Origin of the sequence: Streptomyces sp. NPDC024017, from assembly GCF_040638895.1 — a bacterium.
Lineage (GTDB): Bacteria > Actinomycetota > Actinomycetes > Streptomycetales > Streptomycetaceae > Streptomyces.
In genome coordinates, this window is record NZ_JBEZYZ010000004.1 from 573,152 (window position 1) to 630,822 (window position 57,671).

The 57,671-nt window shown below is 69.8% G+C and carries 51 protein-coding genes (2 of these 51 running past the window's edge); 38 read left to right on the forward strand and 13 right to left on the reverse strand.

The genetic code is table 11. From position 1 onward, the window contains the following. Positions 1 to 341 carry the 5' portion of an MFS transporter gene (locus tag AB0G20_RS13965; RefSeq protein ID WP_361300735.1) on the reverse strand. 895 nt of this gene lie to the left of the window's left edge, so the window shows 341 of its 1,236 coding nt (coding positions 1-341); its start codon is at positions 339 to 341; its stop codon lies beyond the left edge, outside the window. Positions 342 to 654: 313 nt separating this feature from the next. Further along, on the reverse strand, positions 655 to 3,201 hold the full coding sequence (gene pepN / locus AB0G20_RS13970) for an aminopeptidase N (protein WP_361300738.1): 2,547 nt from the start codon (positions 3,199 to 3,201) through the stop codon (positions 655 to 657). 668 nt (positions 3,202 to 3,869) lie between these two features. Between pepN and AB0G20_RS13975 the strand changes: the two genes are divergently transcribed. The 20 genes from AB0G20_RS13975 (at position 3,870) to AB0G20_RS14070 (ending at position 22,874) form a co-directional block, all read left to right on the forward strand. Continuing rightward, positions 3,870 to 5,063 carry an ATP-grasp domain-containing protein gene (locus AB0G20_RS13975; protein WP_361300741.1) on the forward strand — a complete coding sequence of 398 codons (1,194 nt, stop codon included), beginning with the start codon at positions 3,870 to 3,872 and terminating at the stop codon, positions 5,061 to 5,063. A 113-nt stretch (positions 5,064 to 5,176) separates the two neighbouring features. Beyond that, complete coding sequence (locus tag AB0G20_RS13980; protein ID WP_361300744.1) at positions 5,177 to 6,232, forward strand: winged helix-turn-helix transcriptional regulator; 1,056 nt, start codon at positions 5,177 to 5,179, stop codon at positions 6,230 to 6,232. 33 nt (positions 6,233 to 6,265) lie between these two features. After that, entirely contained in the window at positions 6,266 to 6,691 is a 426-nt protein-coding gene (locus tag AB0G20_RS13985) for a VOC family protein (RefSeq protein WP_361300747.1), read from the forward strand. Between the two features lie 2 nt (positions 6,692 to 6,693). Next, on the forward strand, positions 6,694 to 7,728 hold the full coding sequence (locus tag AB0G20_RS13990; protein ID WP_361300750.1) for an FAD-dependent oxidoreductase: 1,035 nt from the start codon (positions 6,694 to 6,696) through the stop codon (positions 7,726 to 7,728). Positions 7,729 to 7,876: 148 nt separating this feature from the next. Further along, complete coding sequence (locus tag AB0G20_RS13995; RefSeq protein ID WP_361300753.1) at positions 7,877 to 9,148, forward strand: SidA/IucD/PvdA family monooxygenase; 1,272 nt, start codon at positions 7,877 to 7,879, stop codon at positions 9,146 to 9,148. 52 nt (positions 9,149 to 9,200) lie between these two features. Further along, complete coding sequence (locus AB0G20_RS14000) at positions 9,201 to 9,596, forward strand: cupin domain-containing protein (protein WP_361300756.1); 396 nt, start codon at positions 9,201 to 9,203, stop codon at positions 9,594 to 9,596. Next, positions 9,593 to 11,164, forward strand: a complete 1,572-nt coding sequence (locus AB0G20_RS14005) for a class I tRNA ligase family protein (RefSeq protein WP_361300759.1) — start codon at positions 9,593 to 9,595, stop codon at positions 11,162 to 11,164. The genes AB0G20_RS14000 and AB0G20_RS14005 overlap by 4 nt, the downstream gene beginning before the upstream one ends. Positions 11,165 to 11,232: 68 nt before the next feature. Further along, on the forward strand, positions 11,233 to 12,480 hold the full coding sequence (locus AB0G20_RS14010) for an ATP-grasp domain-containing protein (RefSeq protein ID WP_361300762.1): 1,248 nt from the start codon (positions 11,233 to 11,235) through the stop codon (positions 12,478 to 12,480). Continuing rightward, positions 12,477 to 12,881: a hypothetical protein gene (locus tag AB0G20_RS14015; RefSeq protein WP_361300765.1), complete on the forward strand. Its 405-nt coding sequence runs from the start codon at positions 12,477 to 12,479 to the stop codon at positions 12,879 to 12,881. The genes AB0G20_RS14010 and AB0G20_RS14015 overlap by 4 nt, the downstream gene beginning before the upstream one ends. After that, positions 12,878 to 14,677 (forward strand): ABC transporter substrate-binding protein, encoded by a 1,800-nt coding sequence (locus AB0G20_RS14020; RefSeq protein ID WP_361300768.1) that lies wholly within the window; start codon positions 12,878 to 12,880, stop codon positions 14,675 to 14,677. The genes AB0G20_RS14015 and AB0G20_RS14020 overlap by 4 nt, the downstream gene beginning before the upstream one ends. Continuing rightward, positions 14,667 to 16,034, forward strand: coding sequence for a cation:proton antiporter (locus AB0G20_RS14025; RefSeq protein WP_361300771.1), 1,368 nt, complete (start codon positions 14,667 to 14,669; stop codon positions 16,032 to 16,034). Before AB0G20_RS14020 ends, AB0G20_RS14025 begins: the two co-directional genes overlap by 11 nt. Continuing rightward, positions 16,031 to 17,065 carry a 3-oxoacyl-[acyl-carrier-protein] synthase III C-terminal domain-containing protein gene (locus AB0G20_RS14030; protein WP_361300774.1) on the forward strand — a complete coding sequence of 345 codons (1,035 nt, stop codon included), beginning with the start codon at positions 16,031 to 16,033 and terminating at the stop codon, positions 17,063 to 17,065. The genes AB0G20_RS14025 and AB0G20_RS14030 overlap by 4 nt, the downstream gene beginning before the upstream one ends. Further along, positions 17,065 to 18,930 (forward strand): HAD-IIIC family phosphatase, encoded by a 1,866-nt coding sequence (locus AB0G20_RS14035; protein ID WP_361300777.1) that lies wholly within the window; start codon positions 17,065 to 17,067, stop codon positions 18,928 to 18,930. Before AB0G20_RS14030 ends, AB0G20_RS14035 begins: the two co-directional genes overlap by 1 nt. 1 nt (position 18,931) lies before the next feature. Next, the gene (locus AB0G20_RS14040; RefSeq protein WP_361300780.1) at positions 18,932 to 19,180 is read left to right on the forward strand and encodes an acyl carrier protein; all 249 of its coding nucleotides are present in this window, start codon (positions 18,932 to 18,934) and stop codon (positions 19,178 to 19,180) included. A gap of 48 nt (positions 19,181 to 19,228) precedes the next feature. After that, a complete protein-coding gene (locus tag AB0G20_RS14045; RefSeq protein WP_361300783.1) occupies positions 19,229 to 19,555 on the forward strand; it encodes an NIPSNAP family protein in 327 nt (108 codons plus the stop codon). A gap of 43 nt (positions 19,556 to 19,598) precedes the next feature. Next, a complete protein-coding gene (ddaH, locus tag AB0G20_RS14050) occupies positions 19,599 to 20,462 on the forward strand; it encodes a dimethylargininase (protein ID WP_361300786.1) in 864 nt (287 codons plus the stop codon). Between the two features lie 25 nt (positions 20,463 to 20,487). Next, positions 20,488 to 20,898: an MmcQ/YjbR family DNA-binding protein gene (locus AB0G20_RS14055; RefSeq protein WP_361300789.1), complete on the forward strand. Its 411-nt coding sequence runs from the start codon at positions 20,488 to 20,490 to the stop codon at positions 20,896 to 20,898. Beyond that, positions 20,891 to 21,235, forward strand: a complete 345-nt coding sequence (locus AB0G20_RS14060; RefSeq protein ID WP_361300792.1) for a cupin domain-containing protein — start codon at positions 20,891 to 20,893, stop codon at positions 21,233 to 21,235. The genes AB0G20_RS14055 and AB0G20_RS14060 overlap by 8 nt, the downstream gene beginning before the upstream one ends. Before the next feature lie 167 nt (positions 21,236 to 21,402). After that, complete coding sequence (locus AB0G20_RS14065) at positions 21,403 to 21,636, forward strand: ferredoxin (RefSeq protein WP_361300795.1); 234 nt, start codon at positions 21,403 to 21,405, stop codon at positions 21,634 to 21,636. An 11-nt stretch (positions 21,637 to 21,647) separates the two neighbouring features. Beyond that, positions 21,648 to 22,874, forward strand: a complete 1,227-nt coding sequence (locus AB0G20_RS14070) for a cytochrome P450 (protein ID WP_361300798.1) — start codon at positions 21,648 to 21,650, stop codon at positions 22,872 to 22,874. Positions 22,875 to 22,939: 65 nt separating this feature from the next. Here the strand turns inward: AB0G20_RS14070 and AB0G20_RS14075 are convergent, their stop codons facing one another. From AB0G20_RS14075 to AB0G20_RS14085, 3 genes are all read right to left on the reverse strand, one after another. Further along, positions 22,940 to 23,437 (reverse strand): hypothetical protein, encoded by a 498-nt coding sequence (locus AB0G20_RS14075; RefSeq protein WP_361300801.1) that lies wholly within the window; start codon positions 23,435 to 23,437, stop codon positions 22,940 to 22,942. After that, positions 23,434 to 24,057 (reverse strand): HD domain-containing protein, encoded by a 624-nt coding sequence (locus tag AB0G20_RS14080; RefSeq protein ID WP_361300804.1) that lies wholly within the window; start codon positions 24,055 to 24,057, stop codon positions 23,434 to 23,436. Before AB0G20_RS14080 ends, AB0G20_RS14075 begins: the two co-directional genes overlap by 4 nt. Positions 24,058 to 24,151: 94 nt before the next feature. Further along, on the reverse strand, positions 24,152 to 25,159 hold the full coding sequence (locus AB0G20_RS14085; protein ID WP_361300807.1) for a helix-turn-helix domain-containing protein: 1,008 nt from the start codon (positions 25,157 to 25,159) through the stop codon (positions 24,152 to 24,154). A gap of 70 nt (positions 25,160 to 25,229) precedes the next feature. Here AB0G20_RS14085 and AB0G20_RS14090 point away from each other — a divergent pair, with 70 nt between their 5' ends. The 10 genes from AB0G20_RS14090 to AB0G20_RS14135 all read left to right on the forward strand — a co-directional run bounded on the left by AB0G20_RS14090 (position 25,230) and on the right by AB0G20_RS14135 (position 36,318). Then, positions 25,230 to 26,606, forward strand: coding sequence for an APC family permease (locus AB0G20_RS14090; RefSeq protein ID WP_361300810.1), 1,377 nt, complete (start codon positions 25,230 to 25,232; stop codon positions 26,604 to 26,606). After that, positions 26,603 to 27,283, forward strand: coding sequence for a hypothetical protein (locus AB0G20_RS14095; protein ID WP_361300813.1), 681 nt, complete (start codon positions 26,603 to 26,605; stop codon positions 27,281 to 27,283). The genes AB0G20_RS14090 and AB0G20_RS14095 overlap by 4 nt, the downstream gene beginning before the upstream one ends. A gap of 107 nt (positions 27,284 to 27,390) precedes the next feature. Beyond that, positions 27,391 to 27,930, forward strand: a complete 540-nt coding sequence (locus AB0G20_RS14100) for a DinB family protein (protein WP_361300816.1) — start codon at positions 27,391 to 27,393, stop codon at positions 27,928 to 27,930. 208 nt (positions 27,931 to 28,138) lie between these two features. After that, complete coding sequence (locus tag AB0G20_RS14105) at positions 28,139 to 29,095, forward strand: alpha/beta fold hydrolase (protein WP_361300965.1); 957 nt, start codon at positions 28,139 to 28,141, stop codon at positions 29,093 to 29,095. A 189-nt stretch (positions 29,096 to 29,284) separates the two neighbouring features. Next, positions 29,285 to 30,526, forward strand: a complete 1,242-nt coding sequence (locus tag AB0G20_RS14110) for an MFS transporter (protein WP_361300819.1) — start codon at positions 29,285 to 29,287, stop codon at positions 30,524 to 30,526. 171 nt (positions 30,527 to 30,697) lie between these two features. Then, complete coding sequence (locus tag AB0G20_RS14115; protein ID WP_361300822.1) at positions 30,698 to 31,879, forward strand: aminotransferase class V-fold PLP-dependent enzyme; 1,182 nt, start codon at positions 30,698 to 30,700, stop codon at positions 31,877 to 31,879. A 242-nt stretch (positions 31,880 to 32,121) separates the two neighbouring features. Continuing rightward, positions 32,122 to 32,688: a hypothetical protein gene (locus tag AB0G20_RS14120; RefSeq protein WP_361300825.1), complete on the forward strand. Its 567-nt coding sequence runs from the start codon at positions 32,122 to 32,124 to the stop codon at positions 32,686 to 32,688. A 72-nt stretch (positions 32,689 to 32,760) separates the two neighbouring features. Beyond that, positions 32,761 to 33,837, forward strand: a complete 1,077-nt coding sequence (locus AB0G20_RS14125; RefSeq protein ID WP_361300828.1) for a polyprenyl synthetase family protein — start codon at positions 32,761 to 32,763, stop codon at positions 33,835 to 33,837. 29 nt (positions 33,838 to 33,866) lie between these two features. Then, positions 33,867 to 34,916 carry a terpene synthase family protein gene (locus tag AB0G20_RS14130; RefSeq protein ID WP_361300831.1) on the forward strand — a complete coding sequence of 350 codons (1,050 nt, stop codon included), beginning with the start codon at positions 33,867 to 33,869 and terminating at the stop codon, positions 34,914 to 34,916. After that, entirely contained in the window at positions 34,909 to 36,318 is a 1,410-nt protein-coding gene (locus AB0G20_RS14135; protein WP_361300834.1) for a cytochrome P450, read from the forward strand. The genes AB0G20_RS14130 and AB0G20_RS14135 overlap by 8 nt, the downstream gene beginning before the upstream one ends. Before the next feature lie 1,074 nt (positions 36,319 to 37,392). Here the strand turns inward: AB0G20_RS14135 and AB0G20_RS14140 are convergent. Beyond that, on the reverse strand, positions 37,393 to 37,617 hold the full coding sequence (locus AB0G20_RS14140) for a hypothetical protein (RefSeq protein WP_361300837.1): 225 nt from the start codon (positions 37,615 to 37,617) through the stop codon (positions 37,393 to 37,395). A gap of 302 nt (positions 37,618 to 37,919) precedes the next feature. Beyond that, a complete protein-coding gene (locus tag AB0G20_RS14145; protein ID WP_361300839.1) occupies positions 37,920 to 39,005 on the reverse strand; it encodes a M12 family metallopeptidase in 1,086 nt (361 codons plus the stop codon). Positions 39,006 to 39,104: 99 nt separating this feature from the next. Between AB0G20_RS14145 and AB0G20_RS14150 the strand changes: the two genes are divergently transcribed. Continuing rightward, positions 39,105 to 40,832, forward strand: a complete 1,728-nt coding sequence (locus AB0G20_RS14150; protein WP_361300842.1) for a LuxR C-terminal-related transcriptional regulator — start codon at positions 39,105 to 39,107, stop codon at positions 40,830 to 40,832. A gap of 42 nt (positions 40,833 to 40,874) precedes the next feature. Here the strand turns inward: AB0G20_RS14150 and AB0G20_RS14155 are convergent, their stop codons facing one another. Continuing rightward, entirely contained in the window at positions 40,875 to 43,442 is a 2,568-nt protein-coding gene (locus AB0G20_RS14155; RefSeq protein WP_361300968.1) for a CHAT domain-containing protein, read from the reverse strand. 169 nt (positions 43,443 to 43,611) lie between these two features. Between AB0G20_RS14155 and AB0G20_RS14160 the strand changes: the two genes are divergently transcribed. The 3 genes from AB0G20_RS14160 to AB0G20_RS14170 all read left to right on the forward strand — a co-directional run bounded on the left by AB0G20_RS14160 (position 43,612) and on the right by AB0G20_RS14170 (position 46,180). Beyond that, positions 43,612 to 45,045 carry a S8/S53 family peptidase gene (locus AB0G20_RS14160; protein WP_361300845.1) on the forward strand — a complete coding sequence of 478 codons (1,434 nt, stop codon included), beginning with the start codon at positions 43,612 to 43,614 and terminating at the stop codon, positions 45,043 to 45,045. Positions 45,046 to 45,107: 62 nt separating this feature from the next. Beyond that, positions 45,108 to 45,683, forward strand: coding sequence for a sigma-70 family RNA polymerase sigma factor (locus AB0G20_RS14165; RefSeq protein ID WP_248501920.1), 576 nt, complete (start codon positions 45,108 to 45,110; stop codon positions 45,681 to 45,683). A gap of 32 nt (positions 45,684 to 45,715) precedes the next feature. Further along, complete coding sequence (locus AB0G20_RS14170; RefSeq protein ID WP_361300971.1) at positions 45,716 to 46,180, forward strand: hypothetical protein; 465 nt, start codon at positions 45,716 to 45,718, stop codon at positions 46,178 to 46,180. A gap of 260 nt (positions 46,181 to 46,440) precedes the next feature. On the opposite strand, the gene AB0G20_RS14175 is transcribed toward AB0G20_RS14170, so the two are convergent. After that, entirely contained in the window at positions 46,441 to 47,229 is a 789-nt protein-coding gene (locus AB0G20_RS14175) for an N-formylglutamate amidohydrolase (RefSeq protein WP_361300848.1), read from the reverse strand. An 81-nt stretch (positions 47,230 to 47,310) separates the two neighbouring features. On the opposite strand from AB0G20_RS14175, the gene AB0G20_RS14180 reads away from it, so the two are divergent. Then, entirely contained in the window at positions 47,311 to 47,652 is a 342-nt protein-coding gene (locus tag AB0G20_RS14180) for a DUF5713 family protein (protein WP_361300974.1), read from the forward strand. A gap of 89 nt (positions 47,653 to 47,741) precedes the next feature. Here the strand turns inward: AB0G20_RS14180 and AB0G20_RS14185 are convergent, their stop codons facing one another. Next, positions 47,742 to 49,961 (reverse strand): NADP-dependent isocitrate dehydrogenase, encoded by a 2,220-nt coding sequence (locus AB0G20_RS14185; RefSeq protein WP_361300851.1) that lies wholly within the window; start codon positions 49,959 to 49,961, stop codon positions 47,742 to 47,744. Positions 49,962 to 50,148: 187 nt separating this feature from the next. Between AB0G20_RS14185 and AB0G20_RS14190 the strand changes: the two genes are divergently transcribed. Further along, a complete protein-coding gene (locus AB0G20_RS14190; RefSeq protein ID WP_361300854.1) occupies positions 50,149 to 51,693 on the forward strand; it encodes a M1 family metallopeptidase in 1,545 nt (514 codons plus the stop codon). Between the two features lie 12 nt (positions 51,694 to 51,705). Here AB0G20_RS14190 and AB0G20_RS14195 read toward each other — a convergent pair whose 3' ends face one another. From AB0G20_RS14195 to AB0G20_RS14205, 3 genes are all read right to left on the reverse strand, one after another. Then, positions 51,706 to 52,803 carry a mechanosensitive ion channel family protein gene (locus tag AB0G20_RS14195; RefSeq protein WP_361300857.1) on the reverse strand — a complete coding sequence of 366 codons (1,098 nt, stop codon included), beginning with the start codon at positions 52,801 to 52,803 and terminating at the stop codon, positions 51,706 to 51,708. 234 nt (positions 52,804 to 53,037) lie between these two features. Further along, the gene (locus tag AB0G20_RS14200) at positions 53,038 to 53,802 is read right to left on the reverse strand and encodes a crotonase/enoyl-CoA hydratase family protein (RefSeq protein ID WP_361300860.1); all 765 of its coding nucleotides are present in this window, start codon (positions 53,800 to 53,802) and stop codon (positions 53,038 to 53,040) included. A gap of 43 nt (positions 53,803 to 53,845) precedes the next feature. Further along, positions 53,846 to 54,745: a lysylphosphatidylglycerol synthase domain-containing protein gene (locus AB0G20_RS14205; RefSeq protein WP_361300977.1), complete on the reverse strand. Its 900-nt coding sequence runs from the start codon at positions 54,743 to 54,745 to the stop codon at positions 53,846 to 53,848. 299 nt (positions 54,746 to 55,044) lie between these two features. Here AB0G20_RS14205 and AB0G20_RS14210 point away from each other — a divergent pair, with 299 nt between their 5' ends. Continuing rightward, positions 55,045 to 56,940: an ABC transporter ATP-binding protein gene (locus tag AB0G20_RS14210; RefSeq protein WP_361300980.1), complete on the forward strand. Its 1,896-nt coding sequence runs from the start codon at positions 55,045 to 55,047 to the stop codon at positions 56,938 to 56,940. Between the two features lie 308 nt (positions 56,941 to 57,248). Next, positions 57,249 to 57,671, forward strand: the 5' portion of a protein-coding gene (locus AB0G20_RS14215) for a hypothetical protein (RefSeq protein WP_361300863.1). Its footprint extends 81 nt past the window's final position; only the first 423 of its 504 coding nucleotides appear in the window; its start codon is at positions 57,249 to 57,251; its stop codon lies beyond the right edge, outside the window.

Sequence of the window (57,671 nt, forward strand, 5' to 3'; positions counted from 1 at the left end):
GCTCCGGGACTGAACACCGCCGCGGCCAGGCCCGACAGCACCCGGATGACGATCATGGTCTCGTAGGAGTCGACCAGTGCGGCGGCCACATTGGCGGCGGCGAACACCGTCAGACTGGAAATGAGCACAGGGCGCCGGGGGAGGTTGCCCAGAGCCACCGCGAGCAGCGGCGCGCCGAGGGCGTAGGCCAGCGCGAACGCGCTCACGAGGTGGCCCGTGTCGCTGTCCGACACGCCGAGGTCGCGGCCCATCTCGGGCAGGAGCCCGGCGATGACGTAACCGTCGGTGCCTATGGCGAACAATCCGACCGCGAGAAGGATGAGCCAGGCGCGGGTGGACATGGGTGAGGGCCTCCAGGTGGGCTTCGAGATAAGTAAGGGAGGGGAGCAAGGCTTTCGCGCCGCCGCTGGACGGGCTCCGGGGACATTCCGCCCGGTTCCCGCCAGACGACTTCTCAGGGGCTCACGTGCAGCCGTCCGAGGGGCGTGGCGTCAGCGCTTCCCTCGACATCACTGTGTGCGGTCCTCGTTCGCTCGGTCCTTGTTCGCCTGAGCGCAGGCGACCCGCCCCGGTTGCCATGACCTGCGCAGATGCGTGCTTGGCTCAGGCAATACCTTTCCGGGGCGGAAGAGCCTTCGGCAAGGAGCAGAACCGTCAGGCCCCGCCCAGTTCCTGCCGGTTGGCGCCAGCGGCACGGCCGTTGCGTACCCTCGTCGCCCGCGCCAAGTCGTCGGTCAGGTCGGCCACGGGGCGGCGCAGCGCGCTCGGCAGGTCCTGTCGCGCCAGCAGCTCACGGGCGGCCGCGACTGTCTCAGGAGTGGCGCTGTGCCGCGGATAGAGAGCCTTGATCAGCAGGTCCAGTACAAGGTCCCCGTGATGGGCCAGGCGCGGGGCTTCGGCGAAGAACCTGTCCACGTAGACGGCGGTCAGTTCGGTCTGTTCGGGCTGCCAGAAGCCGGAGGCCAGGGCGAGCAGGTTGTAGTTCGACAGCCCGTCCGAGGAGAACACCGCCTTCCACGCGGCCTCCTTGGCGCCGGAGTCCGGCAGCGCGGAACGGCACTTCATCGCTGCGTCGTCCGCATCGGGCCCCGGATCCTCGGCATGCGCCCGTTCCACCTCCTCGGCGCTCAGGGCGCCCAACACGGTCAGCCGCAGCCGGATCCGCCAACGGAGGTCACTGTCGAGCGCCAGCCCGGCCGGCAGCGATGGCCCTCGGCCCTCTGCCTCGGAGCGAAGCCAGCCCGCGAGTTCGTCCGCATCGTGCGAGAAGTCGATGAGGGCGCGCAGCAGAGCCAGCGCGGTCTGGTCGCCCGGCTGCGTTCGGGCCAGCCGCTCACGCAGGGCGGCGGCCACCCTGCTCATGGAGGTCGGCCGGTCGGCGGGCGACAGGAACCGGTCGGCCACCTCGAACCGGGCCTGCTCGAGCACCTCGGTCAGGATGGACAGCTCCGGCTCGTCCGCCAGCATGTCGGCGACCAGAGCCAGATGGGTGGCCGCGGGGTAGCTGCCGTCCTGAACGGACAGCAGCAGCTGGCACCACACCATCGCCCGGTTGATCGGGGTCAGTCCGGGCAGTTGCCAGGGCAGCGCGGCGAGGGACCTGCCGTCGAACCGGATCTTCGCATAGGTCAGGTCACCGTCGTTGAGCAGTACCAAGGCAGGTTCGGGCAGGCCGACGAGCTCCGGCAGCTCGGTGCGCGGGCCGCTGAGGTGCGCGCGCTTCAGCGTCCGCGCGCCATCCTCGTCGTAGAGGCCGATGTCCAGGGTGTGCGGGCGCAGGACCGGGTGGCTGTCGGGAGCGGACTGCTCCACGGACGCGGAGACGATGCGGCCGTCGCGTGAGACGAAATCCGCCCGGAGGGTGTTCAGGTTCGCTGACCTCAGCCATGCGTCCGCCCAGGTGCCGATGTCCGGGCCGGCGGATGCGTCGACGACGGAGTCCAGCGCGGCGAGGAAGTCGGCGTAGGAGGCGGTGGAGTGAGCATGCCGCTCCATGAAGGTTCGCAGACCCTTGCGGAGTGCGTCATCGCCGATCGCGGTGGCGAGTTGTCGCAGCGCCGAGTGCCCTTTGAAGTAGGAGATCCGGTCGAGGTCCAGCAGCGCGGACGCCATGTCCCCGGCCTCCAGGTTGACCGGGTGGGTGGAGGAGCGCTGATCGGCGAGATAAGCCTGGCCCTTTCGGCGCGCGGCGAACGTGGTGGGTGGCCCGGTGAAGCGGGTGACATCGCTGGTGATGCGATGGGCCAGGTAGTCGGCGAACGCCTGGCCCAGCCACAGGTCGTCCCACCACGCGCTGGTCACCAGGCCCGCCATCCACATGAGGGAGATGCCGTGCGCGAGCACGACGGCGCGCGTCTCGCGCTCGCTGTCGGTGGCCGCCGAGCTGAACACGTACTGCTCACGCAGCAGAACCAGCCCCGGATGGTCCAGGGACAGGACGCTGAACTCGGGGACGAACATCTGGTCGAACTTGTGCGAGGGGTAGGGCACGCCGAAGAGCCGGGCGCACTCGTCGAGGCACTGGCGCGTGACCTCGAACAGCTCCTCGACGTCGCTCTTGAGCGCGTCGGCGAGGGAGGCCCGGCAGTGCAGACCCAGCCGGATCGCTCCGTGCCGGGAGTGGAACGACTCGTACGGGCCGGCCGCCAGCGTCGTCAGGTAGGTGGCCTGCGGTTCGGTCGGGCCGATGCGCCAGTGACCGGCGCCCGTCGTGACCGCCTCGCCGGTCGCGAGCACCTGCCAGTCGGCCGGCACGGTGACGTCGAAGGTGAAGGGCGCCTTCAGGTCTGGCTGGTCGAAGCAGGCGAAGATCCGCGGGGCCTGGTCCACGTAGGGAAAGCCGTACACGTAGACGTTGTCGTCGGCCGGGTCGACGTAACGGTGCAGGCCCTCGTTGTTCTTCGAGTAGTGCATGTCCGCCACGACGGTCAGCTCGTTGTCGGCGCCGAGGTCGGTCAGGGGCAGCCGCCCGTCGGCGAGCGAAGTCGTGTCCACCACACGGCCGTTGAGCTCCGCAGACAGCAGAGTCGCCGGCTGGACGTCGAGGAAGGTGCTCTCGCCGGGGCGATCCGACCGGAAGCGGATGGTGGCGACGGAGCGGAAGACATCGTCTCCGCCAGTGAGATCGAGGGCCACCTGGTACGCGTCCACGGTGACCTTCGAGGCACGGTCGACCGCCTCGACCTTGGTGAGGCTGGGCATGATGACCTCTTTCGCGGCGTCGGTGATGGGTCGGGCTGACAAACATTGCATGAAGCAGAGCTGTGAAATGCGTGAGTGGGCGGCTCGTGGGAGGGCGACGTTTCGGCCCCAATGGGCACCGCAGGCCATGTCCTGGGGGGCGCGGAATCTCGCCGCATGAAGTGACCCGAGGATATCGCCCGACCGCCGACGACGCTGCAGGCATGGGACGGAAAGTTTGTGGGGTGCGAAATCCTTAAGCGATTTGATGGAGGGCTGTCAACAGGGCAAATCGGGTCCAACTTCGCTCCTCCTGATGCTTTCCCTGTCCTTTGTTCAAGTGAGTACGGGTTGCAGCTGAACACGCTGCGCCCACCCGCTGGTTGGCGAGTGATCAAGGTAGTGACCAGGTGCTATCTGGAGTGTGGCGGCAGCGGGGGAGTGCGGCCGGCGCTCGTGGCGCAATCGTTTCGGTGCTGTCGTTCCCTCGGTTCCAGAGACGGAAGTTGCACTGTTTAACTACCTGGACGGAGCGGGAGACTGGTGGGTATGCTCGCTTGATGTAACCGCTTTCTGTGAGTCATCAATTCAATCCGGCGATTAATTGGGGGCGGCGAGGTGCTGAGGCAGTGAACGAAGGGCAAAGTGGGTCCGGTGTAAGGCCGTTAGTTATTCTGGTTGCATCCGGAATGCAGTCATATCGCGAGTATCTTCTCCGCTCCATCGGGCAGAGGTTCCGGGTACATCTGCTGCACACCGAGGAGCCGGCATGGGAGAAGCCCTGGCTGGACGGGTGGACGGTCGTTCCTGACACCTGTGACGGCCCTGCGATGGCCAAGGTCGCCGAGGAGCTGAATGCCCGCACGCGGATCAGTGGTGTGCTCTGCTGGGACGAGGTGCGCATCCACGCGACGGCTTACGTCGCTGAGGCGCTGGGACTGCCCGGCGGCGACCCCTCGGTCCTGTGGCGCCTGCGTGACAAGGGTCAATGCCGGGTGGCGCTCGCGGCAGCGGGCGTGCCGCAGCCGGCCTCCGTACCCGTATCCGATCTCACGGGAGCGCTCACGGCCGCCGAGCGGATCGGCTACCCGGTGATCCTCAAGCCGCGGGGAATGGGCGCCAGCCTGGGGGTGATCAAGGCGGACGACCCGGACGCGCTGAGGGACGGCTTCTCCTTCACCAGTTCCATCGCGGTACCGCCGTCCGTGGTCTACAACTCCCCTGAGCCGTACCTTGTCGAGGAGTGCGTCACCGGCGAGGAGATCAGCGTCGACGCGGTAGTGCGCGACGGCGTGGTCAGCCCGGTGTTCGTGGCGCGCAAGGTGGTCGGCTATCCGCCGTACGCCGAGGAAGTCGGCCACTTCGTCGACGGGGCCGACCCCCTCCTGGCGGACCCCGAGCTCCGCCGGGTGCTGTCCGACACCCATGCCGCGCTCGGCGTTCGGGACGGGTGGACGCACAGCGAGTTCATGCTCACCGACACCGGGCCGCAGCTGATCGAGGTCAACGGCAGGCTGGGCGGGGACCTGATTCCCCGCCTCGGGCAGCTGGCCACCGGCATCGACCCGGGCCTGGCCGCCGCCTCGGTCGCCTGTGGACGAGAGCCGGATCTGCGGACGACCCGCGGTCAGGTGGCGGGAGTCCGCTTCCTGTATGTGGACGAGGACGACACCGAGATCGCGTCCGCCGGCTTCCCGAACCGGCTTCCTGACGCGGTCGACGAGGCCGTGACCCTGGCGGCGCCGGGAGCCATCTTCTCCCCACCGCCGAAAGGCACAGTCTGGGGCCGGATCGCCTATGTCGTCGCGACCGGCACCTCCAGGGAGAGTTGCCTGGCGGCGCTGGACGCCGCAGAGACCGCTTTCGCCTACAGCGCACGCTGAGGGCCCGCCGGGGAAGTGCGCGCACCCGGTCACCGGACTTCGTGGTCCGGCCGGAACACCACGCGCGTAGAAGACGAGTGAGGAAGAAACTCGCCAGAAGCGGGGAGAACTTGATGGAATCGCCAGCCAGGGTTTCACTGGCCGACTTATCGACCGGCACTTCGGTGCGGTTCAACGCCGAGGACGAAGCCCACGTCAGACGGCTCGCGGAAATGGACGACGAACTTCCGCCGATCATCGTGCACCGACAGACCATGCGGATCATCGACGGACTGCACCGCTACCGCGCGGCGATCATCAGAAAGCATCAGTCGATTCGTGTCGAGTTCTTCGACGGTTCGGAGGAGGACGCCTACATCCATGGCGTGCAGGTCAATGTCAGACACGGCCTGCCTCTCACCCTCGCGGAGCGGAAGGCGGCGGCCGAACGTGTCATCAGCATGCGGCCCGAGCTGTCCGATCGCGCACTTGCGGGGATCACCGGGCTCTCCGCCAAGACGGTGGGTTCCATTCGACGGAGTTCAACCGGGGAAGAAGCGCAGTTGAACGCCCGCGTCGGGCTGGACGGCCGGGTACGGCCGGTGAATGTCGAAGAGGGGCGCCGCCGTGCCCTGGAGATCATCCGTCAGGACCCCACCGCCTCGGTGAGGGAGATCGCCCGAGCCGCCGGCGTCTCGGTGGGCACGGCCCACAACATCCGCACACAGCTGAACTGTGCCCAGACGGCGGGGGCCCACCCAGACGGCGACTCGGCGCCGCACTCCGTCACCGTGAGCGCGGGGAAGGTCAGCACCGAGGAGTCCATGGGCCACGACGAGACTTCGCCGGTGACTGCCACCGTCACCCCTGTCCTGGCCCACCGGCCCCCCCGGAGTACGCCGCGGCGGGAGTCGTCACCGGATGTGTCCCCCCGGCTCTTTGCCCGCCTGGAGGGCCTCAGGCGCGACCCGTCGCTGCGCTTGACGGAGCGAGGGCGGGCCTTACTGGTGTGGTTGGGCCGTCGGCTGACGACATATGGCGAGGGGGCTCGAGAGCTCGACAACATCCCACCCCACCTGGTGCCGGTCATAGCCGACCTGGCGCTGGAGTGTGCAGACGAGTGGCGGCGGCTGGCGGCCGAGTTGCAGAGCCGGAACCGGCAGACGCCCCGTGAGGGATCGAGCGCCTGATGGATCAAACCCTGAGAGATCGAGGGAGACGCCGTGATCATCGGTCTTGACCACGTCGGTGTGGCGACCGCGGATCCGGCGGGAGCCGGATCGCTGCTCGCTCTGCTGGGCCTGGCCATGGAGGACCGGGGCGAGGCCGCGGACTACGGCGTGGACTGCGAGTTCTGGACGCCCACGAAGGGCGGCCCCTCCGTCGAACTGGTCTCCCCCCGGGACGAACAGGCAGCCGTCAGCGGGCGGCTCGCACGGAAGGAACAGGGCCTGTACCACGTGGCCTTCGAGGTGGATCACCTCGAAGGCGAACTCGACCGGCTGCGGCGCGAAGGGTTCGTGCTGGTGGACCAGGAGCCCCGGGCCGGGGCCCGGGACGGCATGCGCGTGGCCTTCGTGTACGCGCGGCGGCCCGCCGCGCTCCTGATCGAGCTCGTCGAGTACCGGCGGCCGGACGTGCCCTCGTGAACGTGGCTGTCGTCGGTGGTGGCCTGGCCGGCGCCGCCCTCGCATGGCGGCTGTCCCGACGTGGTGTGGGGGTCACGCTGTTCACCGGCGGTCCCGGCCGCCGGTGGACGGACGCCACGGGCGCGTCCGGTGGACTGGTCCGTGGGTTCGAGCCGGATCCGGCGGCCGCCGCCGTCGCCGCGGAGAGCCTGGCCGAGTTCCGGCGCGATGCGGTACTGCGTTCCTGGGCCGGATACCAGGAGTTGACCTCCACCTATGTCCTGGCCGCGGACAGCGCCCCGGACCGGGCCGAGGCGGCGGTGTCCGTGGTGGACGGCATCCTGCCGGGATCGGCCACTATCCGTCCGGCAGCCGGCCTCGCGCCCTTCCGGGGGCTGCCCGACGGCGCGCTGGCGGTCGTGGAACTGCACGCGGGTTACATCTCGCCCGCCCGGCTGCGCAACTCCCTGACCGCCGACGCGGTCGCGGCCGGAGCCGAGTTGTGTCACGTGCCGGTGGCCGGGGCGCGTCCCGAACCGGCTGTCGTGCTCGCGGACGGTACGGTGCGCCGCTGCGACAGCCTGGTGCTGGCCGCGGGTGCGTGGACGCCTCGACTGCTGGACGAGTGGGGGCTGCCCGGGCAGCGGCTGCGCACCAAACAGATCCAGTACACGCTCGGACGTGCCTCGCCGCCCGGCCTCGGCGCGTTCGTCGACGACACCTCGGGGCTGTACGGGCGCCCGGTGTCCACCGGACTCTTCCTGCTCGGGCTTCCGTCCGACCGCTGGCAGATCGAGCCGGCCGACGTGGCCGCCGATCCGGCGCTGGCGCGCCGGGTGACCATCCGGGCCGCGGAGCGGCTGGGCCTCGGCGCCTGGCCCGGCGCGGCGGCCCGGACGGTGGCGGCCCTGGACTGCTACCCCGCCGGCCGCGGCGGTCTCCGGCTGCGCGAAGCCATGCCCGCATCCCCCGTCTTCACCTTCACCGGAGGAAGCGGCGGCGCGGCGAAGACCGCGCTCCTCGCGGCCCGTGGGGCCGCCGCCGAACTCGTCGGCTAAAGGAAGATCCCGTTCACGGAAATAAAGAAAATGGCGTACGGAATCTTCTGTTGCCGAAATTGCGCGCCGGGTAGCGTGAATTCCCGAACCCCGCCACCGATTCACAGCGATGTCACCGAGATTGGGGATTGCGTTGGTACGCAACGAAGTGGAAGTGCTCGCCCTGGGGGCAGGTCCGGCCAATCTGGCCCTCGCCGTGGCCATGGAGGAGCTGGCCGCCGAAGAACTCGCCGCCGGTACCTACATCGCCGAGGCACACGACAGCGTCGTATGGCAGCGCGGGATGCTGCTGCCGTGGACGCAGAGTCAGGTTTCCTTTGTCAAGGACCTGGTGACGCTACGGAACCCGCGCAGTAAGTTCTCGTTCATCAATTTCCTGCATTCGGTGGGACGGCTGGACGAGTTTGTCAATCTCGGCACCTTCACTCCGTACCGCCAGGAGATATCCAATTATCTCCAGTGGGTTGCGGACTCGATGAGCCGGGTGCGCATCGGCTATGGCAAGCGTGCGCTCTCCGTCGCCCCCACGTGGAACGCGGATGGGCGGGTCGACGGATGGCTGACCCGGTTCGCCGACGACACCGAGACACTCTCCCGGCACCTCGTCATCGGCACGGGCCGCGATCCGCTCGTCCCAGAGGAGTTCGCCGGTCTGCCGGCCGACCGGCTCATCCACAGCAGCACGTACGCCGAGCGCATCGCCGATGTGGACGCCTCGACCACCCGCCGCATCGTGGTGATCGGTGGCGCGCAGAGCGCAGCGGAACTGCTGTGGGCCGCCCATCAGGAGTTCCCGTCCGCCGAGACGACGATGGTGATGCGCTCGATCGGCTTGAGGAACTACGAGTCGAGCAAGTTCACCAACGAGATCTTCTACCCCTCGTTCATCGACGAGTTCCACGCGGCGGCCCCGGAGGCGCGCAGTCAGCTGCTGCGGGAGATGCACCTGAGCAACTACGGCGGGCTGGCGCCGGCGATGCTCGAGACGCTGTACCGCCAGCGCTACCTCGAGCGGCTGAGTGGCGAGGAACGGCTCCGGATGATCACCATGACCGATGTCGTCGCCACCCGCGTCGAGGACAACGAGGTCGTGCTGTCGCTGGTCGACCGCCGCACTGGCCGGTCCGACGAACTGCGCTGCGACCTGGTGCTGCTCGGCACGGGCTTCCGAGGCGCGATGCCCGCGCTGGTGCAGGGGCTCGCGGCTGAACTGGGCGTCGACGAGGTCACCGTGGACCGCGGCTACCGCCTTCAACTGCCCGCCACCGACGGCGCCTCCTGCTACCTCCAGGGCGTCAATGAGGCCACGCACGGAATCGCGGACTCGCTGCTCAGCGTGCTGGCCAGCCGGTCCGGGGACATCGTCAAGGGCCTGCTGGCCGGACGCCGCGCGGTTCCCGCATTCGCCGAGATCGGCTGACAGCCGGTCATCATCACGGCTCTGGAATTTCGAACGGAGGACCATCGTGCCCATGGAGATCCGTCCGCTGCGGCGGCAAGAGCTCCAGCTCGACAACCAACTGCGCGCCCAGCGTCTGATGCCGTGGCCCTTACTGAACGCCCCCTTCGAGGGGTCGTGGTGCGTCGCGCCGCCCGGGGTGTCCTCGGGGGCCCACGGGCACCACGAGTACGAGATCTGGATCGCGTTGCGGGGAACCGCGGAGATCCTCACGGAGGGGAGCCGCGTGCCGTTCTCGGCCGGCGACGTCATCCACTTCACCCCCGAGACGGTCCATCAGTTGGTGAACACCTCGGACGAGGACTTCGAGATGTACGCCATCTGGTGGGACGCCGACCTCGTGGCGGGCTTCGCCGACCGGCACACCGCCGCTCACTCGGCCGTCGAGGCGGGGAGCGAACGGACATGACCGCACGCCCGCGCATCATCATCCCGGCCACGCCGACCCCCAACGGGGACCTGCACGTCGGCCACATCGCGGGGCCTTACCTCGCCGCCGACATCTACGCACGGTGGCTGCGCGCGCAGGGCGAGCGGGTGACCCTCACCACCGTGACGGACGACAGCCAAAGCTACGTCGTCACCACTGCGGCCCGGCGGGACGTCACCCCCGAGCGGCTGTGCGCGGAGTCGACCGCCGCGATCGAGCGGTCTTTCGCCGCACTGGGCATCGAGCTGACCTCGCCCGGTGATCGGGCTCTGCCGCCGGTCGACGACCGCTACCGGGCCGCGGTCACCGACTTCGTCGCGGCGCTGCGCGCATCGGGCCGACTGCGCCTGCGCACACTGCGGCTGCCCTACGCCGAGGAGAGCGGCCTGTATCTCTACGACGGCCTCCTCAGCGGCCGTTGTCCCAGCTGCGAGGCGGCCAGCGCGGGAGGGGTGTGCGAGGACTGCGGCCATCCGAACAACTTCGACCAACTCCTCGAACCGCGCTACTCGCTGCGGCCGCAGGAGCCGGTCTCCTTCCGCGAACAGAGCATTCTCGTGCTGCCCATGGAGGAGTACCGCGCCGAGCTGGAGGAGCGGTTCGCGGCCACCGCCGAACGCTGGCGTCCGCACCCGCTGCAGGTCGTGCGCGAGTTGCTGGCCCGTCCGCTGCCGGAGATCCCGGTGACCTTTCCCGGTAGCTGGGGGGTGCCGGCGCCGTTCGAGGATCTCGCCGGGCAGATCGTGTATCCGTGGGTCGAGGCCATGCCGGCCTCGATGTACGCGACCTGGTGGGCCAACGGCGCTCCGGCGGACGAGCCGTACGACGCGTTCTGGCGGTCCGGGCGCGGCGCGGAGCTCGTGTTCTTCCACGGTTTCGACAACGTGTATCACTGGGCTGTCATGGACCTGGCATTGCTGCTGGCGCACGGAGATCGCTATGTGCGCCCGAGCGCGAGCGTCTGCAACGAGTTCTACGAGCTGGAGCACGCCAAGTTCTCCACCAGCCGCAACCATCTGATCAACGCGGGCGACCTGGTGGCCGACTGCCCCCGGGACGTCGCCCGATTCCATCTGGCACTGACCTGCCCGGAGCGGGAGCGGACCAACTTCGACCCGGCCGAACTGGCGGCGGGCCGGCTCACCGGGCCCTGGAACGCACTGGCTGGCCTCCTCGACACCGTTCTGGCCGGACGAGACCCGCAGGAGCCGGTGCCGGTCACGGACGCGGGCCGCCGCGACAGCGAGGCGTTCGCGGACGTCATGCGCGAATGCTTCGAGCTGGAGACCTTCAGCCTGGCCCGCGCCGCCGCTCTCCTCCTGGCCCGCACCGAGGAACTGCGGGACGACACCACGGCCGTGGCCCGGCCCGGCGACTTCATGCTCGGGGTGCGCACCCTGCTGGCCTGGGCCGCGCCGATCATGGTGGACACCGCCGCCCTGGCCGCCGCGGACGGTGTCGACCTCAGCCTGTCGGCCGCGCGGTTCGAGAAGGTCACCCCCTTCCGCCTGCCCCGGCTCACCGAGGCGGTCCAGGCCGCCGCCTGACGTCCCGGCGCGGCCGACACTGCGTCCGGCGACATCTGTGTGTTCGACCACGAGGCATGGAGAACGTCGTGAAGTTGCTGACCATTGAGACGGTCCAGTACCTCTCCTACTACATCTCGCGCTACCAGCAGGTCGAGTCCCACGGCTTCGACCTCTACGTCCTCAACGGCGAGGGCACCCCCGACTTCTGGCCCGAAGACCGTTACCGGCTGGCCGGGAGCCGCGACATCGGCCGGATCCTCGAAGTGGCCCGGGAATGGCACAAGACCGAGCAGTTCGACGGTGTCATCACCTTCTCGGAGTCCGCCGTCATCACCGCCGCGGCTGTAGCCGAGGAACTGGGGCTGCCCGGCATCGGGGTGGAGGCCGCCAAGGCGAGCCGGAACAAATACCTGATGCGGCTGGCCCACGAGCGCGCCGGGGCTCCGCACCCGCCCTTCCGCTACGTGGCGACGCTGGAGCAGGCGCAGGCGGCCGCACAGGAGTTCGGCTACCCCGTGATCCTCAAACCGACCATGGGCGCAGGCAGCCACTATGTGTTCCGGATCGACGGCCCGGAGGAGATGGCGGAGCGCTTCGCCCAGGCTTCCGAGGGCATCGGCTCCCTGTTCTGGGCCCACTCCGAGGTCACCGGCCTGGACCTGGGCCCGCAGGGGCTGCTCGTGGAGTCCTTCCTGGACGGCGCCGAATACCTCATGGAGGCCCTGGCCTGGGACGACGAGGTCTACCTCGGCTCGGTGGTGGACCGGATCACCGAGGAGGGCGCGACCTACGACGACGACATCCACCACGCTCCGACAGCGTTGAGCGAGGCCGACCTGAAAGCCGTGCACGACGTCGTGCGGGCGGGTATGCGGGCGCAGGGGCTGCGGCGCAGCGTCGCCCACGCCGAGGTCCGCTTCCACCAGGGCAAACCGTACGTGCTGGAGATCGCGGCCCGGGTCGGTGGCGGCGGACTCGACGAGATCGCCAGGCTGACCGCCGACTACGACCCGATCCGGGCGGTCGCGGACATCGGCCTCGGCGTCAAACCCGAGGTCCGGCACTACGACCCCACCGGCGTGCACATCACCTCGATGTGCCTGATCTGCGACGCCGGGGTGGTGCGCCGGATCGATGTGCCCAAGGACGTCAGTGCCTCGGAGCGGGCCTTCCTGCTGAAGATCACCGCCAGGCCGGGAGACCTGATCCGGCGCCCGCCCGACGGCAACACCATCTTCGGCTTCCTCGGCACCACCGGCGACTCGCTCGAGGACGCCCGCCGAACGATGCACGACTACGCCCGGCGCATCACCGTCGAACTGGAGCCGAAATGATCGACTACGACGGCAGGAGGTTCCGGCCGGTCGGCGCGGACGACGGGGAGAACGGCCGGATGGCCGTCTACCACCAGCACGGTGACCTTCTCTGGGGCGAGTTCTCGGGTGGGGATGCGCGACGGGGCACCCTGACCGGCGTCTGCGCCGAGAGCGGTGAGATCGAGTTCGCGTACTGCGTCGTCCTCGCCGACGGCTCTGTGGTTTCCGGTCACTGCCGCTCGGTCCCGGAAGTGCTCGACGACGGCCGGATCCGGCTCGCCGAGACCTGGGAGCGCTTCGGCCGGCACGCCGACCGGGGCACCGGCCGACTGGAGGAGATCCCCGCCGCGTCGCCGAACGACACCGCCACCGCACCGCACCACAACGCCGGACTGCCCGAAGAAGGACGTACACCATGACGGAGACGACCACCGGGTCCGCCCGGCAGGACGGCCGCAAGCCCAAGCGGGGCGGGACCGTGACCTGGGCGTGCGCGCCCGGGTTCCCGCCGGCCGTCATCTTCCCGTTCACCCCGGCCGAACGGATGGGCACGCGGAACGTCCTGGAGTTCCAGGCGCTGATGTACAGCACGCTGTACTACTTCGGCAGCAGCGGACAGCCCGAGGTCGACTACGCCCGCAGCATCGCCGAACCGGCGCAGTGGAGCGACGACGGCCTCACCGTCACCGTCCGCGTCAAGCCCTGGAAGTGGTCCAACGGCGAGACCCTGTGCGCGGACAACGTGCTGTTCTGGGTCAACCTGATGAAGGTCAAGGGGGACCGGTACGGCGAGTACGTCCCCGGCTACTTCCCCGACAACCTCACCGACTACGGCAAGCGGTCGGAGGACACGGTCTACTTCACCTTCGACAAGGCATACTCCCAGCGCTGGGTGCTGATGAACCAGCTCAGCACCATCACACCGCTTCCGAAGGCATGGGACCGCACCGCTGAGGGCCCGGCCAACGCGTCAGGCGACCCGGCCGACGTCGAGGCCGTCTACGCGTACCTGATGGCCGAGCAGGGCGACATCCTCGACGAGGGGAACGCGGCACGCACCCGCTGGCCCGACAGCCCGATCTGGTCGGTCGTCAGCGGACCGTGGCGGCTGAAGAGTTACACCCTCGAAGGGGTCGTCACCTTCGTCCCCAACGAGCACCATTCCGGGCCCAACAAGCCCTATCTCGACGAGTTCCGCCAGATCCCGACCTTCTCCGACGAAGAGCAGTACGAGATGCTCCAGAAGGGCCCGCGCGGTGAAGGCGCCATCCAGGTGGGGTACCTGCCGCTCAGCTTCGCCACGGAGCCGGCCGAGAGCCCGGACAAGGGCGGCCCCAACCCGCTGGACCACTACAGGCTCGTACCGCAGACCGCGTACTGCATCCGCTACATCTCGCTCAACTACAACAACCCCACGGTCCGGGGAAAGCTCTTCGCCCAGCCCTATCTCCGCCAGGCCGTCCAGCTGTGCCTGGACCAGGACTCGGCGGTACGCGACATCTACCAGGGCTACGCCTACCGGCAGAACGGGCCGGTCCCCATGTTCCCCAAGACCGACCTGGTCTCTCCCGGGCAGCGCGAGGGCGCCTGGCCACTGCCCTTCGATCCGGACCGGGCCCGGCAACTGCTGGAGGCCAACGGCTGGGACACCAGCGTCACTCCGGCCGTCTGCGTCCGCCCGGGCACCGGACCCGGTGAGGCGGGCGAGGGCATCCCCGCGGGTACGCCGCTCACCTTCCTGCTCCGCTATGTCGAGGGCCGGCCCGCGCTGACCCGGCTGATGCAGCAGCTGCGTGCGGACGCCGCCAAGGCCGGGATCGACGTCCGGCTGGAGGAGGTCTACGGATCGGTGCTGGTGGCCGAGGACGCGCCCTGCGAGGCCGGCCCCGACTGCCTGTGGGAGGCGTGCTGCTGGAACGGCGGCTGGGTCTTCCACCAGCCCACCGGCGAGATCCTGTTCAGCACCGGCGCCGGCGGCAACTTCGGCCACTGGTCGGACGCCCGCGCCGACGAACTCATCGCCAAGACGGTGACCACCGACGACATCCAGGCCCTCTACGAGTACCAGGACTACATCGCGGAGCAGGTCCCTGTGATCTTCACACCCAACTTTCCGATCCGGCTCTTCGAGGTCTCCGAGGACCTGTACGGCTTCGAGCCGATCAACCCCTTCGGCATGATCGCTCCCGAGAACTGGCACTACCTTGAGGACTGAGACGGCCGCGGCGGTCGCCCCCGTCGCACCCCTGGGTCACACAGCGCTGTTGGTGCTGCTCGTGCAACTCGCTGTGCTGCTGGCGCTGGCACTGCTACTCGGACGGCTGGCGACCCGCCTGGGCTGGCCCGCGGTGGTGGGAGAACTGTGCGCCGGGGTGCTCCTCGGCCCGTCCGTACTCGCGCCGCTCGCACCCTCATTGTCCGGCTGGCTCTTCCCGCAACAGGCCGAGCAGGTTCATCTGCTCGATGCGGTGGGGCAGTTCGGCGTGCTGCTGCTGGTCGGGATCAGCGGACTGCATCTCGACCTCGCCATGATCCGCAGACACGGTGCGACAGCCGCCCGGATCAGTCTTTTCGGTCTCGTCGTACCGTTGGGTCTCGGACTGGGCCTGGGCCTGGTGCTGCCCGGCTCTCTGCTGGCCGAGTCCGGTGACCGTACGGTCTTCGCGCTCTTCCTGGGCGTGGCGATGTGCGTCAGCGCCATCCCGGTGATCGCCAAGACGCTGATGGACATGCATCTGCTGCACCGGAACATCGGGCAGTTGACACTGGCGGCGGGCATGATCGACGACGCGGTGGGCTGGCTGCTGGTGTCCGTGGTGACGGCCATGGCCACCACCGGGGTGACGGCCGGGACGGTGTTGTCGTCGGTGGCCGCGCTCGTGGGGGTCGTGCTGCTGGCGGCGCTGTTCGCCCGCTGGCCCGTGCCCGCGCTCTACCGTCGTGCCGGGCGGGCGGACGGCGCGGGGGCGGCCATCACCCTCACGGTGGTGCTGGTGCTGCTGTCCGCCGCGGGCACCCATGCCCTGGGGCTGGAGCCGCTCTTCGGCGCGTTCCTGTGCGGCGTGGCCATATCGACGGCGGGCGGGGGCGGCGTGGTGCTGCTCGCGCCGCTTCGGGCGGTCGTCCTCGGAGTGCTCGCACCGATCTTCCTCGCGTCGGCGGGCCTGCGGATGGACCTGACCACCCTGGCCCGACCCGAGGTGGCGGCCCTCGGCGTCTCGGTCCTGGCCGTGGCCATCCTGGGCAAGTTCGCCGGGGCCTACCTCGGCGCCCGCACCAGCAGGCTCAGCGGCTGGGAGGCGCTCGCCCTGGGGGCCGGCATGAACGCCCGCGGAGTGGTCGAGGTGGTGCTCGCCATGGTCGGGCTTCGACTGGGCGTGCTCACCACCGCCACCTACACCGTCGTCGTCCTCGTCGCGGTGGTGACCTCGGTGATGGCCCCGCCCGTCATCAAGTTCGCGATGGCTCGTATCGAACCGACCCCTGAAGAAGAACGCAGACGGCGCTCGCACCTCGGCGACGGCCCGCGGCGAGACACAGCCGACCTGACAAGTGAAGGCAGGACTCAGTGAACAGCCAACCGATCGCCTTCGGCATCGTGTCCTACGGGTACGCCTTCGGGGACGACTGCGACGTCGTCGCCGAAGCCGTCGAGGAGTTCGTCGACGACCCGGAGCGGGTCTACCGCTGGGGCTACAAGCGCTTCCACCGCGCCCCGGAAGGCATGACGGGGACCCAACTCGCGGCACGGGCCGCCCGGATGGCCCTCGACCGGGCCGGTCTGGCCCCGGACGACGTCGACCAGTTGATCCTGGCGGTCTCCGATGTGCCCGACTACCTCAACTGGGACGCGAGCGCCGCGCTGGCGCGGGAGCTGAAGATCCATCTGAAGCCCACCCTGCTGCTCAGCGAGGGCTGCGTCAGCGGGGTGACCGGCTTCGCGAACGCGGCGGGTCTGTTCGCCATTCACCCGGAACTGACGAACGTCCTGTTCGTCGCGGTGAACCGGGTGAGCGAGTACCACCGCAACCGCATGAAGGTGAACAACTCCATCCACAGCGACGGTGCCTCCGCCGTCGTCCTGCGCCGTGGCCACGACGAGGGCCGGTGGCTCGCCACCGAACAGTTCACCGACCCGGAGGTGGCCGACTGGTTCCGCACCGACTACGGCGGCTCGGTGGCCCCTGTCGCGCCCGAGGGGTGGACGGTCCGCGACCACACCAACGGCCTGGAGCGCGTACAGGAACACTTCCGGGACAATCCGGCGGGGCTGCGCGACTTCGTGCAGGCCCTCAACCGCCGGCTCGTCGAGGTGGTGGACCGGGCGTGCGACCGGGCCGGGGTGAAGCGCGAGAACATCGCCAAGGTGGTCCATCTCAACGACAACCAGGGCTCGTTCGAGGAGATCGCCGAGGAGTTCGCCATCCCCGTGGACCGCACCAACGCGGCGATGGCCGCCCTGCACGGGCACATGGGCGCTGCCGACCACGTCGCCACGGTCGCGATGATGACCGAGACGGGCGAGCTCGTCCAGGGCGACGTGGTGGCCATGATCGGCATCTCGATCGGCATGCGCTGGTACTGCACCCTGGTGAGGATCTGATGGCCGAGCTGATCGACGCCCTGCGCAAAGCCGTCTCCGCCGGGCATGCGCCCCCGGCCGATGTACGTCTGGCGCTGGCCGGGACCGACGACCCCGCCCTGCTGCGCAAGGCCGGACGGACCCTGGCCGCTCTGGCCGACCCCGCGGGGGAGCTGCGGCCGGTGCGCCTGTCCGTGGTGGCCGACTGCACCGTCGGACCGTTCGAGGCGTTGCTCCGGTCCCGCCTGGTGGGAGCCGGAGCACTACCGGAGATCACGGCCGCCCCGTACGGGTCCTTCGAGATCACCCTGGCCACCGGTGGTTTCGACGCGGCGTCCGATCTGGTCGCCTGCGTACTGGACGAGTCCTGGTTCCTGCCGGCCGAACTGGACTTCGCCGAGCCGCAGTCGGCGGCCGGACATCTGGAGGACCGGCTGAGGCAGCTGCGGGAGCTGGTGACGGTGGCGCTGTCCACCACCAACGCCACGCTGGTGCTCCACACGGTGCCGTTGCCCGGGCACATCCGGGACACCATGGTCAGCCTCCGGGACCGCACCGCGCTGACGCGGCTGTGGTATCGGCTCAACACAGGCCTGCTGGAGCTGGCGGAGGAGTTCGGCCAGGTCCAGGTGATCGACCTGGTGGGCCTGTTGGGCGATGCCGGAGTGCGGGCCCGCGACGAGCGCCTGCATGCATACGCCGATCTGCCCTATACCGATGGAGCGCTGCTCCTTCTCGCCGACGGGGTCCGCCGGGTGGCGCAGGCACGGCTGGGGCTCTCCCGCAAGGTGCTCGCCATCGACCTGGACAACACCCTGTGGGGCGGAGTTCTGGGCGAGGTCGGTGCGGAGGGAGTAGCCCTCGGCGGTCTGTATCCCGGCAAGAGCTACCAACAGCTCCAGCGGACCGTCCGCGCCCTGCGGGACCAAGGCGTCATCCTTGTCCTCGCCAGCAAGAACGACCTCGAACCGGTGGAACGGGCGCTCTCCGACCACCCCGAAGCTCTGCTGCGGCCGGAGGCGTTCTCGGTCAGCATGGTCAACTGGGACTCCAAGGCGGGCAACCTGCGCCAGGCCGCCGACACACTGGGGCTGAGCACCCAGTCGATGGTCTTCATGGACGACTCGGCGTTCGAACGGGGCGAGGTCGCCGCGCGGTTGCCCGAAGTCGCACTGGTCGACGCGAGTGGGGAACCCGCGCAGCTGGTGACATCGCTCGTGCGGGGCGGCTGGTTCGACGTCCTGGAGCTGACGGGCACCGACCTCAAGCGCCCGGAGCTGTACCGGGCGCGAGGGCTGCGTAAAGACTTCTCGGGCGGGTTCGCCTCGCCCGAGGAATACCTGTCGGCACTCGACCTGAAGGTCGTGATCGAGCCCGTCACCCCGTTCGGCGTCGCTCGGGCGGCTCAACTCGCCGCCCGGACCAATCAGTTCAATCTGACCGGAGTCCGTTTCGACGAGGCGTCGACGCGAGCCATGCAGACCGACCCCACCCGCCTTGTCGCGGTTGTCTCGGTCTCCGACCGGTTCGGGGACGAGGGGATCGTCGGTGCGGTGTGGGTGGACCGGTCGACGGAGACGTGGCACGTGCTCAACCTGGTCCTCAGTTGCCGGGTCCTGGGCCGTGGTGTCGAGTTCGCTGTGGCCGGCTGGGTGGCCAGGCAGGCCGAGCAGGCCGGTGCCACCGGGCTCACCGGCGCGTTCGTGCCGTCGCCGAAGAACAGCGTGGCGGCGGGTTTCTGGGAGAAGGCCGGCTTCGAGGCCCGCGAGGACGGGCTGTTCGTATTCGCTCCTGGTCGGGACCCCGATCCCACCCCGTCCTGGATCCCCACCGAGAGCGGCCCGGCATCCGAAGCCACCGCCCACGTACCGCCCACAGGGAGTTGACATGAGCGAAACCGTCGAGGAGATCGGCGAGATCGTTGTGGCCGTCATCGGCGACGTCCTCGCGTGCAGCCCGCAGGACCTGAGGGATCAGCCCGTCCTGGCCGCCTACGACTGGGACAGCATCACCTCGCTGGAAGCGCTGGCCCAACTGGAGAGCGGCTTCAAGGTGAAGCTCGAACTGCGGGACTTCCACGCGGCCAGGACAACGGACGAGATGACCGCACTGATCGCCAAGGCCCTGGACCGCTGAGCCGGGCTACGGCCCGAAAGCGACCGGACAGAGATGGAGAGACGGAACGTGAGTCTGCTCGAGGTACGGACGTTCACCGTACAGCCCGGCCGACGGGAGGAGTTCGACCGGATCAGCCGCGAGAGCACGATCCCGATGATGCGCCGCTGGGGCATCGACGTGGTGTCCTACGGCCCCGCGCTCAACGACGAGGACGGCTATGCCCTGCTGCGGGTGTTCGCCTCCGAGGAGGAGCGCGTCGGTGTGCAGGAGCGGTTCTACGCCAGCGAGGAGTGGACCGAGAACTACGAGAAGCCGGTCATGGAGCTGATCGCCGACTATCGCACGGCGGTACTTGCGCTCGACGCGGCCACGCGTGAACGCCTCGGCAGGTGACCCACCACGACATGCTGGAACTACATCGAGGAGGAAGCATCCCATGCTGACTGACACGGACCTGCCAGCCGCCGCCGCGAAGCCGACACCGAGTCGGGCGGCTATCCCGCGCCGGCTCCTGATGTGCGCGCCCCGCTTCTTCGACGTCACCTACTCCATCAATCCGTGGATGAACCCCAGCAAGCCCTCCGACGGGTCCCTGGCTCTGCTCCAGTGGGAGCGGCTGCGCGAGGTGTATATCGGGCTGGGGCACACGGTGGAGCTGATCGACCCGCTGCCGGGCCTGCCCGACATGGTGTTCGCGGCGAACGGGGCGACGGTCGTCGACGGCAAGGTGTTCGGCGCCCGCTTCCGCCACATGGAACGGACAGCTGAGGGACCTGCCTATCTGGAGTGGTTCTTGCGCAACGGTTTCGAGGAGGTGCTGTGGCCCGAGGCCGTCAACGAGGGTGAGGGCGACTTCCTGCCGGCAGGCCGCCGCATCCTGGCCGGGACGGGCTTCCGCTCCGACCCCCGGTCCCACAGCGAGGCGCAGGAGTTCTTCGGTCTGCCCGTGACCGGTCTGACCCTGGTGGACCCGAACTTCTACCACCTGGACACAGCCCTGGCCGTCCTGTCGCCGGACGAGGTCATGTACCACCCCGACGCCTTCTCGCCCGGCAGCCTGTCGGTCCTGCGCGAGATGTTCCCGGGGGCCATCGAGGTGGCGAAGGCGGACGCGGACGTGTTCGGGCTGAACGCGTTCTCCGACGGTTACAACGTGGTGCTGCCGCAGGCGGCGACGGGCTTGGCCGAGACGCTGAAGGACCGAGGTTTCAACCCCATCGGGGTTGATGTCACCGAGCTGCTCAAGGCGGGCGGTAGCGTCAAGTGCTGCACGCTGGAACTCCGTCAGGGGCAGGGCTGAGAACAGGGGCGGAAGGACGGGGACGATGGCCACGGCGCAGGACGTCCGGACACTGGCGCTCACCCTGCCTCGCACGGAGGAAGCGCTGGTACGTGATCAGGTCAAGTTCCGGGTCGGCCGGCTCGTCTACGTGGCGCTGTCCCGGGACGAGCAGTCCATGGGGTTCGCGTTTCCACGGGAGGAACGCGTCGAGCTGATCGCCTCGGAGCCGGAGAGGTACTTCATGCCGGTGCCCTCCGACGAGCGGTACAACTGGGTCCGCGTGTGGCTGGCACCGCTGGACGAGGACGAACTGACCGAACTCGTGGTCGGCGCCTGGGCGATGGTCGTACCCAAACGGCTCTCGGCGGACCGCCTGGCCCAGCTGGGAGCACGGACGGTTCGGCGGGACGAGCCCGGCGCGCCCGTGAACGAGGATGGTGCGGCAGATGACTGACGGCGACGGCGCAGAGGTGTACGACCAAGCGAGCCTGGACGCCCGTCAGGCCGCCGAGGGACGCCGGTACCTGGAGTTCCTCCGGGTCCCCGCCATGAGCGCCGGGATGTACGCGCTGCAGGCGGGGGCCGAAGATCCCCAGCAGCCGCACGCGGAGGACGAGCTGTACCACGTCGTCACCGGTCGCGCGGTGCTGCGGATCGGTGAGAAGGACCATCCGGTGACAGTCGGCTCGGTCTGCTTCGTGCCGGCGCGCGTACCGCATCGCTTCCACTCCATCACCGAGGACCTGCGCGTGCTCGTCGTCTTCGCGCCGAGTGAGACCCCCGAGCCGTGATCCGCGGCGATGGCCGGTGAGGCGCGTTCAAGTGGCGAGCCGCCGCGCTTGAACGCCTCGCCCATCGCGTGAACATTGCCGAAGGACAGCACGGCTGATTCGCTGTCGAACACTGCGGTACCGATTTCTCCGCTGCTTCCCGAAGACGAAAGCTGGGAGTGATGTGCATGCCTACCGAGAACCGCTGGCGTATTTCCGTGGATCGTGATTTCTGCATCGGCTCCGGAGTCTGTATGGGAGACCGGCCCGACCGCTTCACTTTGCGGAACGGCCAGTCGCAGCCGATCGACGCGGAAATCGACGCGGACGACGAGGTGTTGGCCGTCGCAGATTCCTGCCCGCGGGAGGCGATCCGCATCGTAGAGGTGTCCACGGGCAACGTACTGGCCCCGGTGGATTGAGAGGATTTCAGATGCAGAATTCCCAGACCGAGACCCTGGAAAAGATACCCGCCGATTTCGTACAGGACTCCTACGCGCTCTACGCCCGGTTGCGGGAGGAGGGACCGCCGCGCAAGGTCTTGATGCCGCACGGTGTCAAGGTCTGGATGGTGACGCGCTACGACGATGTGCGGACGCTGCTGGCCGACAGCCGGGTGAGCAAGGACGGCCGGCGCATCAACGAGATGTTCGCCCGGCATGCCGAGACGCCCACCGAAGCACCGGCCGCGGTCGACAACGACCTGGCGGCGCACATGCTCAACAGCGATCCGCCGAACCACGCCCGGCTGCGGCGGCTGGTCGGCAAGGCGTTCACCGAGCGCCGGGCCAAGGCGCTGCGCCCCAGGATCGAGGAGATCACCGACGAACTGCTGGACCGGTTGGCCGAGAACCCGCAAGCCGATCTCATCGAGCAGTTCGCGGCCCCGCTCACCATCACCGTGCTCGCCGAGCTGCTCGGCGTGCCGCCCGAGGACCGAGCGGTGTTCCGTTCCTGGACCAACACCCTGGTCGGTGCCAACCACACCGAGGAGGAGGTGGCCTCGGCTTCGGCCGCCGTCACCGAGTTCACCGAGGCGCTCATCGACGCCAAGAACGCCAACCCGGGCGAGGACATGTTCAGTGCCCTCGTCCAGGCCACCGAGGACGGCGACCGGCTCACCAAGTCCGAACTGGTCGCGATGGTCTTCCTCCTCGTGGTCGCGGGCCACGACACCACGCTCAGCATGATCGGTAACGCGGTCCACGCACTGCTGCGCAACCCCGACCAGCTGGCTCTGCTGAAGTCCGACCCGTCGCTGCTGCCGAACGCGGTGGACGAAATGTTGCGCTACGAGGGACCGGTGGGTCTTGCGACCTTCCGCTTCACCACGGACGACATCCCGCTGAACGGGGTGACGATTCCTGGCGGTGAGATCGTGGTGGTCGCGCTGGGCTCGGCCAACCGGGACGCCGAGAAGTTCGAGAACCCCGACGAGCTCGACATCACCCGCAGGATCAGCGGAAACCTGGCCTTCGGTCACGGCATCCACTACTGCGCGGGGGCGCCCCTGGGGCGGCTCCAGGTGGAGATCGGCGTGGGCCGGCTGCTTCGGCGCTTCCCGGATCTGAGCTTCGCCGCCGATCCGGACACGTTCCGCTGGAAGGCCAGCACCATCATGCACGGCCTGGTCGAGCTACCGGTCCGCACGGTGGCCTGAGGCCGGGGCCCGGGGGGAGGGGTGGTGGGGGTACCGGCAAGCGGCACGCCGATACCCCCGAACCGTCAGGCAGTACGCCGGAAGTCCATGATCCAGTTGGTCTCCCAGTCGCCGTCTCCCGTCCTGGAGAACGCCTGCTCCCAGCGTGCCGAGTCCGCGGTGATCCCGGACCAGATGAAACGGCAGCGCACGGAGGCGCCTTGGTGGATCTCCTCCCCGTGGAACTCGCCGACCCCGTTCGGCCCGAACCGGCCCACGATCGACGGGGACATCCGGCCAATGCGGTTGTTGACCCAGGTCAGCGACCACTCGTCGCGCTCTGTGTCGTACAGGCGCAACGTGAGGCCCGAGAAGTCCTTGGTGGGAAAGACGATCTCGTCCAGGTTCGCCCCGCCGTCGAACAGAGTGCCGCGGCAGTTGGCCGTCGCGGGGAACTCCTCCCACTCGCCGCTGCCGGACAACGGCTCGCGCAGCCGACGGTTGGTCACATGCCAGGTGCCGATCAGGAAGTCGAAGGCGCCCGGCCCGGTGGGGCGGGCGAGGGATGCGGCGGAATCCGTCACGCTTCTGTCCTTTCGGGCTGCGCGGCGAGGTGAGAGACGGCGTCGAGGTGGGCGCGGAGAAGACCGCCCGGCCAGGAATGGAGAGGCGCCTTCTCGGGCCGGCGCACGGCCTGCGCGACGACGGCGTCCGTCAGTTCCTGTTCGATGTCCATCCGGGGGTGGAGCCGTTCCACCTCCTCCCGTACGGCGGGATCGTCGATCGTCTCCTGGCCGAAGTCGGTCAGCACGCCCAGCCGGGTGAGCAGGGTGATGGGGCCGCGTCTTTCGGCGATTTGGGGTGAGGTGTGCAGGGCGATGGCCTCCCACACCTGGTCGACCCGGGCGGCATCCAGGCCCTCGGAGGTCAGCAGCTCGGCGGCCGCGTCGGCGCCCTCCACCTCGAACCGGAGAGGGCCGTCGTGGGCGTCCGAGGTGCCGAGGTCGTGCAACGAGCAGGCGTAGAACAGCAGATCGTCGTCGTAGTCGGTGCCAGGGGCCATACCGCGTCGTTCGCCCGCGAGGACGGCCCACAGATAGGTGCGGATGCTGTGGTTCACGATCGCCGGACGCACGAGACGGTTCAGGACGTGCTGCGCCCTGGTCGCACGTGGATGGCTGGGCAGGGAAGGTAATTCGATCACGGGCTCACCATAGTGCCGGTTTGGTATATCGCCATGGGCGCGGATTGAATCGCGGAATTAGCGACAGCGTTCGCAGAATTCCAGGCACTTCCTCTCATCCGACGCGCTTTCCGGATGGCGACGTCCCACGCCGCTGCTGGGCCGCGCGATGGCGGAAGACGTGGCGGTACGTCTGCGGGGAGATACCGGTGAGTCGGCCGAAGTGGTACCGGAGGTTGGTGGCGCTGCCGAACCCGGTGCGTTGCGCAACGCTCTCCACCGGGTCGCCGGTCGTCTCCAGCAACTCCTGGGCGAGCCGGACCCGTTCCTGCAGGACCCACTGCAGGGGCGTCGTGCCGAGCGCCTCACGGAACCGACGGGCGAAGGTGCGCTCGCTCAGCCCTGCCTCCCGGGCGAGCTGTGGCACCGTCAGCTGTTCGTGAAGACGGCGGCGGGCCCATTCCAGGACGGGCGCGAGGGTGTCGTTCGTCCTGCGCACCCGGACGGGCGGGCGCGCGTACTGGGCCTGTCCGCCCTCTCGGTGCGGTGGTACGACCATGCGCCGGGCGACCTCGTTGGCGACCGCGGAGCCGAAGTCCTGGCGAACCAGGTGGAGGCAGAGGTCGATGGCGGATCCCGTGCCGGCCGAAGTGAGAATGGTGCCGTCCTCGATGTAGAGGGACGTCGGGTCGAACTCGACCTCGGGGAAGCGATGGCTGAAGTCCATCGCGTTCATCCAGTGTGCCGTGGCCCGCCGCCCGTCGAGCAGCCCCGCGGCCGCCAGCACGTAGGCGCCGGAGCATATGGAGACGATGCGCCGACCCAGCTCATACGCTTTGCGTACGGCCTGTAGCAGGGCGACGGGAGGATCGATCTGCACGTCCCGGGAACATGCCGCCACCACCACGGTATCCGCCTCGGCCAGCTGGTCCAGGCTGTGCGAGGCGGGCACGATGAGCCCGGCCGCGGTGCGCAGCGGACCGGACTGCGCGGCGCACAACCGCATTTCATACCAGGCATCGACCAGGTCACTGCGGTCGATGCCGAACACCTCGCAGGGAACGGCCAGTTCAAACGTCGGAGCACCGTCGGTCACGGCGACGGCCACAACATGTCGCTGCATGGCAGAAATTTAGCGCACCCTGTCTTTTCCGCCGCTTGTTCATGCTGATCATGTCAGGAACTCTCTTTCCATGAGCTCCGAGACGAGCGAAACGAAGAGCCGGCCGGCGGGGCGGCTCACCGTATTCCAGGGCACGGCGATGTACGTGGGCGCGGTCCTGGGCACCGGGGTCATCGCCCTGCCGGCACTCGCCGCCGAGGCCGCTGGTCCCGCCTCCTTGCTCGCATGGCTCGCACTCGTGGTGCTGTCGGCTCCGCTGGCAGCGACCTTCGCGGCGCTCGGCGCACGGCATCCGGACGCGGGCGGGGTGTCGACTTACGCGCGCCTGGCGTTCGGCGACCGTACGGCAGCGGTGGTCGGCTGGTGCTTCTACCTCGCCGTGCCCCCGGGGGCGAGCGCGGCCGCTCTCTTCGGCGGCGCCTACGTGTCGGCGGCGCTCGGCGGCGGGCGGACCACCACCATGGTGACGGCGGTCATGCTGATGGCTGTCGTCACCGCTTCCAACGCGGTGGGCGTACAAGTGACAGGGCGGTTCCAGTTCGCCCTGGCCGGGCTGCTCGTCGCCCTGCTGCTGGTGGCGGTGGCCCTGTCGCTGCCGCACGCGAGCACCGACAACCTGAGGCCCTTCGCACCGCACGGCTGGGCGGCGATCGCTCCGGCGGCGGCCCTGCTGGTGTGGAGCTTCGCCGGATGGGAGGCGATCACCCACCTGGCGGGTGAATTCCGCTCCCCGGGCCGTGACCTGCCCCGCGCGACCACGGCCGCGGTCGTCATCGTCGGCGTGCTGTATCTGGCCGTGGCCTTCGCAGTCGTCGCGGTGCTGGGGCCGGGCGCCGCACACGCCGAGGCGCCGCTCGGAGAGCTCATGGCCCGGGGCCTGGGCGGCAACGCCCGGATGCTGGCCGCGGTGGCGGCGCTGCTCCTCACCCTCGGAGCGATGAATGCCTACTTCGCGGGTGCCGCCAAGCTCGGCGCCGCACTCGGCCGCGACGGGGCGCTGCCGGCCTGGCTCACCCGCGGCAGCACGGTCGGCGAGGTGCCACGCCGCAGCCTCGGCGTCGTCTCCTCGCTCGCCCTGCTGACGCTGGCCATCGTGACCGTGACCGGTCTGGGCGCCCGCCCCTTGGTGCTGTTGACCACCGGGTCCTTCGTAGCGGTGTACGCCGTCGGCGTGGCCGCCTCGCTGCGGCTGCTGCCGAAGCGAGGCAAGGCTCGGACGGCGGCGATCGCCGCGCTCGTCGCTGTGGTGATCATGCTGCTCATGTCGGGCCGGTATCTCCTCTGGCCGCTCGCGGTCACCGGCGCCGCACTGCTCTACCTCAGCCTCGGAGGCCGGCGCACCGATCGAGCGACATCCGACGAGGCGACATCGGACGGCGTGACCCAGGCCGTGGTTGCCGCCCCACCCATTGACTCGTCTTCGGACCCCATAGAGAGAATGTCGTGACCGACAGACTTCTGACCAGCGTGCCCACCGGGCCACACGCGCCCGATCTGGAACAGCTCCGCGCCGCGGTGACCCGGTTCTCGCAACTGCCGGGAGTCGACAAGACAGCGACCCCCGATACCGCCGCGCCGACCCTGGACCTCGCGATCCGGGAGCACCGCACGACCCTGCTGCGCTGGCTCAACTCCTGGGGGTGCCGCATCCGCTACCCCCGCGACGGGGAGACCGATCTGTTCGACGCCGGGATCCGCGACTGGGCGGCCCGGTGGGCGGGTGCGATGGTCCCGGCTGAGGTGACCCTCGCCCAACTGACCTACGAGGACATCACGTTGCTGGGCGAATACTACGCGGATCTGGCGAATCTGACCGTCGGGACGCCCGTGCGCCCACGGTCGCTGGGGCCTACGGCGGCGGCCAAGGCGCTGTACCGATTGCGCCCGCGCACCTTCATGCCATGGGACGATGCCATCGCGAACAGTCTGCACGGTGCTCGCGACGCGATGGCGTTCATGTCCCATCAGCGCCTCGGACAAAGATGGGCACGACGGCTGCTCGACGAGAGCGGGCTGGACGAGCGGGCGCTGGCCTCGGCCCTCGGCAGCGAGGGCAGGTCACTGCCGAAGCTGCTGGACGACTACTGCTACATGCGGTTCACCAGAGGTGACTTCGCCCCGTGAAGTCGATGGCAGTGATTTGATTCCCCGTCGTCTTCTTTGAATTCGGCTACGAAGCCGAGGAGTTCATTCACTGCCGCTGCGAGGGAAAGGCGGCTAGGGTTCCGGGCATGACGGAGTTAGACGATCAGAGGCGCCCGGAACCCCCGCTTTCGGCCGACGAGACCGTCACGTTGCTGGGTTTTCTGGATTACCAGCGCGCGACACTGGAATGGAAATGCTCGGGGCTGGACGCAGCCGGTCTTCGGGTGACCGTGGGTGCCTCCACCATGACGCTGGGCGGGCTGCTGAAGCACCTGGCCTTCGCCGAGGACTGGTGGTTCTCCCGGGGACTTCATGGCCACGCACCGGCGCCCCCGTGGAACACGGTCGACTGGGCCGGCGACAACGACTGGGACTGGAACTCGGCCGCCGACGACACTCCGGAGCAGCTCCTGTCCCTCTGGCGGGATGCCGTGGCCCGCTCCCGTTCGCTGACTGCGGAGGCGTTGGCGCAGGGAGGCCTCGACCACCTGGCCCGACGCCCGCAGCCCGACGGTGGAGCCCCCGGCCTTCGATGGATCCTGTGCCACGTCATTACGGAGTACGCACGCCACAACGGCCATGCGGATCTCCTCCGTGAGTCGGTCGACGGGCTCACCGGCGTGTGACGGCACGAGGGCGGGTGCGAAGCCTCGCCCGACCGGATCCCGGAGTCGGCCTTGCAGTCCGGGCCGCCCCGTCGGCATGCGCGGCCCAGCGACGGCTGCTGGCGGGAATTCAGTGATCATTGACGGTTCTGTTCATTGTTCATCCTTCTGGGATGTCGAAAACTGACGTAGGCGAGTGGACGGCCCACGAGGCCGCGTCGTCGTGAACATGCGCATGGAAGGGCGAATGATGATCCCAGCTGATGAGACCTTCGACAGGACCTGGCCCTACCCACCGCATTTCACGGAGGTCGCAGGATTTCGCCAGCATTTCGTCGACGAAGGTCCGCGCGACGGCGGCGGCGCCGTCGTGTTCCTGCACGGCGAGCCCACTTGGGGCTATCTGTGGCGGCACCTGATCGGACCTCTTTCCCAGGAACGGCGGGTCATCGTCCCCGACCACATGGGGTTCGGAAAGAGCGCCACCCCCGTAGATCGCACCTATCTGGCCGGGGAACACATCGACAATCTCGAGGCGCTGCTGGTCGGCGTGCTCGATCTGCACGACATCACGCTCGTCATGCACGACTGGGGCGGACCCATCGGCACCGGATTCGCTTTACGCCACCCCGACCGCATCGCCCGCGTCTTCGCCACCAACACGGTCCTCCCGCTCGGCCTGCCCGCGTACGACAAGCTGATGGCGGAGAACTTCGCCGACAGCCACTGGTTCCGCTGGGCGAGTGCGGCCCACGCCAACGGCACCCTGGAGCAGACCCTGGGCGAAGCGGGTAGCAGCGTCACACACCTGATGCTGGCGCTGCAGACCATTACGCGCCCACAGCACATCACCCCCACCTGGGTCCGTGCGTACGCCGCGCACTTCACCGACCGGGCCGCCTGTCAAGGAGTGCTCCGCTTCCCGCAGCAGCTGGTGGCGCCGGATCCCGAAGTCGCACCCGCGCCGCCGAACCTGGATGCTGTCGAGGCATTGCGGGCCAAGCCCGCCGTTCTCGTGGAGGGCATGCGCGACACCGCCCTCCTGCCGCGCTACGTCATCCCCGCGTTCCAACTGGCCTATCCCGATGCGCCGGTGATCGAGCTGGCGGATGTCGGGCACTTCCCCTCCGAAGACGCTCCGGAGACCCTGCTGGCCCTTCTCCAACTCTTCCTGCAGACCACCTGACAAGATCCGGCGCCGTCCACCGGCGGGCGCATCCCGGGCCAGGCCCGGGTCTCGACCCAGTGACCCCGCCTGAGTCCGACCCCGCCTGGGTCCGCGCACCCGTGCCGCCGGCTCCGCTTCGCGACCGAGGCGGGGTGGCCCGATGCCCCGACGGCGCCCTCTCCGCTCCTCTGGAGGTACACCCCCCACATGTCCCACAGGGTCTGGCTACTCATGCTCGCGGTTGGCACATTCGCCATCGGCACCGACGGCTATGTCATCGCCGGTCTGCTGCCCGAGATGGCGCACGATCTCGGCGTGACCGAGAGTGCGGCAGGCCAGTTCGTCACCGTGTTCGCCCTCGCCTACGCGATCGGTGCCCCCGTGCTGGGCGTGGCGATCGGCAATCTGCCGCGCCGGCCGGTCCTCATCGGCAGCCTCGCTCTGTTCGTCGTTTCCAACGTCGCCGCCGCCCTGGTCGACTCGTACGGGATGATGCTCGCCGTGCGGGTCCTGTCGGCGATCGCCGCCGCCGTGTTCACCCCGGCCGCGGCCGCCGCCGTACCGGCACTGGTCCCCGCCGAAGAACGCGGCCGGGCGCTGGGCACCGTGGGCGCCGGTATCGCCATCGCCACCGCGGCCGGCGTGCCGCTGGGCACTCTCATCGGCGGCGCCTTCGGCTGGCGGACCACCTTCCTGTTCGTGGCCGGCCTCAGCGTCGTGGCCACCGTAGGACTGGTGCTGATGCTGCCTCCGCTGCCGCCGGATCCCGCCGTCGGTCTGGGGGCACGCCTGTCGGTGGCACGGGCCCGGGGGGTCCCCGCGATGCTGGGCCTCACCATGCTGTGGATTTCCGGCGCCTTCACCGTCCTCACCTACATGAGCCCGGTCCTGGACGCGGTGGGCGGCATCCACGGAGGAGCACTCAGCATCTGGCTGATGATCTTCGGCGTCGCGGCTGTGGCGGGCAACGCGCTGGGCGGACGGGCCGCCGACCGCTACCCCACGACCCGGCTCATGGTGATCAGCACCTGCGGACTCACCCTCGCTCTGGCCTCCTTCGGCGTGCTCAGCTCACTGGGCGTGCACGGCTCGTTGGGCGCGGGGCTGGCCGCCGTGGCTCTGGTGGTCTGGGGCATCTTCGGCTGGTCCTTCGCTCCGGTGCAGCAGCATCGGATCGTGGAGCTGGCACCGGACTCCGCGGGCATCGTTCTGTCCCTGAACGCCAGCGCCATCTACATCGGCATCTCCCTGGGCGGTTTCCTCGGCTCTCTCGCACTCGACCGGTCCGGGGTCCCCGCAGTCGGCTGGACCGCGGCCGGCCTGGAGGTGCTGGCCGTCACCGCGGCGACGGCCATCGCGATGCAAGCGAGACGGCATCCACACCACGGCACTGCCACGGCCTCCAAGGCCCGGCCCAGTCACACGGACAGTTCCTCGCTCCCTCTCTGACGACGAATGGTGATTACTGTGATCACGTCCGGCTTACGAGGCGGGCTGACCCGCCGCGGCCTCGCCAGAGCCACTCTCGGCGCCACCGCAGCCATCGGATTACCGGCAAGTGCCGCCCAGGCTGCTCCCGTTGCCTCCCCGCATGGGTTTGACCCCAAAGACTGGGGTTCCGTGCGCGACCAGTTCGCACTGTCGCGTGACTACCTGCAGTTCTCGGCTTTCGTCCTCGCCTCGCACCCCCGCCAGGTACGTGACGCCATCAACGGCTACCGCGACGCGCTGGATGCGGACCCGATCGCTGCCGGAGCCGGCTTCATCGACGAGGACCGAAGCCTGGAAGTGCGCACATCGCTTGCAGGCTTCCTCGGCACCGACACGGACGACGTGGCGTTGACCGACAGCACCACCATGGGGCTCGCACTCCTCTACGGCGGCCTGCGGCTGGACAGCGGCCAGGAGATGGTCACCAGCGAGCACGACTTCTACGCCACGCACCAGGCGCTGCGTCTGCGCCACCAGCGAGACGGTGTCCCGGTGCGCAAGATCAGGCTGTACGACGACCCGGCCATGGCGACGACGGACGAGATCGTCACCCGGATCCTCCGCTCGATCACCCCCCGCACCCGTGTGCTCGCTCTGACCTGGGTGAACTCCGACAACGGCGTGAAGCTGCCGGCGCGAGCCATAGCCGACGCGCTGCGAGACATCAACGCCAGGCGGGATCTCGCCGACCACGTCCTGTTCTGCCTGGACGGCGTCCACGGATTCGCCGCCGAGAACATCACGATGTCGGACCTCGGCTGCGACTTCTTCGCCACCAGCACGCACAAGTGGCTGCACGGCCCGCGCGGTACCGGCCTGTTGTGGGGCAAGCCCGAGCACTGGCCGTTCGTCGCTCCGGTGATTCCCAACTTCAGCCGTGAAGGCTATGAAGGCTGGGTGGGCGACCGGGACCCGGTGGCGGCGCCCGCGATCCTCGAAACCCCCGGCGGCTACCACTCCTTCGAACATCGCTGGGCCGTTCCCGCAGCCGTCCGCTTCCACGAGACCATCGGCCGCGCCAGAATCGCCGAGCGCATCACATCCCAGGCCGCCCTTCTCAAGGACGAACTGGACCGGCTCCCGAACGTGCGCGTCCTGACCCCCCGCGACCCGTCCATGTCGGCCGGCGTCGTCTGCTGCACCGTGGAGGGCTGGGCCGCTGCCGATGCCGAACGCGAACTCCGTGAAGCCCACAAAGTCATCGCCACGGAGACTCCCTACGCACAGCCGCACCTGCGCTTCGGACCGACCATGGTGACTGCCCCCGAGCAGATCGGCAGGGTCGTCAAGGCCGTGAGGGCGCTGCGCTGATGCGCCGCCTCGACACAGGGGCGAGTCCGCTGGCGCGATACGGCAGACCAGACAGCCACTGGCCACCGTGCCCGGGCGATGCCCGGGCACGGTCCGACGGCCTGTTCGCGCTGTAGCGTCCCGCAAGCCGCCGTCGGCGCTCCCGTCCCCCGGGGGGTGCCGACGGCTTCGCCGCACGCCGACCGGCGTGGAGGCCAGGTCCTCATAACCCGTTACCACGTCCGTCAACCGGGGTGTCACGCATGGCCACGATCCATCTCGTCTGGAGAAATCCGGTGCAACCCAGCCCCCTGCGTCCAGGGATGAAGCAGTTATTAGACGCATTGATCGACGTTCCCGCCTATGTGATGGGACGGGAGATGGATATTTTGGGCTGGAACACCCTTGCTGCGTGTCTGTACGGAGATTTCGGGGACATGACGCCTAGGCAAAGAAACTGGGCTCGCATCACGTTTCTCGACCCCCGGGCGCACGATCTCTTCCCCGACTGGGACCGCAAGGCTCTCGAAGTCGTCCATCACTTACGAACACAGGTCGCTTGCGCTCCCCATGATTCGGGGCTCATCACGCTTATCGACGAACTCGCTGCCGAAAGCAGGGACTTTCATCTAATCTGGTCCCGGGGGACAGGAAGGGAGATGATCCGCGGCCCGAAACGGATCCATCATCCATTGGTAGGGGACTTGACTCTCTGGTTCGAGGTCCTGGCGCCCGTCGGCGATCCCCACCAGTTTCTGATCACCTGTCATGCTGAGCCGGCTTCACCGTCCGCAGAGTTATTGCGAGTGCTGGCAAGCTGGGGTGGATGACGGTGCCGAAGGGTGCGGTCGCTTGGAGATGTCTTCGACTGGATTCTGAGACGCGAAGGGAAAGAGTGAGAAATGGGCAGTTCTATGCTGACATTAGATCACCTCGATCTTGACGAGATGCGCAGCTCGGTCGATTCCGTCCTGGAAGCCTTCCTGGTCGAGAAATCAACGACTGCCGCAGATGGCTGTTTCCCTCCCGAAGCAATAGAGATATTCCGTGACTTTCTACGGTCCGGCGGAAAACGGATGAGGCCACTTCTCTGCCTGGTCGGCTGGCATGCCGCTGCCGAGAGCGCGGAAACGGAGAAGGTCCTGAGAATTGCCGCCTCGCTTGAGATGTTTCACGCGTTCACCTTGATTCACGACGACGTCATGGACAACTCGTCCACGCGCCGAGGGAAACCGACGGTACACCGCGCTTTTGCTCACAGGTACGCCGCGCGCCCTGACGCCATGGAATTCGGAACCAACGCCGCCATACTGCTCGGCGACTTGGCTCTTGCCTGGAGTCAGGAGCTTTTCCACTCGGCCGGCCTCACTCCGGCGCAGCTCGCTGCTGCTCTCCCTGTGCTGGATGTGATGCGTACGGAGGTCATGTACGGACAGTACCTGGATCTGCTGACGGCAAAGAATTTCACTACTGATCTCAGCCACGCGATGGAGATCATTCGCTATAAGACGGCCAAGTACACAGTCGAGCGTCCGCTGCATCTCGGCGCCACGATAGCTGGAGCCGAGCAGGGCACAAAGGATTCCTTGAGCTCCTATGCCATCCCGGTGGGCGAGGCTTTTCAGCTGCGAGACGATCTTCTGGGCATCTTCGGGGACCCTGATGTCACTGGCAAGTCAGCGATGGAGGACCTGCGCGAGGGAAAGGGGACTGTGCTAGTCGCCTTGGCGCTGAACAGAGGCGACTCGCGTCAACAGAGCGTGCTGAACACCCTGTTGGGAGATCCGGACTTGGACGAGCAAGGGGCTGAGGAAGTCCGCTCCATTCTGCTTGTGACCGGAGCCTGTGACACGGTGGAGCAAATGATCGCCGACCGGCATCGAGCAGCTCTCGATGCTCTGGGGAAGGCAAACTTCTCGACTGCGGCCACAGCGGCACTCGAGCAGCTCGCAACTGTGGCGGCAATGCGAATTTCTTGATTGTGTTTCGTGGCGTCGGAGGAGGAGTCATGGCAGAAATCAGGCCGAAAATGCTGGGAGATGAGGTTGAGTTCTACCTCCCGGAGATCAAAAGAATCATCCCCGTAAGGTGTCACCCGCAATACGCCAGGGCCGAGGAGCTCAACAGCCGCTACATCCGATCCGAGCTGCGCGGCTTGTACCGGGACGAAGCCGAATGCCAAAGGAATCTCACCGATCTGCATGCACTGTGGGCTTGCCTCGTCAACCCGAACGCAAAGGACGAGAGGATCGTCAAGGGCGCTTACTGGACGAGCTGCTGGTTCACATACGACGACATCATGTCGGATGCTGACTGGCTCGGGGCGATGCCGGCGCAGGCGCAGGAAGTGATCGATGATGTTCTCCCTGCCCTGAACGGCGAGGACGACGGCACCGGAAAGAAGTACCGAAAGGCGGCGCGCGACAACATACTCATGATGCAGCCGGACATGACACCGCGGCAGATGAAGCGATATTTGAGGAATTTACGCGAGTACATCGACGCGTTCACCGACGAGGTTGCCATGCGTGCGCGAGGCGAGATTCCAGACTGGAAAACCTACCTGGACATGCATGTCACCTCCGGGTGCGAGGCCAACCTTACCGTTCTTGAGTACGGTCAGGGTTTCGACCTGACAGAGGAACTGGAGACGAGTAAGGAATTGCGGGATGCCCGTCGGCTCGTAGGTGAAAGCTATGTCGTCGTGAACGACCTCTTCTCCTTCAGGAAGGAATACTTTCAGGGCGACTACGGGAACGCTGTTTCCGTCTTCATGCTCAATGAAGGACTGGAACTCCAGGACGCCGTAGAAAAGCTCTGCGGGCTCATCGAGGAGGTGGAGCGGAAATTTGTCGAGAAACGTGAGGAGATACTTGGTAGCCCCATCGGGACGCTCCCCGATGTGCGTGCCCATTTGTCCGAGCTTGGTTATGCGATTGCGGGAAATCTGGAGTGGTCCTACCGAACTCCCAGGTATAACGGTGCCGGGCATGTGTGGAATGGAGCGCGGTCAGGAAAGGTCACCATAACGCCTGAGAGGACCATCTACCATGGCTGATGGAACCTTCACCGAAGAATCTTGCCCATATGCTGCCGAATCCGGGAAACCCGCCAGGTTCGGCCAGATGCCCGGCGCCCTGCCCATCGTGGGACATGCAATCGAGATGTACCGTCGGCCGCTCGATTTTCTGGCCTCACTGCCTGCTCACGGTGACCTGGTCGAACTTCGACTCGGACCGGGCCGGGCATTCATGGTCTGCACTCCTGAGCTCACACGGCAGGTACTGCTCGACGCCCGTACGTTCGACAAGGGAGGCCCTGTCATCACTGCAGGGCGCCAACTCATCGGCGACGGTCTGGCCACGTGCGACTGGATCGAGCACAAGAGGCAACGCCCGTTGGTCCAACCCGCCTTCCGCACCGATCGCATCACGTCCTACGCGAGGGTGATGGAGGAGGAGATCCAGGCGACCACAGTGGACTGGCGCGATGGTGCCGTCCACGACATCAGTGCGGCGTTACGCTCTCTGACCATCCGGGTCACTGCCAGGACATTGTTCTCCGCGCCTATGGGTGCCTCGGCGGTTGCGGAAGTGGAACAGGGGCTTCCTTCGGTACTCAGCGGCCTCTACTGGCGTATGCTGGTCCCGCTTCAAGCGCTCCACAAGCTACCGACTCCCGGAAATCGGAGATTCCAGAAGTCGCTGGCGAGGCTGCACGATGCCATCGGTGGCATCATCGCTGCCTATCGGAACGCCGAAGGTGGTCACAACGACATCCTGTCGGCCATCTTCGAATACAGAGGTGGTGAGCACGGTGACAGCTTCTCGGATGAAGAGATACGCAACCAGATCTTCACCTTCCTGATAGGCGCGACCGAAACCACCGCATCGGCGCTCTCGTGGGCCTTTTATCTCTTGAGTGAGAACCCGAAAGCCGAGAAGAAACTACACGCCGAGGTCGATGCCGTGCTGAAAGGAAGGCCGGCCGCGTATGAGGACCTTCCTCGCCTCGACTACTGCTGCCGCGTCCTGACGGAAGCGCTGCGCCTGTACCCGCCGGTTTGGGCGGTATCCCGAACGACGACATCGGAAACAGAGCTCGCCGGACAGACGTTGGCGAAGAACACGACGGTGATGTGGAGCCCGTATCTCCTGCATCGAAACGCTGATCTCTATGCGGAGCCCGACGATTTCGACCCTGATCGCTGGCCCGTCGGGCACAATCCGACAGACTCTCGTGGCGCGATGTTCCCGTTTGCGGCCGGTCGCCGGAAGTGCATCGGAGACAACTTCGCCATAGTGGAGGCGACCCTGGCTCTGGCGACGATCGCGAGCAGCTGGCGGCTGAGTCGACCGGATGGCACACGCCTGGTTCCGGAACCCAAGATGACCCTCGGCACTGGTGTGCTGCCCATGGTGTGCACGTCGCGAAGCCCACAGCTCGTCAGTAGCAACTGACCGGCTCCTGGCCACGCGTTCAATGGAAGCCCTCGGGGGACGGGTGGCTGTACGGCAGTGTCCGCAGAGTGCTGCGGCTCCGGCGGCCGTCACCTTGCGTACGCGTCCTCGCTGCGGGCGCCGGGCTCCGACCGTGACATAGGCCACCCGTGTGCATCCGCAGCATGCGTGTTTGCGTTCGCGTCGGCTGGAAAGTGGCTCTGTAGTCACCGGACGCGGCAATCCGGTGGATGGTGACCGAAAGCCGGAAAGAGGAGGTCCGATGTCCTCGAAGCGACGTCGCAAGAAGAAGGCCCGCCGCAAGAACGGCGCGAACCACGGCAGCCGTCCGCAGTCCTGAGAGGTCCTGCGGGCGCGCCGACGCAAACGGGTGGGTGGCAGGTGCCACCCACCCGTTTGCGTTCGCAGGCGCGTCACGGCCTCACGGCCGTTCTGTGCCGTCACAGGCGGAAGACCCGCCCGAGCGCGTCGGCCGGCGCGGGCTGCGTCTCCGCAACCGCGAGCCGTGTCAGGCGGGCGGCGAGACAGCACTCCGGGCGGATGAAGAACGCCGCCGCAGCAGGCGGTGAGCGCGTCGGCGGAGTCGGCGTAGAAGACCAGGGCGTGTCCGCGGTCGCGCAACAGGTCGTAGAGGCGCAGGGGCGTCACGGCCAGGCTGGTGGTGAGGCCGCGGCAGTCGGGAGTCCGTGCGCCCGGGCCGGGGGAGTCCGCGTCTTCGGGGCCCGCGCCGTTCGTCGCGGTCAGGGGACTGTCCGGGTAGGCGACGAGCAGTTGCGCCTCGCGCAGCATCACCGTCGGCATGTCGTCCCGCGAGGCTTGGACGCCGCCCCCGGTGGCATGCCGGACCGTGCGTCCCACCGCCGGGAGACGGTCAGCGACTTCACGGCGGCCGGGCCGATGTCCGCCGTCCCGTCCGGGACGTCGTACCCGCGTCAGCTACGCGGAGGACCGCAGTCCGTCGGCCGCGGGCGGCACCTCGCCCTCCGGGCGGTCGAAGGCCAGGACCATGACACCCGAGAGCAGCCCCGCCTTGAGGACGACCCCCAGGTGACGGCGGCCACCATGCCCCGCAGGTCACGGCGTAGATCGGCGAGGTCGATGCCGTACGTCTGCGGTACGCCCCACGGCGAGCAGCAGTCCGGTGGCGACGACGTACCCGGTGGTGCCGACGAGGGGCGTCGGATCCGCGGCCAGGCCGGTCAGAGTCCCCGCGAGCAGCGTGGCCGGCGCTCCGAGCAGCACGGCCGGAACCGCCGGCAGCTTCGACCGCCGGGCATGGTCGTGTCGAGACCGCTCCACCTGCTCCCCCCATCCCCGGGTGGTACGCCGCGAGCGTAGTCGGGCCGGCGTCATGGCCGGTGCGCCCGCCGCCGCCCCCGGACGGCATCACGTCCGTCGGGCGTGCGCCCCCGCCCCGGCCGGACATCGGCGTGAACGAGCGGGTGGCGGCGCATGCGCCTGCGGGCCGCACGCGGCCGCGAGATCCGGTGCCCCGGCACATGGCGTGGTCGAGGACGTCGCCCACCCCCATGGGCGACGTCCTCGACCGCTCCCCCGGTGCCGGACTGTGGCTCAGGTGTCCGCGCGGCGGATCCGTGCCGTCACCAGCACATCACCGCCGTCCCGCCGCAACCCCAGGCGGAGTACAGGCGTACGCGGACGACGTAGCGGCGGCCCTTGACGAGCCGGGCGCCGATCGTGGCGTTGTGCGGAGTTCCCCCGTCGTCCCGGCCGGCGAGGTAGCGGGGTTCGCCGTCCCGCTCCTCGAAGAGCACGACGACGGCGTCGCAGTCACCGAAGGTGCCCAGCGTGTACGTGCGGGTCTCCGGCGGGTCGATCACGAAGTCCGCCTGCTCGCCCGGGCCGAGACCGAGCGGTGCCGAGCGGAACGGCACCAGCGCGGGCGAACCCTGCGGATGCGCCGGCGGATACCAGCGCAGCACGGCCTCCTTGTCGGCGGCGGACAGGGTGCCGGGCGGGTTCAGGCCCCCGCGGTACTGCTCCGGTTCCAGGATCAGCCCCGGCGGGAACGGGAACTCCATGATCGACTGCGGGTCCCAGACGGAGCCGTTGACCTCGTCCGGGCCGAGCTTGCGCAGGATGTTGTAGTGCGTCCGCTCCCGGCTCCAGTGGTGGGGCGGGCCCGCCAGTTCGGCGTAGACGGCCTCGTCGTCCCAGTGGATGCCAGCGAACGGGCTCTGGTGCTCGTGCAGCAAGCCGAGCGCGTGCCCGATCTGGTGCAGGGCCGTCCCGCGCTCCCCGGACGCGGTCAGGTCCCAGCCGAAGTTCATGGTGCGTTCCTGCCGGCCGGCGAGCAGCGCGTCCCGGCCCACCGCCGACCACGAGCCGTCGCCGGCCTGGAACCCGATGCGCAGTTCGGCCTCCGAGCGGTCGCCGACCTCGGCGAAGGCGATCCCGATGCCGAGGTCCTGCCACTCCCGGAAGCCCGCCCGCACCACGTCGCGCTGCTCCTCGGTGCCGGCCCACGAGACCCGTCGCGTCATCCCCCTCCCCGGCACGGGGATGACGGACGCGTCGGTGTCACCGTCGAAGAACCAGTAGTGCACAACGGTGCCGTTGACCCACATCCGCCGTCCGCTCGCGAGTGCGCTCAGCCGCTCGGCCGCCAGCCCCGGTGCGAAGGCGGGCGCCGGCGTCTGAGCCAGCGAGCAGTAGCGTGCGGTCATGGGCCACAGCCTGCCCTGCGGCCCGCCCCGGGCGCCTGAGTCGGGGGCTACTCAAGTCGCCCTGTATCAAAGGTGAGTAGTCGCGCTCATGTCTGTGTGATGACTTACGAGAGGGACGCGACGACGCTGGAGCTGCCCTGGCCGTTCGCCGGGCGGGAGGACGAACTGGAGCTGGTCCGCCGGTCCCTGACCGGCGTGCGGCGCGGCATCGTGGTGACGGGCCCGGCGGGGTGCGGCAAGAGCCGCCTCGTCACCGAGGCGATCCGCGGCACCGGCTGCGCACGGGCGGCCGGCACGCCCGAGAGCCGGACCATCCCCTTCGCCGCCTTCGCCCATCTGCTGCCCGAGTCGGTCACGTTGCACCGCGCGGTCCGGTTGCTGTCCGGGGTCCGCACACTGCTGGTGGACGACGCGCACCTTCTCGACGACGCCTCCGCCGCGCTGGTCCATCAGCTCGCCGTGCACGGGCGCACCCGGCTGCTGGTCGTCGCCACGGACGGCGCCCCCGTGCCGGGCGCGATCTCCCGGCTGTGGACCGGTGAGCTCCTGCCGCGCCTCGCGCTGGAGCCGCTGCCCGAGGAGGAGACCGGCCGGCTGCTCACGGCCGGCGCCGGACCCCTCGACGCGCTCACCGTGGACCGGCTGCGCCGCCTGAGCCAGGGCGACCTGCGGCTGCTGCGCGACCTGCTGGGGGCGGTGCGCGGGCAGCTGGCCCCCGTCCAGGACACCGGCGAACGGGCCTGGCGGGGCCAGGTCCCGCTGACCACGGCCGTGCGTGAACGCACCGCCCCCGTCCTCGGCCGGACCTGCCCTCGCGAACGCGAGACCCTCGACCGACTCGCCTTCGCCGAGCCCCTGCCCTCGCACCTGGACGAGCTGGACCTCGGCGCCCTCGAAGCGCTGGAGTCCGACGGCCTGATCGAGGTCGACGACCGCGGTGCCGTCCGTCTCGCCCACCCCCTGTACGGGCCGGTGCTCCGGGCGGCGGCGGGCCGGCTGCGGGCACGCCGACTGGCCCGGACGCCGGACGCGTACGCCGCCGCCCTCGACGCCGAGTCGGCCGCACTGGCCCACCGGATCGACCAGGCCGACGTACGGGCGACGGCCACACCGGTGGGGGAGTGGCTGGTCGCCGAGGGCGGCCCGCTGCCGGGCGGGTACGCCGCGGTGCGTGCCCGGTTCGCGCGGCTGCGCGGCAAGGTGAGGGAGGCGGCGGCCTGGGCGCGCGAGGGGCTGCGGGGCGACCCCGGGAACGTGTCCTGCCTGGCCGAACTCGACCGCGCCGCAGCGGCGCTGGACAGCCGGGGCGACCTGGATCCGGACCTGGAGGCCCTCACCGACCCCTACGACGCCGTCCGCCTCGGCGTTCCCGAGAAGGTCATCGACCGGCTCAGCGGCGTCTTCGCCCGGCACGCCGACGCGCTCACCCGCGCCGACGGCCCGGACCTGGACGAGGTGGCCGGGGAACTGGAGCGGCGGGGCTTCCTGCTGTTCGCCGCAGAGGCGCATGCCCAGGCCGTACGCGCCCACCGCGACCCACGCGCCGCCCGGCACTCCCGCACCCGGGCCGTCGCCCTGGCCCGGCGCTGCCAGGGCGCCCGCACCCCCGCGCTGTCCGGGCTGATCCTCGGCGAACTCACCGCCCGGCAGCGGCAGATCGTCGCCCTCGCCGCGGCCGGCCTGACCAACCGGCAGATCGCCGAACGCCTCACCCTGTCCGTGCGCACCGTCGGCAACCACCTGTACAGCGCCTACGCCCGGCTCGGCGCGAGCGACCGCGGCGCCCTGCCGTGGCTGGCTCAGGCGCCCGAAGCCCAACCGGCCTGAGCCGGCACCAGGACCGGCGGCCTGACCCGAACAGGGGACGGGTCAGGCCGCCCCGAACGCCGAGAACGCCCACCCCGTAGCCTGGTGCATCGCGTCGCCCGGCAGGGCGGCCCGGGCGTCACGCAACGCCTCCGCCAGGGACAGGCCGGCGTCGAGGCCCTTGTGCAGCGCGAGCATCAGCGGCACCACCGCGGCGTCGTTCACAGGTGCGCTGCACGCCACCACCCCGGCCGTGCCGAGCGGCAGCAACGCCGTGACCAGGCCGAGCAGTTCGTCGGCGCCGACCGAGGCGAGGCGGGCGGTGTCGCAGCAGGACAGGATGATCCGGTAGGGGCTGCGGTCCAGCCGCTCGAAGTCGTGCACGACGATCGGCCCGTCGGCCATCCGCAGGGAGGAGAACAGCGGACTGTCCGCGCGGAACGTGCCGTGCGCGGCGATGTGCGCCAGCGCCGTCCCGTCCAGCTCCTCCAGCACCCGCGGCACCCGCGCCTCGTCCCCCTCCAGGACCGTCGCACAGCCGTACCGGCCGGCCAGCTCGGGCACCTCGGCGCCGCCGGTCGCCAGGCCCGGGCCGCGCACCAGCACATGGCAGCCCTCCGGCGGCGGCGCGGTGTCCCGGGCTCGCAGCCAGCTGCCCGCCGACGGCGACACGCTGAGCACCCGTTCCCGCAGTGACGGCAGCAGCGACCACGGCACCCGGTGCAGCCGCCCCGGCGGCACGATCACCACCGGGCCGCCGCCCAGATGCGCCGCGGCCGGGCCGAGCAGCAGTTCCTCCAGCCGCCGCCCCGCCGCCTCCACCACCGGAAGCCGGGCCTCTGCCCCGGGGTGGGCCAGCCGCCGCAGCCCGGCCTGGACGTGCTCGGCCTCGGTCTCCGCCTCGGCGAGCAGCCCGGCCTCGAACCGGCGCACCCGCCCCCGCCCGCACAACAGGACCTGCACCCGGCCGTCGAGGACGGCGAGTTCCACCAGCAGGACCTCGTCGCCCAGGTGCTCCAGCAGCCGGCCGACGTCGAACCGGTCCCCGCCCCCGGGAGCCTCGCCCCGCATGTGCAGGGTCCGGGAGCGGATCTCGCGCTCCAGGCGCCGCTGTTCGCGCTCCAGCGCCGGAACCGGCCGGCCCTCCATCCGGGCGGCCTCCGCGCGCGAGGCGATCTCGCGGAAGGCGGTCATGCCGCTGAGCAGTTCCGGGTCGGCGGGCGGCCGGGTCGGCGGTGTGGACAGCACGGTGGCCCGCCAGCGCTCGCTCCACACCAGCAGCCGCCGCGGCCCGCCGGACACAAGACTGGCCCGCTGCGCCAACGCCGCCAGTTCCGCGCCCTGTTCGGTGGCACGGGCCCGCAACTCCGAGGCGCCCAGCGTCATCCGGTGGTCGTCCAGCACGTCCAGGCCCCGCCGACAGGCCTCCAGCACCCCCCGCGCCGACCCGGCGGCCTGTGCCCGCAGCGCCTGCGCCGCCCACCCCGTCATCCGCGCCAGCGGCGGACCACTGCGCCGGCTGCGCGCGGCCACGGCCAAGTGCCGCTCCGCGTCCGCCGTCCAGCCCAGGTCCAGCGCGATCCGGCCCGCGAGCAGCGACGCCTCCGGCGCGGCCGGCGCGCCGAAGGACGCCAGCTTCCCGGCCACCGCGGCGGCGTCGGCGACCAGCCGCCCCGAGTCGCGCCCGGCCGCGTGCCGCGCCTCGATCAGCACCAGCCGGGCGTGCGTCTCCCACCAGGTGCGCCGCTGCCCGGCGAACAGCCGTACCGCGAGGGCCGCACGGGCGATCGCCGTGTGCGGATCGCCCGCCAGCCGGGCGGCCCGTGCGGCCGCCAGCAGCAGCTCCGCCTTGCGGGTGGACTGCCCGCCGATCCCGTCCAGCTTCCCGATCGCCGCGTCGGCCTCGGCCAGCGCCTCCGGTGCCAGCCCTGCGGCCATCAGCACCTCGCAGCGCCGGATGTTGAGCATGAACGTCGGCGTGCCGAGCCGGGCGTAGCGCTCCTCCGCCTCGTCCAGCAGCCGCAGCGCCGCCGGCACGTCCCCGGACCGGAACGCGGCCAGGCCCCGGCTCTCCACCGCGTCGGCCTTGTCGTGCTCCTGGCCGGTGGTGTCCCACAGGGCCTCGGCCGCGGTGAAGTCCGCCTCGGCCCGCTCCACCGACCCCAGCGCCAGATGCACGGTCGCCCGCAGGGTCAGCGCCCGCGCCGTCCAGATCACGTCGTCCGCCTGCCGCAGCACGGGCACCGCCCGGCGCACGTCCTCCAGGGCCTCGCGATGGTGACCGAGGACCCACCACACATACGCCCGCCGGTACAGCACCCGCGCCCTGGTGTGCCCGCCACCGCGCGCCTCACCCCGCTCGAACGCCGCCAGGCCCTCCCGGGTGCGCCCCGCGTGCACCAGCGCCACGCCCAGCGTGGCCAGCACGTCCGCCTCCCGGTCGGCCGAGTCGGCGCGCGCCGCGCACTCCCGGGCACGCCGCAGATGGTGCAGCGCGAGCCGCAGATCCCCGAAGTCCCGCTGCCAGATGCCGATCACCTGGTGGGCGACGGAGGCGTCCAGCGGGGAAGGGCCGGCGTCGAGCAGCGCCCGGGCCCTCGTGAGAGCCTCGCCCGGGTCGGCGAACACCATCGGCAGCAGTTCCGTAACCGAGTCGCTTCCCGCTGTCACTCCTCGGATGGTAGTGGCCCAGGAGCGCACCTCACAGGTGTGGAGCTGTATCAGGAGACGGACCGGCGGCTCTTGTTGACGACCGCTCACGGCATCGGCCGACGCCGTCGCACCAACGGGAGGACCCGCCATGGCACCACCTCAGCGATTCCACGAGCAGTTCGACCAGATCCAGCGCTCGATGCCGGACGTCCCCCTGGCGATGGGCCCGGACGACTCGGCGGAGTTCATGTACGAGAAGGGCGTGGTCCTCGTCCGCGACGGCGAGGAGGCCCGGATCGTCGAGGACACGGTACGGACGCACTTCACGGCGGCACCCGACCTCGACCAGGAGCAGGTCCGCCGGGCGGGACCGCAGACCAACCGCAGCGGCATCACCCGGATCCGCGTCGGCGACCCCGGCGAGGGCGGCCGGGACGCAGACCGCGCCGTCGCCCACGCCCTGCGCTCCGTCCGAGAGCGCGAGTCCCGCGCCGGGCACCGGATGGTCGCCCGCAACCACGTGGTGCACATCGCGGTCAACGCGTGCCCCGGCGACGAACCCGTACCGGCCCCGCTCAGCGAACCACCCAACCCGGCCGCCGCCGACACGCCCCACGACCCGGACACCGCCGTCGGTGTCCTCGTCGTCGACACCGGTCTCATGCACGACTACCGCTCCTGCGGCCTGCTGGCCCACACCGGCGGCGACGCCCAGCTCCAGGAGTGCGACGACCAGGGGATCCTCCAGCAGTACGTCGGCCACGGCACGTTCATCGCCGGGCTCGTCGCCGCTGTCGCGCCCAACACCGACATCACCGTCCGCGGCACGTTGAACGACGCCGGCGCCATCCTGGAGTCCGAGTTCGGCGAGAAGCTCTTCGAGGCCGTCGACGCGGGCGGCTGGCCCGACGTCCTCAGCCTGTCCGCCGGCACTTCCAACGGCCGCAGCGACGGACTGCTCGGCGTCGAGAACTTCATGCGGGAACTGCGCGAGCAGCGCACCCTGCTGGTCGCCGCCGCGGGCAACAACGCGAGCGCCGCGCCGTTCTGGCCCGCCGCCTACGCCGATCTGCCCGGCTGGGAGGACTCCGTGCTGTCGGTCGGCGCCCTGCGCAGCGACGGCGAGTTCGGCTCCTGCTTCACCAATCACGGCCCCTGGGTGAAGGTCTACGCCCCCGGTGAGCGCCTCACCGGCCCTCTCACCGGCTTCGACTCGCCCGTCCCGTACGTGTACCAGCACTCCACCTACGACGCCTGCCGCTACGGCTTCTCCTACGGCTGCACCTGCCAGCACCCGAGCCACAGCGGCGTACTGAGCGACGAGGGCAACGCCGCCAAGCCGGACCAGGTGATGTTCGAGGGGTACGCGCAGTGGAGCGGCACCTCCTTCGCCACCCCTGTGACCGCCGGCCTGGTCGCCGCCCACATGACGGCGCACAAGGAGACCGACCCGCGCGCGGCCCGGCAGCAACTCCTCGCCACCAACGCGGAGTTCGCGGAGGTGCGCGGCGCGCACGTCCCGGCGCTGCGTCCGCCCACCTGGCGTCCGGTCCCGGTCGTGCGCCTGGGCCCCGGGCTGTGAGGGCCGAAGCCGCCCCCTCCACGGCGTACGATGACGTGCCGTACTCGAGGGGTGGGGCTGCCGTGGACCGTACTGATGCCGGCGCGCTCGTCCAGGCAGCCGCAGACGGTGACGCGGCGGCCTGGAAGGCGCTCGTGGAAGGACTGAGCCCCCTGGTCTGGTCCGTCGTCCGGGCCCACCGGCTCTCCGACGCCGACGCCCACGAGGTGTACCAGACGGCCTGGTTCCGCTTCGCGCAGCACCTCGGGCGGATCCGCGAGCCCGGCAAGGCGGGCGCGTGGCTGGCCAGCACGGCACGCCACGAGTGCCTGAAGGTCATCAAGAGTTCCCAGCGGCTGACGCTGACGGACGATCCGCAGCTGCTGGACCGGGTCAGCGAGGACGGCACGCCGGAACAGTCGCTGCTCGACTCCGAGGAGGCCGCCGCGCAGAGCGAACGCGTGCGGAGGCTGTGGCAGGAGTTCGAGGAACTGGGCGAGCGGTGCAGGCAGTTGCTGCGTGTGCTGATGGCCACGCCGCCGCCCAGCTACCAGGACGTGTCCGCCGCGCTGGGGATCGCGGTGGGCAGCATCGGGCCGCTGCGCCAGCGCTGTCTGCGGCGCCTGCGGGCCCGGCTCGAGGCACGGGGGGCGATGTGAGCGACATGAACGGCGACCTGCACGGTGACGAGATGTTCGGCGAAGAGGACTGGGGCGACGAGGAGTTCGACGCCGGTTTGCTGGAGGAGGAGCTGCGGCAGGCCGCCGCCGTCCTCGACCCGGTGCCGGCGGAGCTCCAGCAGATCGCGGTCGACGCCTATGCGCTGCACGACCTCGACGCGCGCGTGGCCGAGCTGACCTTCGACTCGCTGATCGACGCCCTCCCGGTCAGGGGCGCCACCGACGTGCCCCGGATGCTGACCTTCCGGGCGGGCGAGGTGACCGTCGACGTCGAGGTGACCGCGCAGGGACTGATGGGGCAGGTGCTGCCGCCGCAGCCGGCCCGCATCGAGGTCCTCGGCGGCCCGCGGCCCGGCTCCCCGCTCACGGCCGACGACCTGGGCCGCTTCACCGGTGACGTACCGCTGTCCGGCCCGTTCGCCCTGCGGCTTCGGACCGGTGGGGACGTGGTGGTGACGGAGTGGCTGCGGGCCTAGGGCCTGTCGTGTGGATCAGACCGCAGACGCGGGGCCTGGCACGCGCCTCTGCCGCGTTGTCGTCGGTTGCCGACTCCCCCACGCTCGGCTGCGCTCGCGCGGGAGGGACCCCCATCGCGTCGACTCCCTCCTCCGCCTTGCAGCTACACGCACCAGACCCCGCTCACCGGCGTTGAACAGCACCGTCGCCTCCCTGCGGCCTGATCCAAACGACAGACCCTAGCCACCAGACCGTGAACCAAGTCGGACGGTTCGACGGTTCAGCGGGACGCCGCGTCGACGAGGTCGGCCAGCGCGGCGGCGAGTCGCTCCAGCCCGGGTCCGGCGGGGCCGCCCGGCTCGGTCATATAGGTGTCCCGGCGGATCTCCACCATGAGCGCGCTCACCTCGGGCCGCTTCCCGTGGAACTCCAGGGGGACGTAGGTCCCGCTGAAGGGGGTGTCGAGCTGCGTCTCCCCGAACGCCTCCTGGGCGGCGTCCAGCAGCGCGGGGGGCGTGTGAAAGGAGTCGGTACCGAGGCAGACCGCCGGGCGGGGCCCCTCCCCGTGGAGCTCGTACGGCAGCCTCCGGCTCGGGTAGGAGTGCACGTCGATGATCACGGCCCGCCCGGCGGCCTCCAGCCGGTCCGCCACGGCCCGTGTCATCGCCCGCGCGTACGGCTCGAAGTACCGCTCGACCAGCGGCGCGGCATCGACGTCGTCGGGGCGCAGCACATCGCCGTGCGTGGTCCGCGTGTACACCGCCCCCATTCCGACGGCCAGCATCTCCTCCCGCTCGTCCGGAAACCGCTCCGGATCGACGACCAGCCGGGACAGCCGGTTGACGAACCGCCACGGCGTGACACCCGCCAGCCCGGCCGCCTCCTCGGCGATCCGGTCCGTGTACGCGTCCGTGATGTGGTCCAGCTCCCGCGCCAGCTCCTCACCGGCCGGCACGATCCCCGCCCGCACGGCGTCCGGTATCTCCCGCGCGGAGTGCGGCACATGAAGGAGCACCGGGGACCGCCCGGCCCCGGGCAGCAGCTCGAAGGGCGGCGGGGCATCGGTCACGAGGCGGCTCCAGGGGCGTTGTCAGTGGTGTCCGGCAGGATCAAGGTGCCACACCACCGGACCATCGAGGCCGAGGACGTCATGCCGATCAGCAACCAGCAGGTGAGCACCCATCCGTTCCTCCGGGCGCTGTACGACGACGACTACTACCCGGACCACGTGGTGGACCGCGGCCGCGCGATCCTGCTCGCCCTGTGCGAGCGCGTCGAGCGGGAGCGGCCCGCCGGCCTCGCCGCGCTGTACGCGCTGACGCAGGCGGCCACGGAGGAGTTCAACGACCTGGAGGCCGCGTTCGAGGCGGCCGGCAGTGAGATCGAGACGGTGGCCCGGGAGGAGATAGCCGAGGACTTCGCCTTCCTCGCGCGTGCGTACGGCTTCCCGGACGCGGACGTGGAGGAGCTGATCGCCACCCGGGAGTGGTGAGGGCCGGGGGAGGGGCGCACATGGCTCCGCCCCGGCCGGGCGCTGTGCCGGCCGGGGCGGAGTCAGGGGGCCGATGAAGGCCGGGGGCGTCAGCTCAGGGACGCCAGGGCCTCGTTCCACGTGGTGGACGGGCGCATGGCCGCCGCGGCCTTCGCCGGGTCGGGCTGGTAGTAGCCGCCGATGTCGACCGGCTTGCCCTGGGCGCCGATCAGCTCGTCGACGATCTTCTGCTCGTTCGCGGCGAGCGTCTCGGCGAGCGGGGCGAAGGCCTTCGCCAGGTCCGCGTCGTCGCTCTGCCCGGCCAGCTCCTGCGCCCAGTACAGGGACAGGTAGAAGTGGCTGCCGCGGTTGTCGATGCCGCCGACGCGACGGGTCGGGGACTTGTCCTCGTTGAGGAAGGTCGCCGTGGCGCGGTCGAGGGTGTCGGCCAGGACCTGGGCGCGGGCGTTGCCCGCCACCTTCGCGAGCTGCTCGAAGGACGGCACCAGGGCGAAGAACTCACCCAGGGAGTCCCAGCGCAGGTAGTTCTCCTTCACCAGCTGCTGCACGTGCTTCGGCGCCGAGCCGCCCGCACCCGTCTCGAACAGGCCGCCGCCCGCCATCAGCGGGACGACCGACAGCATCTTGGCGCTGGTGCCCAGCTCCAGGATCGGGAACAGGTCGGTCAGGTAGTCACGCAGGACGTTGCCGGTGACCGAGATCGTGTTCTCGCCGCGGCGGATGCGCTCCACCGACAGCTTCGTCGCCTCGACCGGGTTGAGGATCCGGATGTCCAGGCCCTCGGTGTCGTGCTCAGCGAGGTACGTGTTGACCTTCGCGATCAGGTTGGCGTCGTGCGCGCGGGTCTCGTCCAGCCAGAACACCGCCGGGTCACCGGTGGCGCGGGCGCGGGTGACGGCCAGCTTCACCCAGTCCTTGATCGGCGCGTCCTTGGTCTGGCAGGCGCGGAAGATGTCACCGGCCGAGACCGTCTGCTCGATGAGCGCGGTGCCGTTGCCGTCGACCAGGCGGACGGTGCCCGTGGTGGGGACCTCGAAGGTCTTGTCGTGGCTGCCGTACTCCTCGGCCTTCTGCGCCATCAGACCGACGTTCGGCACCGAGCCCATGGTCGACGGGTCGAAGGCGCCGTTGGCCCGGCAGTCCTCGATCACGGCCTGGTAGACGCCCGCGTAGGAGGAGTCCGGCAGGACCGCGAGGGTGTCGTGCTCCTGGCCGTCCGGGCCCCACATGTGACCGGAGGTGCGGATCATGGCCGGCATGGAGGCGTCCACGATGACGTCCGAGGGGACGTGCAGGTTCGTGATGCCCTTGTCGGAGTCGACCATGGCCAGCTCCGGGCCCTCGGCGAGCTCGGCGTCGAAGGAGGCCTTGATCTCGGCGCCCTCCGGCAGGGCGTCCAGGCCCTTCCAGATGCCGCCCAGACCGTCGTTCGGGGTCAGGCCGGCCGCGGCGAGCTTGTCGCCGTACTGCGCGAACGTCTTCGGGAAGAAGGCGCGCACCACGTGGCCGAAGACGATCGGGTCGGAGACCTTCATCATCGTCGCCTTCAGGTGCACCGAGAACAGCACGCCCTCGGCCTTGGCCTTGGCGACCTGCGCGGTCAGGAACTCGCGCAGCGCGGCGACGCGCATCACGGAGGCGTCGACGACCTCGCCGGCGAGCACGGGTACCGACTCGCGCAGCACCGTGGTGGTGCCGTCGTCGCCGATGAGCTCGATGCGCAGCGCGCCGTCCTCGGCGATCACGACGGACTTCTCGGTGGAGCGGAAGTCGTTCTGGCCCATGGTCGCCACGTTGGTCTTGGACTCGGCGGTCCAGGCGCCCATGCGGTGCGGGTGGGACTTGGCGTAGTTCTTGACCGAGGCGGGGGCGCGGCGGTCCGAGTTGCCCTCACGCAGGACCGGGTTCACGGCGGAACCCTTGATCTTGTCGTAGCGGGCGCGGATCTCGCGCTCCTCGTCGGTCTTCGGGTCGTCCGGGTAGTCCGGCAGGGCGTAGCCCTGGCCCTGCAGCTCGGCCACGGCGGCCTTGAGCTGCGGGATGGACGCCGAGATGTTCGGCAGCTTGATGATGTTGGCGGCGGGCGTCTTGGCGAGCTCACCGAGCTCCGCGAGGGCGTCCGGGATGCGCTGGTCCTCGGTCAGGTACTCCGGGAACACGGCGATGATGCGTCCGGCCAGCGAGATGTCGCGGGTCTCCACGGCGACACCCGCCTGCGACGCGTACGCCCGCACCACCGGCAGGAAGGAATACGTCGCCAGGGCGGGGGCCTCGTCAGTGTGCGTATAGATGATGGTCGAGTCAGTCACCGGGTGCTCCGCTCCACGTCTGCAACATTGCTCGACATCAAGATATCTCGTGATCGACCTCGTCTCGACAGGGGTCCGCGACCAGTTTTGTGCAACCGATCGCCCCGCTCCCGTGTCTGGGAGAGAGATCACTCACTCCAAGCCACGGCCGGACCTGACCACCCGGCCGTCCAAGCGAAAGCGGACCATGAGATATCGCACCAGAGTGACGGCCCCGGCGGTCGCCCTTCTCGGCACGGCGGCGGCACTGACCACGGGGATCCCGGCCCAGGCGGCCGGCAGGACCGGCGCCGTCCCGGGCCCCGAGACCCTCGGCGACCCCGTCTACCCCGCCCTCGGCAATGACGGATACCGCGTCTCGGCCTACCACCTCGACTTCGCGTACGACGCCACGACCAAGCTCGTCGAGGCCACCGCGACCCTGACCATCCGCACCACCCAGGCCCTCAGCCGCCTCTCCCTGGACGCGCGCGGCCTGGACATACGCTCCGTCCGGGTCGACGGCCGCACGGCCGCCTTCGAGCAGGTGGCCGAGAAGCTGCGGATCACCCCCGCTCGTCCGCTCGCGGCGAAGGCCCGGGCCACGGTGTCCGTGGCCTACGGCGCCGACCCGCGCCGGACCCCGCCGCCCGCCGGCGGCTGGGTGGCCACCCCGGACGGATTCGCGGTGTGCTGCCAGCCGGACCTGGCGCACACCGTCTTCCCCTGCAACGACCACCCCTCCGACAAGGCCGATTTCACCTTCCGCCTCACCGTGCCCGCCGGACTGCGGGGCGTCGCCAGCGGCCGGCTGGAGCGCACCGAGCAGCTGTCCGGCGACCGCACCGCGTACACGTACCGCTCCCGCTCGCCGATCGCCACCGAGGTGGTCCAGATCACCGTCGGCGACTACGTGATCAAGGACCGGCAGGGCCCGCACGGCCTGCCGCTGCGGGACGTCGTCCCCGTCGCCCGGGCCACCGCGCTGGAACCGGCCCTGGCGCTCACCCCGGCCCTGGTGGCGTGGGTCGAGCAGCGGCTCGGCGCGTACCCCTTCGAGACGTACGGCCTGCTGCCCTGCAACAACGACGCCTCGAACGCCTTCGACTTCACCGGTCTGGAGACCCAGACCCTCACGATCTACAAGCCGAACTACCTCCTCCAGGAGGAGAGCAAGATCGGCTCGCACATGATGCACGAGCTGGTCCACTCCTACTTCGGCAACAGCGTCAGCCCCGCCACCTGGGCCGACCTGTGGCTGAACGAGGGCCACGCCGACTTCTACGGGCTGCTGTACCGCTACGAGCGCGGCTGGGCCGATTCCAAGGGCATGACCACCATGGAAGCCCGGATGAAGGACACCTACGCCCTCGGTGACCAGTGGCGCCAGACCTCCGGGCCGGTCGCGGCACCCAACGCGGCCAACCTGTTCGACAGCCAGCGCTACCTCGGCGGCGTCCTCGTGCTGTACGCGCTGCGTCAGCAGGTCGGAGAGGCGGCCTTCACGGCCCTGGAGCGCGCGTTCCTGGAGCGGTACCGCGACTCCACCGCCTCCACGCAGGACTACATCACCGTCGCCTCGGAGGTCTCCGGCCAGGACCTCACCGGCTTCCTCCGGGACTGGCTGTACGGCACGAAGACGCCGCGGATGCCGGGCCACCCGGACTGGACCGTGACGCCGGCGAAGGCGTCCCTCTCGGCGCCGCGCGACCGGAGGGACAGCCACCACCACGAGAACTCCGCGACGCTGTAAGGAGCCGGCGCCTCAGTCGAACCGGGCGGATTGCAGTCCGCCCGGCTCGATCTCGCCGGTCCGCTGCTGCGGGATGGCGACCGCGCCCTGCTGGAGCGCCACCGTGCGGGCCGGGGCCGGGATGCGGATGCCCTCGGCGCGGTAGCGCTTGTGCAGGCGCTTGATGAACTCGTGCTTGATCCGGTACTGGTCGCTGAACTCGCCGACGCCCAGGATGACGGTGAAGCCGATGCGGGAGTCGCCGAAGGTGTGGAACCGGATGATGGGCTCGTGCTCCGGCACGGCGCCCTCCACCTCGGTCATGGTCTCGGCGATGACCTCGTTGGTCACGCGCTCCACCTGCTCCAGGTCGCTGTCGTAGGCCACCCCGACCTGGACCAGGATGGTCAGCTGCTCCTCGGGGCGCATGAAGTTGGTCATGTTCGCCTGCGCGAGCTGACCGTTGGGGAGCACGATGAGGTTGTTGGACAGGTTGCGGATCGTCGTCTGCCGCCAGTTGATGTCCTCGACGTAGCCCTCCTCGCCACTGCTGAGCTTGATGTAGTCACCGGGCTGGACGGTCTTGGAGGCGAGGATGTGGATGCCCGCGAAGAGGTTGGCGAGGGTGTCCTGCAACGCCAGCGCGACCGCCAGACCGCCGACACCCAGGGCGGTGAGCAGCGGCGCTATGGAGATGCCCAGGGTCTGGAGCACCACCAGGAAGCCGATCGCCAGGACCAGGATCCGGGTGATGTTGACGAAGATCGTGGCCGAACCGGCGACCCCGGAACGGGACTGGGTGACCGTGCGCACCAGCCCGGTCACCACCCGGGCCGCCGACACCGTCGCGACGAAGATGAGCAGCACGGTGAGCACCTGGTTGGTGGTGTGCTGCACGGAGCGGGTCAGCGGCAGCACCGCCGCAGCGCCCGCCACGCCGCCCACGACCGCGGCCCAGGGCACCACGGCCCGCAGCGCGTGCACGATGACGTCGTCCCCGCTCCAGCGGGTGCGGTCGGCGTGCCCGCCCAGCCAGCGCAGCACCATGCGCAGCGCGAACGCCGTCAGCAGGCCCGAGGCGAGGGCGATGCCGGCGAACAGCAGATCGTCCACGGTGAGTGCCCGGTTCACCGGTCACCTCCGGGGTGCAAAACCGCGGCGAACGCCGCCACCAACGGCCGGATGTGAAGTCTCGTCACGTCGTCACCTGCTCGTTTTCCGGGATGTTCGAAGGTGCCCGACCACCCTGACCTGCGGTCGGCACGATCGTTCATCCTGCCGTATCCCGTACGGGGTTCCGTACCGCGGACGGGGGTGAGCGGAGGGTGAGTTACTGCACATGACGCACGGTCACGTCCGGCTCGCTCACAGGTCCGTGAACGACCCGTGCCGACCCTCGCCGGAGGCGAAGCGGGCGACTCCTTGGAGGCTTTCGGCCAGGACACCCGCGCCGTGCCGGAATTCGGCCAGCAGCGCGGCCGGCTCGTCCAGGCCCTCCTGCTCCAGGACGGAGGCCCGGTCGGAGCGCAGGCAGGACTGCGGGAGCCGGGCGATCCGCGCGGCCAGTTCCTCGGCCTCGGCGCGGGCCCGGCCGGGCGGCACGAGGCGGTTGACCAGCCCCATGCCGTGGGCCTCGGGCGCCGGGACGGGACGGCCGGTGAGGATCAGGTCGAGGGCGCGGCTGGTGCCGATCAGCCGGGGCAGCCGCACGGTGCCGCCGTCGATCAGGGGCACACCCCAGCGGCGGCAGAACACGCCGAACACGGCGTCCTCCTCGGCGACGCGCAGGTCGCACCAGAGGGCCGGCTCCAGACCCCCGGCCACGGCGTGCCCGGCGACGGCGGCGATCACGGGCTTGGACAGCCGCAGTCGGGTCGGTCCCATCGGGCCGTCGCCCTCCGGCACGGCCCGGTTGCCCCGCTCGGTGCCGAGCGCCTTCAGATCGGCGCCCGCGCAGAACGTGCCGCCCTCGCCCCACAGCACCGCCACCCGGGCCTCGTCGTCCGCCTCGAACTCCCTGAACGCGGCGGCGAGTTCCGCGGCGGTCGGGCCGTCGACCGCGTTGCGTGCCTCGGGGCGGGAGAGGACGACGGTGGTCACATGGCCCTGACGCTCGATTCGCACCGGCATGGTGACGTCCCTTCTGCGTGACGGAGTCGGCACGCTACCGGGGTCAGATCACCTTCAGCCGCACCAGTGCCGCCAGGGTCAGCGCGCCCGGCGCCAGCGGCAGCCAGACGGTGATGACCCGGAAGGCCAGGACCACGGCGGTGGCCACCGCGGCCGGTCCGCCCGCCGCCACCAGCGCCACGACCAGCGCCGCCTCCACCGAGCCGATCCCGCCCGGCGTGGGCACCAGCGCGACGGCGACCGTCGCCGCCAGGTAGGCCACCGCCATGTGCGCGGCCGGGACGTCCAGCCCCAGCGCCCGCCCCACCAGCACCAGTACGGACGCCTGCAGCGCCGGGAAGGCGAAGGCTCCGCCCCACAGCGCCAGGGCCCGCGCCGGGCGGGTGTGCACCGAGCGCGCCTCGCCGAGCGCTGTCCGCAGGAAGGACACCAGGGCGGAGCGCAGCCGGCGCACCAGGGTGAGCACGGTCGCAGCGATCACGAGCACCACTCCGACGCCGGCCAGCAGCGGGCCGAACGCCGTCTCCGGCACCAGCGTGCCGAGGCTCAGCGCGTCGGGGAACGCGACGAGCAGGGCGCCCAGCAGCAGCACCCGGCCGACGCTCTCGGCGAGCAGGTACAGGCCGAGGGCGGCCGAGGAGCGGGCGAGCGGCAGCCCGCACACCGTCATGAACCGCAGGTTGACCGCGCTCGCGCCCAGCCCGGTCGGCAGCAGATGGTTGGCCGCGCCCGCCGCGAACTGCGTGGCCAGCAGCCGTCGTCGGGGCAGCCGTTCGACGACCGCGCCCTGCCGGGTGCAGGCGGCGGCTACCCAGGTCAGACAGGTCGTTCCGGCCGCCGCCAGCAGCCAGGGCCACTCGGCGGTGCCCAGATGCGCGAAACCGGCGGCCAGCACCGACCGGTGCTGCACCGCGACCACGGTGACGAGCAGGAGCGGGAGCAGACACAGGATCTGCCGCAGGCGGCGGACCGGGACGCGACGGGGGAGTCGTCCCGGGCGGAGTTCGGGGAGTTGTACCGCTGTCACGTCTCCCGAGGCTGTCCAGGCCGTGCCAACTGCGGGTTGCGGGAGCGGGGACTGGGGATTGCGCGCGGGAAGCGGCTGTGTGGGGAGCGTCATCGGAGCCTTTGCGCGGAGGGACGGGGAAGAGGGGGATCGGGCTGATTGTGCGGGATGGCGGGGAAATGCGCGAGCTCCTTGACCTCAAGATTGCTTGAGGTTTTACGGTCGCTTCCATGAGCATGGAGACCACAGCGTGGACACAGCTGCACAGCGTCATGAACGCCGAACGGGAGCGCCACCCCTTCGCCCTGGCGACCCTGCGCCGCATCGGCGCGTTCGCCCGCCCCCACCGGCGCCGCATCGCCCTCTTCGTCCTGCTCGGCGTGGGCTCCGCCCTGCTGGCCGTGGCGACCCCCGTGCTGGCCGGGTCGGTCGTGGACACGATCGTGTCGCACGGCGACGAGGGCACCGTCGTACGTCTCGCCCTGCTCATCGCGCTGATCGCGGTGGCGGAGGCGGCGCTGGGCATCCTCGGCCGGAGGCTGTCGGCGACGCTCGGCGAGCATCTCATCCTCGATCTGCGGACCGCCGTCTTCGACCATGTGCAGCGCATGCCGGTCGCGTTCTTCACACGCACTCGTACGGGCGCACTCGTCTCCCGGCTCAACAACGACGTCATCGGCGCCCAGCGCGCGTTCAGCAACACCCTCTCCGGAGTGGTCAGCAACCTCGTCACGCTGCTGCTCACCCTCGCGGTGATGCTCACGCTGTCCTGGCAGATCACCCTGCTGGCGCTGGTGCTGCTGCCGGTGTTCGTGATCCCGGCCCGGCGCATGGGCAGCCGGATGGCCCGGATGCAGCGCGAGGCGGCGACGCTGAACGCCGCGATGGGCACCCGCATGACCGAGCGGTTCTCCGCACCCGGCGCCACCCTGGTCAAGCTCTTCGGGCGTCCCGAGGAGGAGTCGCGGGAGTTCGCCGAGCGGGCCCGCCGGGTCGCGGACATCGGGATCCGCACGGCGACCGCCCAGGCGGCCTTCATCACCGCCCTCACCCTGGTCTCCGCCCTCGCCCTGGCCCTGGTCTACGGCCTCGGCGGCTGGTTCGCCCTGCGCGGCGCCCTGGAACCGGGCGCGGTCGTGTCGCTCGCGCTGCTCCTGACCAGGCTCTACGCCCCGCTGACGGCGCTCGCGGGGGCGCGCGTCGAGGTGATGAGCGCGCTGGTCAGCTTCGAGCGGGTCTTCGAGGTGCTGGACCTCAGGCCGCTCATCGAGGAGAAGCCGGACGCGCGTCCGGTGCCCGACGGGCCCGTGGCGGTCGAGTTCGACCGGGTCCGCTTCGGCTACCCGGCCGCCGACAAGGTCTCCCTGGCATCGCTGGAGGAGGTCGCGTCCCTGGACAAGCGAGGCGGCGACGAGGTCCTGCACGGCCTGTCCTTCCGCGCCGAACCCGGCCAGACCGTGGCGCTCGTCGGCTCCTCCGGCGCCGGCAAGTCGACCATCGCGCAGCTGATGCCACGCCTGTACGACACCGACGAGGGGACCGTGCGCATCGGCGGTGTCGACGTCCGCGACCTCACGGCACAGTCGCTGCGGCAGACCCTGGGCATGGTCACCCAGGACGGCCACCTCTTCCACGACACCGTCCGCGCCAACCTCCTGCTCGCCCGCCCGGAGGCCACGGAGGACGAGCTGTGGGACGCCCTGCGCCGGGCCCGCCTCGACGACCTCGTGCGGTCCCTGCCCGACGGCCTCGACACCGTGGTCGGCGAACGCGGCTACCGGCTCTCCGGCGGCGAACGCCAGCGCATGACCATCGCCCGGCTGCTGCTGGCCCGCCAGCGCGTCGTCATCCTCGACGAGGCCACCGCCCACCTCGACAACACCTCCGAGGCCGCCGTCCAGGAAGCCCTCACCGAAGCCCTCGAAGGCCGCACGGCCGTCGTGATCGCCCACCGCCTGTCCACCATCCGTGCGGCGGACCAGATCCTGGTCGTCGAGGCCGGCCGGATCGTGGAACGGGGCACGCACGAGGAACTCCTGGCGGCGGGGCAGCGGTACGCGGAGCTGTACCGCACCCAGTTCGGCGGGCCGTCCGACGGGGCCCGGGATGCCACGCTGGAGGAGGCCGCGTAGAGGCGTGAACGCCTGCCCGGACCTGTGCGTATTCCTGTCCGGTAGTCCTGTCGACAGGCCTAGGGTCTGTCGTTTGGGTCAGGTCGCAGGGAGGCGACGGTGCTGTTCGACGCCGGTGAGCGGGGTCTGGTGCGTGTAGCTGCAAGGCGGAGGAGGGAGTCGACGCGATGGGGGTCCCTCCCGCGCGAGCGCAGCCGAGCGTGGGGGAGTCGGCGACCGACGACAACGCGGCAGAGGCGCGTGCCAGGCCCCGCGTCTGCGGCTTGATCCAAACGACAGGCCCTAGAGCCCGCACCCGGAGAGGCGACGTGTCCCAGCAGCAACCGCCCGTACGATCCACCCGCCGCAGCCCGTCCCGCGCCCACTGGCCGCGCGCCGTCGCGGTGGCCGGTGCCCTGGCCGCGCTTCCCCTGGTCACGGCCTGCAGCGGCGGTGACGACGCCGAGGGCGCCGGCGGCGGCAAGGCGGCGCCGAGTGTGACCGCCGCTCCCGCCGCCGGGGTCGTCGCACCGGCCAAGGTGGAGGTGATCGCCGGGCTGACCGGCTGCAAGCCGAAGATCCGCATCGACGCCGACGAACTGCGCCAGGGCGTGTGCCGCACCAAGAGGGCCGACTACCTCATCACCACCTTCCCCGAGGAGAAGTACAAGGAGACCTGGCTGGAGGAGGCGCGTGTCTACGGAGGCAAGTACCTCGTCGGCACGCGCTGGGTGGTCAGCGTGAAGCCGGCG

Excerpts from the sequence above, each read along its gene's own strand:
- pepN (WP_361300738.1), bottom strand. The coding sequence starts at position 3,201 with ATGCCCAGCCTCACCAAGGTCGAGGCGGTCGACCGTGCCTCGAAGGTC.
- AB0G20_RS13975 (WP_361300741.1), top strand. The coding sequence starts at position 3,870 with ATGCAGTCATATCGCGAGTATCTTCTCCGCTCCATCGGGCAGAGGTTC.
- AB0G20_RS13980 (WP_361300744.1), top strand. The coding sequence starts at position 5,177 with ATGGAATCGCCAGCCAGGGTTTCACTGGCCGACTTATCGACCGGCACT.
- AB0G20_RS14000 (WP_361300756.1), top strand. The coding sequence starts at position 9,201 with ATGGAGATCCGTCCGCTGCGGCGGCAAGAGCTCCAGCTCGACAACCAA.
- AB0G20_RS14005 (WP_361300759.1), top strand. The coding sequence starts at position 9,593 with ATGACCGCACGCCCGCGCATCATCATCCCGGCCACGCCGACCCCCAAC.
- AB0G20_RS14015 (WP_361300765.1), top strand. The coding sequence starts at position 12,477 with ATGATCGACTACGACGGCAGGAGGTTCCGGCCGGTCGGCGCGGACGAC.
- AB0G20_RS14020 (WP_361300768.1), top strand. The coding sequence starts at position 12,878 with ATGACGGAGACGACCACCGGGTCCGCCCGGCAGGACGGCCGCAAGCCC.
- AB0G20_RS14035 (WP_361300777.1), top strand. The coding sequence starts at position 17,065 with ATGGCCGAGCTGATCGACGCCCTGCGCAAAGCCGTCTCCGCCGGGCAT.
- AB0G20_RS14040 (WP_361300780.1), top strand. The coding sequence starts at position 18,932 with ATGAGCGAAACCGTCGAGGAGATCGGCGAGATCGTTGTGGCCGTCATC.
- ddaH (WP_361300786.1), top strand. The coding sequence starts at position 19,599 with ATGCTGACTGACACGGACCTGCCAGCCGCCGCCGCGAAGCCGACACCG.
- AB0G20_RS14055 (WP_361300789.1), top strand. The coding sequence starts at position 20,488 with ATGGCCACGGCGCAGGACGTCCGGACACTGGCGCTCACCCTGCCTCGC.
- AB0G20_RS14060 (WP_361300792.1), top strand. The coding sequence starts at position 20,891 with ATGACTGACGGCGACGGCGCAGAGGTGTACGACCAAGCGAGCCTGGAC.
- AB0G20_RS14065 (WP_361300795.1), top strand. The coding sequence starts at position 21,403 with ATGCCTACCGAGAACCGCTGGCGTATTTCCGTGGATCGTGATTTCTGC.
- AB0G20_RS14070 (WP_361300798.1), top strand. The coding sequence starts at position 21,648 with ATGCAGAATTCCCAGACCGAGACCCTGGAAAAGATACCCGCCGATTTC.
- AB0G20_RS14085 (WP_361300807.1), bottom strand. The coding sequence starts at position 25,159 with ATGCAGCGACATGTTGTGGCCGTCGCCGTGACCGACGGTGCTCCGACG.
- AB0G20_RS14090 (WP_361300810.1), top strand. The coding sequence starts at position 25,230 with ATGAGCTCCGAGACGAGCGAAACGAAGAGCCGGCCGGCGGGGCGGCTC.
- AB0G20_RS14100 (WP_361300816.1), top strand. The coding sequence starts at position 27,391 with ATGACGGAGTTAGACGATCAGAGGCGCCCGGAACCCCCGCTTTCGGCC.
- AB0G20_RS14105 (WP_361300965.1), top strand. The coding sequence starts at position 28,139 with ATGCGCATGGAAGGGCGAATGATGATCCCAGCTGATGAGACCTTCGAC.
- AB0G20_RS14110 (WP_361300819.1), top strand. The coding sequence starts at position 29,285 with ATGTCCCACAGGGTCTGGCTACTCATGCTCGCGGTTGGCACATTCGCC.
- AB0G20_RS14120 (WP_361300825.1), top strand. The coding sequence starts at position 32,122 with ATGGCCACGATCCATCTCGTCTGGAGAAATCCGGTGCAACCCAGCCCC.
- AB0G20_RS14125 (WP_361300828.1), top strand. The coding sequence starts at position 32,761 with ATGGGCAGTTCTATGCTGACATTAGATCACCTCGATCTTGACGAGATG.
- AB0G20_RS14130 (WP_361300831.1), top strand. The coding sequence starts at position 33,867 with ATGGCAGAAATCAGGCCGAAAATGCTGGGAGATGAGGTTGAGTTCTAC.
- AB0G20_RS14135 (WP_361300834.1), top strand. The coding sequence starts at position 34,909 with ATGGCTGATGGAACCTTCACCGAAGAATCTTGCCCATATGCTGCCGAA.
- AB0G20_RS14145 (WP_361300839.1), bottom strand. The coding sequence starts at position 39,005 with ATGACCGCACGCTACTGCTCGCTGGCTCAGACGCCGGCGCCCGCCTTC.
- AB0G20_RS14150 (WP_361300842.1), top strand. The coding sequence starts at position 39,105 with ATGACTTACGAGAGGGACGCGACGACGCTGGAGCTGCCCTGGCCGTTC.
- AB0G20_RS14155 (WP_361300968.1), bottom strand. The coding sequence starts at position 43,442 with ATGGTGTTCGCCGACCCGGGCGAGGCTCTCACGAGGGCCCGGGCGCTG.
- AB0G20_RS14160 (WP_361300845.1), top strand. The coding sequence starts at position 43,612 with ATGGCACCACCTCAGCGATTCCACGAGCAGTTCGACCAGATCCAGCGC.
- AB0G20_RS14170 (WP_361300971.1), top strand. The coding sequence starts at position 45,716 with ATGTTCGGCGAAGAGGACTGGGGCGACGAGGAGTTCGACGCCGGTTTG.
- AB0G20_RS14180 (WP_361300974.1), top strand. The coding sequence starts at position 47,311 with ATGCCGATCAGCAACCAGCAGGTGAGCACCCATCCGTTCCTCCGGGCG.
- AB0G20_RS14190 (WP_361300854.1), top strand. The coding sequence starts at position 50,149 with ATGAGATATCGCACCAGAGTGACGGCCCCGGCGGTCGCCCTTCTCGGC.
- AB0G20_RS14200 (WP_361300860.1), bottom strand. The coding sequence starts at position 53,802 with ATGCCGGTGCGAATCGAGCGTCAGGGCCATGTGACCACCGTCGTCCTC.
- AB0G20_RS14210 (WP_361300980.1), top strand. The coding sequence starts at position 55,045 with ATGGAGACCACAGCGTGGACACAGCTGCACAGCGTCATGAACGCCGAA.